Genomic DNA, 57,671 nt, shown 5'->3' with positions numbered 1-57,671 from the left:
AACGCTACTAGCGTGATTAAAGCTCTCATTAAAGCACAAATTGCACACGAAGAAAATAAGCTTTATCAATACATCGACGAACTTTCCCTCATTCAAAGCAAAATCGAACGCCAAAAAGAACATATCAAAAACGAAATTAGCCAAAATTTTTTCGAACTTGAAAAAAGCATACAAAATTCTGATTTTAAAGAAGAACTTCAAGATTACATCAATGAGGCGATTTTATTTGAAGTAGAAACGCTCGATATTTTAAAAGAAATCATCCAAAGTGCTTTAATCACCACTTTAGAAAAAAACGAAGATATCGAATTTACTGCAACCACTATCACTAAAAATCTTATGTATAACGCAATTTGTGAGAGTAATTTTGAAAAAGAACGCATTTTAAGTATTTCTAAAACTATTTTGCACGAAACTTTTGAACTAGCCAATGAATCTAAAAATTACGCTAAAGATCTATGTATAGGAGTTGTAAAAGGTATAGAGCAAGGTATAGAGCAAGGTATAGAAAAATTTAAAACGAGTTTTAAATATTGTGTTTTGGAAGAAGATTTAAGTGCAAAAGCTAAACAACTTGTCCATCTTGAAGATGAATTTATTGAACTTTTAAGATATGAAATTCACAAAAACCCTGATCCGATTAAAAGTATTTTACAAGATCTGCTGAATAATGAATTTAATACTTTATTCTCTAAGCTCAAACGCCTTGCCACAGAAAGCAGAGAACAAATCTTTTTAAGCCTAAATGATTTAAAGAAAAACCCAAAAATCAATGATTTTAACAAACTCGCACAAAGTAAAATCAATTCCTTCAAACAAGAAATTTCAGAACTTGAAAAATTCAGTAGCTATAAATACAAAGATTTTAATTCTAAAAAAGCAAAAAATATAGGCATAGCCTTGTGGAAAAAGGCAAAAAATCTTATTAAAAAATAAAAGCTAGTGGATAATTCCACTAGAAAAATCAATGTTTATGCGGGAATTGATGCGGATTACCTGCACCTGCACCAATGTGAGCAAGCTCACCATTTTTTACATTATAAGCCTGACCAAATCCTTTAACAAAGCGCCCTTCTTCAAATTCAAGTTTAATCAAATGAAAATCAAGCATATTGCGTATCATCTTAACTGCTTTATCTGCTCTTTTCTCAAAAATATCATAAATTCGATCAAAGCTTTCATCTCTTGGCATAAATTTGGCTACAGCTTTAAATCTTACTCTTTTTCTAAGTATCACAGAAGCAGCCTTACTTTCATCTTCTAAAAACATTACTTCTATATTATTTGGATGCTCTTTGATATTAGCAAAATGTTCTGAAACCTCACTAATATAAATAAAATTTCCCTCTTCGCATTGTATAAGTGGCGCATATGAGCAAACAACACTTCCGCTTGGACTAAGTGTAGCTAGACACACAGAGTTAAATTCTCGCATAAACTCAAGCATTTCTTGCTTTACACTATCAAGATTTGCACTGGGTTTTGCATCTTTACAAAGCTCGATAATAGCGTCTTTTAAAGAGTTTTCATCGGCTTTTTTTACAAATTCAACTCTAAGCTTTTCATTATCATTATAAACAATGTCAAGCCCTTCAAAATCCACGCTTACAAGCTTGGCATTTTTAACTTCTTTAGCCCCACCAAATTTAACACATAAATCAACCAAATTACTCCCATGATGATCATTCATATGAGTGATAATATTTTCAAAATTCATTGCCATCCTTTTAAACAAATTTTTAAGAAAATTAATGATATCTATTATCGTATTAATATAAACTTAAAATCTAACAAATATGATATTAAATCAAATTATTAAGATATTTAAGTAAAATTTAATTAAATAAGAGATAAATTTACTCTTTTATTTTTAATGATATAGATTATCATTTCTGATTTTAATATAAAAGGATAAAATTTGAATTCAATTCGTTTTTTAAAATTTTCCCTTCTTGCTTTCTTATTTATTAATGCTTACGCAGAAGACAAAGCTGTACTTGATAAGGTTATCGTTTCAGCTAATGGATTTGAACAAGATGCGGACAGTAATTTAAGAAATGTCATTGTTGTTGAAGGTAAAGACTTGCAAAACAAAGGCTACACTTCAGTAGAACAAGCCTTACAAAGGGTGGGTGGAATTTCTTTTGCAAGCCTAGGAGTCAATGGCAATACAAGCCGAAACATTGACCTTAGAGGACAAGGAAAAAACGCTAATGCTGCAGTTAAATTAATGCTAGATGGCATAGCCCTTAATGCGCTCGATCAAAACCGCCTGCATGCCTCGGGAACAAATTTTAAACCCTTGGATAGTGTGGCTCTTGAAGATATTGAACGCATAGAAATTATTCCAGGGGGCGGAGCTGTGCTTTATGGTAATGGAACAAGAGGTGGGGTAATTAATATCATCACCAAAAAAAATAAACAAACCAAAGCGAGTTTAAATTTTAAAGAAAGCGCTTTTGATAATGGAAATTTTGGAACCCAATTAGGTCTAAACACTGCGATTAAAATCACACCGCAAGCTGCTTTTAATGTTACTTTTGAAGGTTTTAATACTAAGTCTAATCAAGAAGGTAGCAAGCAAAAAGGATTTTATCAAAATTCTAAATTTCTTTATGATATTAATGATGATATGAGTATTAATTTTAATTTTTCTTATTACAAAAATGATGATGAAAATTCAGGTTTTTTAACCAAAGAACAAGCTGAAAGCAACCCTCATCAAAGAGGAGATTCTGCAACGACGTTTAAAATCGAAAAACCTCAACTAAGCACTGAATTTAAATATAAAATTAACGATAAATTAGATCTTCATTCTGTGATTTTTTGGCAAAAACAAAAAACCAAAATTGAAGAAACAGACACAGGGGTGTATTCAAAAGGAAGTAATTTTGAAGACATACTCCAAGGCATTAACCTAAAAAATAAATTCTCTTACGGAGAAAATTCATACCTAGTTTATGGATACGAATTTGCTCAACATAAAAGCAAAGCTTTTAGTGATTCTTTAATTGGCACAACCACAAGCAATGATAGAAAAGATACTCATTCAGTTTTTATTTTAGACTCTCACGAATTTAGTGATTATTTGATATTAAGTGCAGGAGCAAGATATGAGTATGCAGATTATAAGCACCATGGCACAGGAAGTGGATATAATTTTAACAGCGATAATATCAATACAGATAATTTCGCTTTAGAACTCACTCCAACTCTTCGTTATTCAGATACAGGTAGGACATATATTAAATTCGAACGCGGTTTTGTTTCGCCAACCCCTTATCAATTCCGTGCAAGAAAACAAGAAAATGGAAATACCATTTATTTCACAAATTCAAATCTAAAATCCGAAACCTACAACACCTATGAACTTGGTTTAAAAGATTATTTATGGGACTTTAATGAAATAAATATCGCTCTTTTTTACACCCAAAGTAAAGATGAAATCAATTCTTATGGTTCTTTAATGAGTGAATATGGATATAAAAACTTGGATGAAACACGCCGTTATGGTTTTGAACTAGGACTTAGACAAGACTTTGAAAAAGTATCTTTTTATCAAAATATAGCCTTTGTAGATGCTGAAATTTCAGTAGGTGCAGACAAAGGCAAAGATATACCTTTGGTTTCAAAAACGAAAGCCACTGCAGGAGTTGAGTATTATTTTTATCATAATCTCATAGGCTTTTTAGATCTGAGTTATTTTTCTAAAGCAAAAGATGAAAGCGATGCAGATATTGATGAATACCTGTTAACAGATTTAGGTTTGATTTATACTTACAAAAATATGCAAGTGAATTTAGGTATTAAAAATCTTTTTGATGAAAAATATTATACCTACCAAAATGCAGCTTCTAATCAGTACTTAGTGGGAAATGGTAGGAGTTATTACATTGGATTAAATTATAAATTTTAAAAGGTAAAAAATGAAACATACAAAATATTCTCTAGCACTACTATTGACTCTTAGTGCACTAAATTTAAATGCAGAAGATACAGCAAGTATCGATAAGGTTATCGTTTCAGCTAGTGGATTTGAGCAAGATGCGGACAGTAATTTAAGAAATGTTGTTGTTGTTGAAGGTAAGGACTTGCAAAACAAAGGCTACACTTCAGTAGAGCAAGCCTTGCAAAGAGTGAGTGGAATTTCTTTTGTGAATTTTGGTTTAGGGCAAAATATCGATATACGAGGACAAGGCGAAAAATCAAGTATCGCAGTAAAAGTTATGGTTGATGGTCGTGCTATAAATGTGCTTGATAACTCACACGGAGTAACCCCACTTAACACCATAAATTTAGACAATATCGAACGCATAGAAATTATTCCAGGGGGCGGAGCTGTGCTTTATGGTAACGGAACAAGAGGTGGGGTAATTAATATCATCACTAAAAAGCAAAAAAATGACGCCCTATCTTTTAGCGTAAAAGGCGATAGTTATGATAAAGGCAATTTGGGCGGAAATTTCAATGTGAATTTAGCTAAAAAATTAAGTGAAGATTTTTCTTTAAGTCTTGATATAAACAGCTTTAACCGTGATGGCTATCAAAAAGGCTATAATGAAAAGGGTTATTTTATGAATTCAAAAGCTTATCTTGATATAGGAGATGATAGTGATTTAAGCTTTGCTTATAATTATTTTGAAAGCAAAAACACAAGCAGTGGCTATCTTACCAAAGAGCAAATAAAACAAGATCCCACACAAAGAGGCGATGGGGATAATATCAGCAAAATCATTCGTCCGGAGTTAAGTCTTGATTTTCATCATGCCTTAAACGATAATTGGGAGTTTAATCTTGGAGCTTTTTGGCAAAATCAAAAAATACACTACCTAAAAGATGAAATTGCGATGATGGGAACAACAGCCTATCAAGATGGTAGCGGCTTTGAAGATACACTAACGGGGATAAATTTAAAGAGTAAATTTAGCTACGGCGAAAATTCTTATCTTAGTTTTGGTTATGAATTTATAAATCACGACGCAAAAAGAAAAAGCTTGGTATTTTATAGCGTACCAGGCATGATAACTTATCATAGAATGACAACAAATATGACAATGCAAAAACAAAGCCATTCTCTTTTTGCTCTAAATTCTCATCAAATCAATGAAAAATTCGGTATTTTCAGTGGGGTAAGATACGAATATGCCTCTTATAAAGGCGATAGAAACTATCGCAATGAAATGGATATGGCTTTTCCAATTCCTGGATATCCAAAAGATGAACTCACGCTTTTTAGTATAGATAAGCAAGATACAAACAATTTCGCATTCGAAATCACTCCAAATTTTAAATATTCTGATACAGGCAGTATTTATGCAAAATTTGAACGGGGTTTTGTTTCGCCAACTCCAGCGCAATTTGTCAATAAAGATCAAACAAAGGGTTATTACACCGCGAATTTAGAACCTGAAATTTTTGACACCTTTGAAGTGGGTATAAAAGATTTTTGGTGGGATTTTTATGAGTGGAATTTAACACTTTTTTACACCCAAAGCAAGGATGAAATTTCTTATCTTGGCGATCCGCACGCTACAAATGGCGCTTTTTGGAAGTATTATAATATCGATCAAACAAAGCGACTTGGCACAGAACTTAGTTTAAGTCAAAGTTTTTTAAATGACACTTTATTTTTAAAACAAAGCCTAACTTATATCGATGCTAAAATTTCAAAAGGCGTAAATGATGGACTAAGAATTCCTTATGTTTCAAGCATAAAAGCAAGTGCTGGACTAGAATACACCTTTAACTCATCTTTGTCAAGCTTTATTGATTTAACTTATTATTCAAGAGCAAAAGATGGTGGCGTTATAGATGCAAACACAGGAAAAATGAGCCAAAATGAGTGGATAAAAGATCACTTTATCACTGATATTGGCGGAATTTATCGTTATAAAAATTTGCAAATTCTAGCAGGTATTCGCAACCTTTTTGATAAACAATACTACACCTATCAAAACTCAGCAAGCAACCAATACACCCCAGCTAGAGGTAGAAATTATTACATGGAGTTTAAGTATGTATTCTAAGCGTTTTACAATCAGCCTTGTTTTCATCATCTTGGCTTATATTTTTATGAGCTTTCTTGCGCTAATGCTCGGTGATGAATTTTTAAATTTAAATGCCATTTTTAATGCCTTTGCAAGCGATGATGAGCTTTTAAAAACAGTGCTTTTAGATATTCGTTTGCCTCGTATTATTATGGCTATTTTAATCGGTATGCTTCTTGCCTCTTCAGGAGCCATTACTCAAAGCGTTTTTGCAAACCCAATCGCTGATCCTTATATCATAGGTATAGCCTCAGCAGCAACCTTTGGTGCAGTAATGGCTTATGTGTTCAAACTTGGGGATTTGTATTTTGGAATTTTAGGTTTTATTTTTTCTTGTGTATTCTCCTTAATTGTCTTTAAAATTTCAAACAAATCCTCTATCGCCGCCCTACTCATCATAGGCATAGCTATTTCTTCTTTTTTAGGGGCTTTTACTTCGTTTTTTATGTATTATATAGGCGAAGATTCCTTTAAAATAGTCGCGTGGCTTATGGGGTATTTAGGACTTTCTTCTTGGTCTAAGGTGGCAATGCTTTTTATCCCTTTGGTTTTTTGTTTGGCTTATTTTTATGCTTATAAAAACGAATTAAATATCATTTTAAGCGGAGATGAAGAGGCAAGAAATTTAGGCGTTGATGCCAATAAACTCAAAAGAAACTTACTCATAGTTTCTTCTTTAGCGGTTGCTTTTGCTGTGGCTTTTACAGGACTGATTGGGTTTGTAGGCTTGATAATCCCTCATATTGTAAGATTATTCATCAAAAATTATAACAATGCTTTAGTTTTGCCTATTTGCACTTTGCTTGGCGGACTTTTTTTACTCATTTGTGACACTCTAGCAAGAGTGATTTTAGCACCCATTGAAATTCCAATAGGTATCATAACAGCATTTTTTGGCGCACCTATATTTTTATTTTTGGCACTAAGGGCAAGGAGCTTTCTATGAGTATAAAAGTAAAAAATTTACATTTTTCTTATGGCAAAAAAACCTTACTAAAAGATATTAATTTTGAAGTTAATTCGGGTGATTTTTTAGGAATTTTGGGTCCTAATGGCTCGGGCAAAAGCACTTTAATGAAAAATATGCTTCAAAGTCTAGAATACAATCAAGGCGAAATTATCATTTTTAATAAAAATTTAAAAAACTACTCTTTAAAAGAACTAAGCCAAATTTTGGGTTTTGTACCTCAAAAATCAGGACTAAACACCCCTTTACTTGTCATTGATGTACTTTTAATGGGAAAATTTTCAACTCTTAAACATTCTTTTAGTACTTATTCTAAACAAGATATTGACGAAGTGCAAAATTTAGCCAAAATTTTAAAAATCGATCAATTTTTACAAAGAAATATTCTCACTTTAAGTGGTGGAGAATTTCAACGCGTTTTGCTTGCAAGAGCCCTTTTGAAAAAACCTAAAATTTTATTTTTAGATGAACCAACTTCAGCCCTTGATCTAAACTACGCCATAGAACTTTTAAGTCTTTGTGAGCATTTACTAAAAACAAGCGATATTGCCATCGTAGCCATTTTGCACGATCTTAATCTCGCCGCCTTATTTTGTAACAAAATTCTTTTTTTAAAAGAAGGAGTTTTGCGTTATCAAGGAAGCGTAGAAAAGCTTTTTAAAGAAGAAATTCTTAAAGAAATTTATGATTTAAACTGCAAAGTTTTATTTCATGAAAACAAACCTTATATCTTAACTTTAAAGGAGAAAAAATGAAAAAAATTTTATTTTTATTAATGCTTTTTACAAGCTTATATGCTAAAGAACGCCTTGTGGTGTTAGATCCTGCAAGCGTTGAAATTATCTATATGTTAAATAGCGAAGATAAAATCGCAGGCATTGCAAAGCTCGAACACTCAAGTATTTACCCAGCAGAAGAAACCCAAAATTTGCCAAGCGTTGGCACTTTTTCAAATCCATCCTTAGAAAAAATCATCGCTCTAAAACCCACTTTGGTGATTTTAAGCTCATATTCTACCGGCTTAGAACAAAGTTTAAAAAATTTAAACATAAAAACAATGTATCTTAAAGGCGAAAGACTAAACGATCTTTTTACCAATATCAACACTCTAGCTACCTTACTTGATAAAGAAAAAGAAGGACAAATGCTCATAGAAAAAACAAAGCGTACATTACAGGATTTAAAACAAGACCCCATCAATAAAAGCGCGATTTTTCTCTTCTCTTCTAATCCCTTAATGGCATTTTCACAAAATTCCCTAGTTGCTGATATTTTAGAACTCATAGGCGTAAAAAATCTTACTCCACAAAGTGAAATTAAACGCCCCATCATTTCAAGCGAATTTTTAATCAAACAAAACCCTGATATCATCATACTAGGCATTAACGCAAGCACTCAAAATCTTATACAATACAACCCCGCTATAAGCAAACTAAAAGCTTACAATACCGATCAAATTTTTAACTACAAAGATACCCATACCCTACTAAGACTTAGCCCAAATATCACAAATGAGATTTCAAAACTTAAAAATTTATTGCGAAATTAAATTTAAAAACCAGAAGTTTATGCTTTTGGTTTTTTTATTTGTATAAATCCAAACATTTGGCACTTTCTATACTATTAGTTAATTAAAAAACTTATGTGGAATATTTCTTTAAGAATATACAAGGGTTTGCCAAATTTAAAAGATATAAAAAATCAAAAAAATCTCAAAACTACTCCTAAAAATGTAATGATTGTGAATTTAAGAGATTATAAAGTCTTAATTAAAGAGCTTCAATATTATCCATTATTATACTTCCAAAATGAATACTCACGATGAAAGATTAATAGAACTTTAAAAAGATAGTAAGAAGTGTCAAAGTTAATGTTATGAGTGTGACACAGAAATTTGCAAATATAACAAAATTTAGATAAAATACTTAGAATTACATTAACTAAAATTTAAATTAATTTATGAAAAAATATATTTTTACTCACTTCATTTTAGGATTTCAAAGCCTTTATTAGTGGCATTATTATTTTTATTAAACATATAAAAAAATTAATAAGGATAAAAAATGTCAAATTTATACCACACTTTAAGCCCTGCAAAGCTTTTTGTAAAATGTGCCTTGCCAAATGTTATCAGTATGGCTTTTATGTCACTTTATTATGTTATTGATGGAATTTTTGTTGGAAAATACTTAGGAAGCAATGCTTTAGCTGCACTTGGACTTATTATACCTTTTGTGATGATGAGTTTTGCACTTGCTGATATGATAGCTCTAGGCTCTGCTGTGCAAATTTCTATGAAATTGGGTATTAAGAAATTCAAACAAGCAAGACAAATTTTTAGTGCTTGTGTTTTGATCATCTTCCTTTTATCTTGTTGTATAGGAGTTTTGGAGTATTTTTTAGCGCCATTTTTGATTGATTTTCTCAATGTAAGCGAAGAGGTGAAAAACTTAAGTAAAGAATGTATGCTTGTTTTTGCTATTTTTGCACCCATCACCATGCTTTCTTTTGCTTTAGATAATTACTTAAGAATTTGTGGAAAAACAACTTACAGCATGATGATAAATATTATTATTGCCCTAAGCAATATCTTTTTGGATTATCTTTTTATTGTTGTTTTTGGCTGGGGCTTGTTTTCAGCAGCACTTGCAACTTGTATTGGACTTAGCTTAGGCGGAATTTTAGGAATTTTGCCTTTTTTAATACAGGATTTAGACTTAAAATTCACTCACTTTTTCATTCCTCTTAAACTTCTTAAAAATATCATTTATAATGGTAGTAGTGAATTTTTTAATAATATCTCCGCTTCACTTTTTAGTATTTTTGCAAATTTAATCTTACTAGAGCTTGGCGGAACAAATGCCGTAGCTGCATTTTCAATTATTTTATATATCGATAGTTTTATTGTCGCTTTAATCATTGCCATGAGTGATGCAATGCAACCTGCTCTTAGTTATAACTATGCTAGAAAAGACTTTAAGCGCATTAAAGCCTTGCTTAAAATCACCTTTGTTAATGCCTTTATTTTCTCACTCATTAGCCTTGTAATTTTACTAAGTTTTAAAGAAAATCTAGTCGGACTTTTTGCTAAAACTGGCGATGATGAATTTATTCAATTTAGCGCTTATGCTTTGATGATTTTTACTTTTAATTATTTTTTTGCATGGTTTAATATACTAAGTGCTTCTTTTCTTACTGCTTTTAATAAACCAAAATTATCACTTATTTTGAGTCTTAGTGTTAATCTTTTTGCACCACTTTGTTTTTTACTTATCTTGTCTTTATTTTTTGGTTTAAATGGAATTTGGATCAGTTCTTTTGCGGCTGAGCTTTGTATGTTATTTTTAGCAGTATTTTTTCTTAAAAAGTGTTTTGGAGATAAAATTTAAAAAGCCAAAAAATTGGCTTTTTATGATTAATCTTTTTTTGGTTTTTTGGAGATAGGGCAAATGCCAAGTGGGCAGGCTTGTTTGCCTGTCCAAACTCTTATAGGGCATACTCCAAAAACTCCTGTTAAAAGTGGGATAAGTCCAATTAAGCCCCACCAAGAAGCAAAATACACTCCCAAACCAAAAATAGCCAACGCAAGAATAATTCTTACAACTTTTTCTGTTAAACTCATTTGTTACTCCTATTATTTTTTAGTTAATTGTATTTGATAAAAAATAAAAACTCAGTAACAAAATCACTCAATAAATTTTTAAGTGCTTTTAAGCTAAAATCACCAAAAACCAAAAAAGGTAAAAAATGAAAACCATAGGAATAATTGGCGGTATGAGTTTTGAAAGCACTATAACTTATTATAAACTCATTAATGAAGAAATTGCTAAAAAACTTGGAGGTTTAAATTCAGCCAAAATCATCTTACACAGTGTGAATTTTAAAGAAATTGAAAAATATCAAAGCCAAAATTTATGGGATGAGAGCGCGAAAATTTTATCGCTTTGTGCTAAAAAACTCGAAAATGCTGGAGCTGATTTTATCATCATTGCCACAAATACTATGCATAAAATTTATGATGATGTGCAAATGCAAGTTAAAATTCCCATTCTTCATATCGCCACAAGCACTGCAAAAGCTCTACAACAAGCCAATATCAATCAAGTAGGCTTAATAGGCACAAAATATACCATGAATGAAAATTTTTACAAAGAAAAATTGCTTGATCAAGGCATAAAAACTCTTATTCCTTGTCAAAAGGATATGCAAATTGTCAATGAAATTATTTTTGATGAGCTTTGTCGTGGAATTTTTAAAGAAAGCTCGAAAAAAACTTATTTAGAAATCGTTGATAAATTACGTCAACAAGGAGCTTTAGGCATCATTTTAGCTTGTACTGAGATAGGACTTTTAATCAAACAAGAAGACACACAAATTCCGCTTTTTGATACAAGCATCCTTCACGCTTTAGATGCAGCAAATCAAGCTTTGAGTTAAGCTTGATTGTATCGCGATTTAAAGGTGTTTTAGCATATTTTTATAAGATTCTTTAACACTTGCTTGTGTTTTGGTTACAAAACTCACAAAAACAATCATCAAAGAAGCAAACAAAAACGCAGGCACAAGCTCATACAAGGCAAAATACTGTGCTATGAAATTTTTCCAAATCACCACACCAAGCGTACCGCTAATCATCCCAGCAATAGCACCTGCTTTTGTCATATTTTCCCAAAACAAAGAAAAAAGCATCACGGAACCAAAACTTGCTCCAAAACCAGCCCACGCATAAGCGACTATTTCTAAAACACTTGAATTTTTATCCGTAGAAATCAAAAATGCTACTACAGCGACAATCAAAACCCCAGCGCGCCCTAAATTCATCACAGTTTTATTCGGTGCATCTTTATGCAAAATTCTTTTATAAAAATCTTCAGCTATCGTTGCACTAGAAACTAAAAGTTGCGAACTTGCCGTGCTCATAATCGCCGCTAAAATCGCTGAAAGCAAAATACCAGCAATCCAAGGATTAAATAAAAGTTGCGACATCACGATAAAAATTTTCTCAGGATCATGCAAGCTAAGATTAAATTTATTCACATAAGCAATGCCCAAAATTCCCATAAAACAAGTGCTTATCAAACAAAGGCTCATCCAGCTTATCCCAACAAAAGTTGCCATAGGAATATCCTTAACCGATCTTATCGACATAAAACGCACCAAAATATGAGGTTGTCCAAAATATCCAAGTCCCCAAGCAAGTGCTGAAATAATACCCAAAAATGAAATACCCTCAAACCACTCCAAACGATTTTTATCCATTAAAGAAAGCTTACTAAAGGCATCTAATAGATTATAAAGCTCTTTTGTATCTTTTTCTTTCTTTTGCATTGTTAAAGCAGAGTTTAATTTATTGGCAAATTCTGAAAAAGTAAGTGAATTTTTTAAATCATTATTAAAAAGCTTTAAAATATTTTCATCATTTTTAAATTTTTCTTTGATATTTTTAGTACTTAAAATTCCATCTTTGCTATGATTTAAATCTTGAACTAAAGATGTAATTTCTGTTATGTTTTCTATGGAATTTAAATTGGATAAAATTTGTGGAATTTCTTTTTGAATCTTTAAAATATTTTGACTAGCATTATCAGAAGTAAAAATATAATTTTTAGCCTCTTTAAAACCACCCAAATGCATAAGCATAACCACAGGAACGACAATCAAAGCTCCAAGCATCAAAAGTCCTTGGATCATATCCGTCCAGCAAACCGCCTTATAACCGCCAAAAAAAGTGTAAGCGACTATGATTAAAGTCCCAGTTGTTAAAGCATAATCATAAGCTATACCAAAAGTTTCTTCAAAAAGCTTTGCGCCACTTACAAGTCCTGATGAAACATAAAAGGTAAAAAATATTAAAATTACAATTGCACAAACCACTCTTAAAATGTGCTTATCATCATGAAACCTTGCTTCAAGATAATCAGGTATGGTGATAGAATTTGCAATAATTCCTGTATAAATTCTAAGCCTTTTAGCTACAAAAAGCCAATTTAAAGTCGCACCCACAACCAAACCTATAGCAATATATCCTTCGATAAAACCGCTCACATATAAAGCACCAGGCAAGCCCATCAAAAGCCAACCACTCATATCAGAAGCCCCTGCACTCAAAGCAGAAATTACCGGTCCTACCTCACGCCTGCCTAAAAAATAATCTTCCGTGCTTTTGTTTTTTTTGAAAAAATAAAATCCTATATAAAGCATCAAAGCAGCATAGGCTACAAACATTAAGGCGATTTCGATATTTAAATGAGGCATTAGATTTTCCTATTAAATTGATTTAAAAGCTATAAATATAACAAAATTTTACTTCAAATTCAAAGCAAATTCGCCTTTAGCGACGCAAGTAGCGATAATTTGCGCAGGGATATTTTCATTTTGTAAATGCTTTAAACAAGGTTTGACATTATCGTGACTTAAAGCAATCAAAAGTCCACCTGAAGTTTGAGGATCACAAAGCAATAAATGACTATCTTCTAAATAAGAACAAAATGGCTTAACAAAATCAAAATTTTTATAAGCACCCGCAGGGATTAAACCCATATCAAAATACTCTTTTGTCCCTTCTAAAAAAGGCAAATCTTTAACAAAAATTTCCAAAGAAATATCATCATTTAACATCTCTTTTAAATGCCCTAAAAGTCCAAAACCTGTAACATCACTCATCGCATGTACTTGGTATTGTAAAGCAATTTGACTGGCTTTTAAATTTAAACTCATCATACTTTCAAGCATATTTTTTAGATATTTTTCATCTAAAATTCCACCCTTTAAAGCCGTGCTTAAAATCCCAACACCCAAAGGCTTAGTGAGTATAATCATATCGCCTATTTTGGCCTTGTTATTGGCAATGAATTTTTTAGGATGCACCTTGCCCGTAACACTTAAGCCAAAAAATAATTCTTCGCTTTCTATAGTGTGTCCGCCAACGATTAATGCACCACATTCACACACCTTATCATTTGCACCCCTTAAAAGCTCGCTAAGTATGCTTATATCGTGATTTTTGCTATCAAAGCCGACTATATTTAAGGCATTAATCACCTCTGCTCCCATGGCAAAAACATCACTTAAAGCATTGGCTGCAGCTATAGCACCAAAATGATAAGCACTATCCACAACAGGTGTGATAAAATCAAGCGTTTGCACTAAAGCCAAATCAGGGCTAAGCGCATACACACTTGCATCTTCATTATTACCGATATCGCTAAGTAAAGCTGGGTTTTTTTGCATGAAATTTAAAATTGTTTTAAGACCACACGGGCTTAATTTCGCTGCTCAACCTGAAGCTTTTACAAATTGTGTTAAATTTTGTTTTTTGTATTCCAGAATTTTTCCTTATAAAGTAATGATTTTTGCTTTACCAAAAAGCTCACTTAAAATTTCATAAGCATTGCCTATAGTGCCAATTTTAAGCTCTTTGCTTTTCCCAAAATACTCCAAACAAGCACCACAACTAATAATTTCAATACCCATTTTTTCAAGCTCTTTCATAGCTGCATATGCTTTGTGCTCTTCATCGCAATTTAGCAAAACGCTTTCATTAACACAAAGAATTTTGTATGGAGGATTTTCTAAATTTTTCAAAGTATTTAAAAAGCCAACAAATAAATTCTCTCCAAGCTCGCCCTCGCCTACTTTAAGGGTTTTTAAAAAAAGCACATTTTTTTGCCTAGTATCATTATTATCACAACTAAAGTCATCAGGATTTAGATTTAAATTTTTCATTTCTTTTTTAATGGTTTGAATTATAAATTCTTCACCTTTTTGTATGAGTGTAGTTTCCAAATTTAAAGAATTTAAAAATTTTAAAACATTATTTTTTGATACTTCAGAATTTAAAAAAATCTCCAAACTGTCACCAACTTGCAATTTTTCAATAGCTTGTTTTGTTTCTATAACTGGCCTTGGACAAGCTAAATTCCGACAATCAATTTTCATTATTTTTCCTTTATTTTACTTTCTTTTTCAAGAGGATTTTTTTCCTTAAAAAATAATTCTTTAAAGCGTTTATTAGCGTATTCTTCAATATCTTTTTGCAAAATAGAATAATTATGCATTAATTCTAAAGCCTTGGGAGTAAGTTTTGTTCCAGAATCTTTTGATCTGCCTTGTCTTGTAGCAACCAAATCTTCTTTGGTATTTTTTTGCAAAATTTGCAAATGCATCCAAGCTTTTTTATAATTTATCCCCATAAGTTTTGAAGCCTGCAAAATACTTCCTGTTTGCCCTATAAGCTCTAAAAGCTCAGTTTTGCCTTTGCCAAAAAGCAAATCGCCATCGGCATTTTCTATCCAAGTTTTAGTTCTTACAACAAGCTGTTTGCCTTTTTTTTCTTTAAAACAACCAAGTTGGCAATATTTCACATCGATTTTATAACTTTTCAAAGCCGAACGCACAGACTTTAACCCACAACCCTGCTTAGCAATATTTCTTGCATCTTTACAAAAAATTCTGCGTTTTTCATCTAAATTTGGTTCAAGTTCTTTTAATACTTCTATTTTAGCTTTCTCAAAATCAAGATGACCAAATTGTCCCAGTTCGCAATTATCAATACGAATTCCATTTACATCTGCCATATTTCCCACTTCTTCCACGCTAATATTAAATTTTTTAGCGATCTTAAATGCCGTACCACAATCAAGCTTTTCATTGCTATTTAAAAGCTCTTTCATATAAGCTAAAATTTCTTTATCCATTTATTCTAAATTCTCCGCTATAAATATTGACATTTTCTCCCCTTGCAAACCCGCAAAGTGTGAGTTCAAATTTTCTTGCTATCATCACACCCAAACAAGTAGGAGCAGTGCGTGATACAAGCACTGGGACTTTATGCATTACCGCCTTAGCTACCATTTCAGAGCTAAGCCTTCCACTGACCATTAAAAAACATTTACTAAGATCAACTCCAGCAAGTCTTGCCTTGCCTAAAGCCTTATCTATGGTATTATGCTGGGCTATATCCTCGCCTATAAAAAAAGTATTTTCATCAACAAAAAGCTTAGCCGTATGCACGCAACCTGTCTTTTCATAAAGATCACATTGAGTATAAAATTCGCTCATTTGTTTTAAAATCTCATTTTTACTGAATTTTTGCAAAGAAGTGATTTTACTTGCTTCTATGCTTTGTGGATCAATATTTGCCGTGTGCGCCCTGCCACAACCACTTATCACCACACCTTCAGCATTTAATTTGGCTAAATTTTCTTTATCAATTTTTGCATTAATATGCACACTCATTCCATCATCTTTACTTTCGACGCTTTTTATATCATCAACCCTAGCAATGATATTTTCGCTCATCAAATATCCTACCGCCAAAGCCTGTTCATCAATAGGAGTTGCCATTAAAGCACCTACTTTTTCATTATTAATAAAAATTTCAAGTTTAATTTCACGCACTAAAGTATCATCGCAAGTTAAAAGTTCATTGCCTTTATATTTTTGAATTTGTGTTGTAAATAAGGGTTCCATCAAAAGCCTTTTTTGAAAAAATTATAAAATTATATCAAAAAAGATATAAAATCAAATGGCTTTATTTAAGCTTTTTAATAGTTTTTATTTAAATGGTAATTTTAAGCAAAAAGCGTTTGTATCTTTATAAAATTTTGCTCTAAATTTTTAAAATTACTTTCTAAACTTAAAGAAAAATCAATAAAAAAAGGATTGCAAAGACTAGCAATGAGCATAAAATTTTTATGGTAAAAATAAAATTGTGTATCAAAATTTTTATGTTTTAATTTAGTAAAAATGACCTCTATATCGTTATTAGGCAAATTTTTTATATTATTTTTATATTCAAGTAAAATGCCACAAAAAAAATGATTTGAGTGCGTTTTAAACCATATATCATAAATTTCAAAATCTTTAAATATAAAATGATTTTTGCTCTTAAATTCTTTTAAATTTTCAATCAAAGCAAGTTTTTTAAATTCTTCTTCACTTAAACCTTGACTTTGAAATTTAGCACCTTGTCGTCTTAAAAAAAGATTTAAAACTTGAATTTGAAGTTCTTCTTTAGATCTTAAAAGCTTCCTGCTGGTTAAACGAAAGAAAAAAATACCCACAAGCACAGCACTTGCAAGACAAATAATAGCATCTCTTGTAAAAACAAAGGCTAGAAAGCCTACAAGTAAGGCTTCTATAACGCTTAGGAGTTTTAAAATTCCCAAGCGTTTGAGTATATAAAGCCTTCTATTTTCTAAACTTTTTAAATCCATTAAGATTTCGCTTTTTCCATTCTTTTTCTTTGGGTTGGATCAAGATAGCGTTTGCGAACACGGATATTTGCAGGAGTGACTTCTACAAGCTCATCTTCTTCTATCCATTCTAAAGCCCTTTCAAGGCTTAGCTTTCTAGGTGGCACAAGTTTGATCGCATCATCGCTTCCACTTGCTCTTACATTGGTTAAATTTTTTCCTTTGATAGGATTAACATCTAAGTCATTTGGGCGTGAGTGTTCGCCTATAATCATACCAGTATAAACTTTAGTTTGAGGCTCTATAAAAAGCACTCCACGTTCTTGGAGATTAAATAAAGAATACCCTAAAGCCACACCATTTTCCATAGAAATTAAAGCGCCGTTATTGCGTTTTTCAACTGTACCACTAAAAGGACGGAATTCTAAAAAGCTGTGATTCATCACACCTTCACCTTTGGTATCAGTTAAAAATTGAGATCTAAAGCCTATCAGTCCTCTTGCTGGAATTTCAAATTCGAGTCTTGTTTGACCATCGCCTGTTGATGCCATGGTTTTCATTTCAGCTTTTCTTTTTCCAAGCTTTTCTATAACCGTTCCACTAAATTCTTCAGGCACATCAATAACCAAATGCTCAAATGGCTCTGTTTTAACCCCATCTTCAACCTTTACGATAACTTCAGGTCTTCCCATGCAAAACTCAAAACCCTCTCTACGCATATTTTCAGCTAAAATTGTAATTTGAAGTTCACCCCTACCGCTTACTTTAAATTTACCTTCGCCACTGCTTTCATATTTCATCGCGATATTGGTTTTCATTTCAGCTTCTAAGCGTTCTGCGATTTTATTACTAGTTACATGCTTTCCTTCTGTGCCAGCTAGCGGACCATCATTTACTGAAAATACTATACTTAAAGTTGGCTCTTCAATGTGTAAAGGATCAAGTGGCATAGGATTGTTTGGATCTACTACGCTATCACCCACATCTAAAGCTTCAAAACCGGCAATTGCTACAATATCTCCACTCCCAGCTTCTTCAATATCCATTTTTTCTAAGCCCATAAAGCCTATAAGTTTTGAAATTCTACCATTTACTTTAGTGCCATCAGCCTTTGCAAGCATTACATTTTGATTTTTCTTTACAACACCATTAAAAATTCTAGCAATTCCTATTTTTCCTACGAAATTATCATAACCTAAAGTGAAAACTTGAAGTTGTAAAGGATTATCATTGGTGCCACTTGGCGCAGGAACTCTTTCAAGTATGGTTTTAAAAAGTGGCTCCATATCCTTACTTTCATCATTTAAATCAAGCTTAGCATAGCCATTTTTCGCAGCAGCATAAACGATAGCAAAGTCAAGTTGTTCATCATTCGCATCTAAGGCCACAAAAAGATCAAAAATTTCATTGATTACTCTTTCAGGATCAGCGGCTGGTTTGTCGATTTTATTAATCACTACTATTGGCTTAAGCCCTAAAGATAAAGCCTTTTTTACCACGAATTTAGTTTGAGGCATTACACCTTCTTGCGCATCTACTAAAAGCAAAACTCCATCAATCATTTTCAAAACACGCTCAACTTCCCCACCAAAATCAGCGTGACCTGGAGTGTCTATGATATTAATTTTTGTGCCTTTGTAATTAATCGCCGTGTTTTTTGAAAGTATGGTGATACCGCGTTCTTTTTCTATATCATTACTATCCATAACGCGTTCAGCTATTTGTTCTCTTTCGCTAAAAGTGCCTGATTGTTTTAATAACTCATCAACCATAGTCGTTTTACCATGATCAACATGGGCAATAACTGCGATATTTCTAATGTTTTCCAAGTTTTTCTCCGATAGTTTAAAATTTCAAAAACTAAGATTATATACAAAAATTGCTTAAATTTTTTAAAACACTTTTTTGGAATAAATTTTGCTTTTATACTCGTAGATTAACTTCAAAAACAAAAAGGAGTCAAAATGTCTAAGCCTTTACAAGAAGAAATTTTTAAGGAACAAAGTTTAATACAAGAAAGCAAATTTGCAGAACCTTTAATGCAAATTTTGTCTTTATTAGAAATTCTTAAATCTAACACAAATGAAAAAATGGCAAGAATTTCGAGCGAATTAAGCGAAATTTTATCCGATGAAGGCGAGTTTGAAAAAATTCAAAAGGCAAAAAATTTAGAAGAATTATTACAAATTATAGAAAAATTTAATTTTTCACAAATGTTAAAAATTTATGATTTAAATTCATTAAGAATGAATTTTCCACTTTTAGCCAAACAAAATTTCCTAGCTTAGGAGAAAAAATGTCAGGACTTAATTCCCAAAATGATATTTTAAATCTTGCTCCTACAAAAAGTCAAACAAAGCAAAATAAAGGTGCGAATTTAAAAGACGATGACAAACAAGAATTTTTGAGCTCTTTAATACAAGCTATAGATGAAAAAAATGAAATTTTACCTCAAAAATTAAATAATGAACAAAAGCAAGAACTTGCAAATGAAGTTTTTAAACAATTACAAAATGGGACTTTAAGTCAAGATGATCAAATTTCGATTTTTGAATCGGCTAATTTTATGCAAATTTTAGGCTTATTAGACGCATTAAAAATGGATTCCAAAGCCATTAATTTAAACCAATTTTCCCAAAAAACCAAGCAAATTTTAAGCATAGAGAAAAATTTAAATGTTTTAAAAAACGCTAAAGATTTAAACGAGCTTTTAGACTTGGCTAAAAAACTTGATTTAAATATAGAAAAAATTAAAGTTGATCGCTTAGTTGAATTAAAAAACACTTTTCCAAATTTAGACAAAGCGGGATTTTTTAACAACAATATAGAAAGTGTTTTAAAAGATTTTATCAACCAAAAAATCGCCAATCTTATCAAAGAAATTCCACAAAAAAATCAAGATTCTTTTGCAAAAAAGCCACAGAAAGAAAACATACTTTCTAAAGCTTTGCAAGATATAAACTTAAAACAAAAAGCTCAAGATGATAAAGAAAACGATGCAACACTTTTAAATCAAAAAGATAAAATAATAAGTGCTGATAAACAAAATCATTTAGAAAATTCAAAAAAAAATAATTTAAATAATTTGCCAAAAGAAAGTGTACAAGAGCAAAAAAACAAAATTTTTTTAAAAAATGAGGCGGATTTAAAAATTCAACAGACCACACACAAAGATATAGAAAAAAACATTCAAAACACAAAAAAGAATGAAAATGAAATTCTAACTCTAAATTCTGATAAGTTTCATAAAATGCAAAGTGTGAATAAAAAAGAAGAAAATTTACCTAAAAATACGACAGAAATTTTAAATAAAAATGAAATTTTCAAAAATTCAGAAGATATACAAGAAAATATTTCAAAAAATAAAGACAATATTTTAAAAGAAAATATTTTGGAAAATCCTACTAAAAATTTAAAAAATACAAATCAAGAAATACCACAAAATGCAAAAAATATCGTTAAAGATTTAAAAGATCTTGAAACAAAAACAAATTCCTTAAACAATACAAAAAATGATACAAATGCCAACAAAACACACACAATAAATGAAAAAAATCCTATTTCGCCTTTGCAAGAATTTTTCAAAAGCGAACAAAGAGAAAATAAAAACACACAAAATCAAAACATAAATCATACGTTAAACAATACAAATTCCACAATTCAAAATATCCAAACCAAACAAAATTCAAATCAAACTTTAGATTTTACCCAGCAAGAAAAAAATACTGATTTAAAAAATGAAAACAATAATACCAAAGACCTACAAAACGATGCCTTTCACAATGAATTAAATAACACCTTAAAAGAACTCTCAAAAGTGAGTCAAAATCAAATTAAAAATCCTATCAAAGAAACTTTTTCACATTTTAGCGAGGATTTAAAAGAACAAATTCAAAACTATAAAGCACCCATTACAAAAGTAAATATAACGCTCAATCCTTCAAATTTAGGTGAAGTAGAAGTTACTTTGATGCAAAGAGGTAATAATTTACATATTAATTTTAATTCCAATACCAACACCATGAATTTATTTATCCAACACCAAGCAGAATTTAAAAATTCTCTTGTAAATATGGGTTTTACTGGACTTGAAATGAATTTTAGCGATCAAGGCAAAAAAGAACAAAACGGACAGCAAAAAAGTAAACATTCATACAAAAATGATTTTGAAATTGACAAGCAAGATAAAGAATTAGAGCTTGTTTTGGCAAAATATTTTTAATTGGAACATTTTTTGCTTTTTTATTAAAAAAGACATTAAAAAAGGAGTTTTAAATGGCAGTAGGGGCGGTAAATAATTCATCAAGCGATTTACTTAATAGCTTAAATAACCAAAATCAAAACACAAAAGCAACAAGTAACACAGACACCGTTGTGCAAAATAACAATGGTATAGTCAGCAATCCTGGTGCAGAACTTGACAAAGACGCGTTTTTGCAATTACTTCTTGTAGAACTTCAACACCAAGATCCAACTGATCCTATGGATACAGATAAAATGCTTACTCAAACTTCTCAGCTTGCAGCACTTGAAATGCAACAAAATACAAATACCACAATGCAGGCTATGGTTGCAACCATGGAAAAACTCAATGCTTCAATTGGTTCAGGTATGAGTATGCAAGTTTTAGCAGCTGTTGGAAAATTAGCTTCAGTTGAAAATAATTATGTTGAACTTAAAACAGCCGATGAAGTTGTATATCTTAAAATGTATCTTCCTGAAAAACCAAAAGAAGGCGAGGCAGTTGAGTTTAAAATTTATGATGAAAATAATAACTTAGTAAAAACTTTAACTGTTGATAAAGGTTTAGATAAAGGTCTTTATAATCTTGCTTGGGATGGTAGAAATGATAATGGTGCTTTTGCTGGGGCTGGAAAATACACAATTAAAGCAGAATACACTAACGAAAGTGGCGGGACTTCAAAAACAAGCTATGGTTCTTATCCTATCGAGGCAATTAAATTTATTGATGGGGTGCCTTATGCAAAAATGGGGGGACAATATGTATTATTTGATGATATTGCTGAAATCATTGATCCTAGTATCCCAAGTAGTGGAGATCCTGAAGATCCAGAAGATCCTGAAGATCCTGAAAAACCAGATAATGGTTTACCTGAAAAGCCGGAAGAAAAACCTGAAGAATAAAGGATTAAACCATGATGCAGTCTTTTTATAACGGAGTTGGCGGGATTACTTCCCAAAATTTTGGTATTGATTTAACAGCAAATAATATTGCTAATGTTAATACTGTGGGTTTTAAATATTCCAATTCAGAATTTAGAGATGTATTTTATTCCACTGTTACTTCTCAATCAACCAATCCTGCACAATCTGGTGGAGGAGTTGGAGCACAATCAAGTAAAATTGTCTTTTCTCAAGGCACACCTGTGGCAAGTGAAGGAGAATTTGATGTGGCTTTACTTGGAAAAGGTTTTTTTGGAGTTATGGGAAGTGAAGGGGTACCTTATTACACAAGAAACGGTGCTTTTTACCGTGATGCAAATAACCATCTTGTTGATGGCTATGGCAACTATGTGCTTGGCACAATGAGCCCTTATTTTACTGAAATTCCACTTAGTGATAGAGTATCAAATGAATTTGGTAAAGATAATAATGGCAATCCTATAAAAAATGGTTATACTATTTCTTCAGGAATTTTTGATTTAGGTGGAGTTAATGCTCAAGGACCTATTAGTGTACCTAAAAATTTATATCTTCCGCCTGTTGTTACGCAAAATATCAAATGGAGTGGAAATTTAGACACAGGTACAAAAACTAGCATTGTAAATGTAGATTTAGATCCTAAAGATATCACTCTGACAAAAAATGAAGATGGCACCATCACTTTAAGTGGAAAAGTGGATCAAAAAGACATTTATAGTGCTAAAGAAGGAGATAGGGTTGTATTCACCTTAACTGATGCAAATGGGGTAAAAAAAGATTTTGAAGCAACTTTAGATGAAAATTTAAATTTTAAAAGCAATGATTTGGACATCGCAGGATTTGATGCCAATAGCCTTAGCATAAATTCTGCTTTCTTAGCAACAGAGCAAGAACAATCTTCCACTCAAACATTAAAAGCAGAAATTTACAACGCCGATGGCAGTAAAAGTTGGCTTGAAATAAAACTTGATAGAGTCTTACCTCAAGTAGGAGATAATATCGAATATAAAGCTACCGCACAAGTTTATGATATGAATGGTAACGCCATAGGAGAAGAAAGCGGAGGAAGTTTAGTTTTTAACAAAAATGGTGCATTATTACAAAATAATATAAAAAGTATTCCAAATCCAAACGGTGGCAGTATTAATATAGACTTAGGAAGCACACTAGATCCTAGCAAACCTGGTTCAGGATATGATGGCTTACATATTTTAAAAGACAAAGAAAGCAGTATTGTAACCAAAACAGATGGTTTTCCCGAGGGTTTTTTTGACAATTACACCATAGGTACAGATGGATCTTTAATTGCACATTTTTCTAATGGCAGAAATGGAGTTGTAGGTAAAATAGCTCTTTATAATTTCATCAATGAAGAGGGTTTGATGGCCATGGGAAATAACTTATTTGCCGCGAGTGCAAATAGCGGAGATGCGTATTTTGTTGTCAATAATGGCAATATTACTCCAACGGCAGACTTTAAACACGGCTTTTTGGAGCAATCTAATGTCGAGCTATCTACAGAATTAACCAATCTTATCACCATGCAAAAAGCTTTTGATGCAAGCTCAAAAAGCATCACCACAAGCGATGAGATGATACGAAATGCTATCAATATGAAAAAATAATTTAGGTTTTTCCTAAATTATTTTAAATTCACAAACACTTCACAAGCAAGCTCTACAATAACATAAAACTTTTTACAAAGGAGAAAAGATGAAAGTTAAACTTTTAGTATTAGCACTTGGTAGTGCTTGTGTTTTAAGTGCGGCACCTTTTGAAGGTATGATGAATGAATGCGTAAAAGGCGATAGAGATTGCCCTAATTTTCATCATAAAGGACCAAAAAGAGGTGGAGAATTTAAAGGGAAACATTATAGAATTGATCCTGTGATTTTTGAACGTGCTAGCTTTGAACAAAAACAAGCTCTAGTAAAATCTTACTATCAATTTAAGCTTGAAAGACATAAACAAAACTCTAGCACAAGACAAGAAATTCTTAAACTCGAAGAAAAGCTTGAATTATTAAGAATTGAATTTGATGAGCTCAAAAAAACCAATGCTGATAATGCAAAAATCAACCAAACTCTTGCAAAAATTAACTCCACTCAAGAAGAACTTAGAAAAAGTCATGAAAATTTAAGAAATATGCACTCAAAAGCTCTTGATGAAAAATTTAAAAGAGATAATAAAATCTTAGGTTTTTAATGCAAGAAACTTCTTTAGTAGGGATTGATGAAGCCGGAAGAGGTGCTTTAGCAGGACCACTATTTATGGGGGCTTGTAGGCTTTATAAGCCCCTTGAAAATTTAGCAGATTCTAAAAAACTTAGTGCTTTAAAACGAGAAAAACTCTATAGTCAAATCATACAAAATTCTGATTATTTAATCCTTTCTTTTTCCAACAAGCAAATTGATACTCTAGGGCTTAGTTATTGTTTAAAAACAGGACTTTTAATTATTAAAAAACATTTTAAAAATACTAATTTTTTATACGATGGCAATACTAATTTTGGGGTTTTGGATATAAAAACCCTCATTAAAGCAGATGATAAAATTCAAGAAGTCAGTGCAGCAAGTATTTTAGCTAAAGTCAGTAGAGATGAATTTATGCAAAATATAAACTCTTTATATCCAGCATATGAATTTGCTAAACATAAAGGATATGGTACAAAAACACACATTGAAATTTTGAAAAAATTGGGACCTTGTCCATTGCATCGCACAAGTTTTAAACTCAAAGAAAATTCATCTTTATTTGACGAAATTTAAAAAACTTGCCAAGTTTTACTCACATTTATCCTAGACTGATGAAATTTTGCTCCTTTTAAGCTTTTTTTGTTTTTAAAAGTAATACAATTTATTTTTATCTTTAGCGAGGCTGTGAAATGAAAATAAAAGCAGGTATTTTAGGTGCAACAGGTTATGTGGGAAATGAGCTAGTGCGAATTTTGCTTAATCACCCTAAAGTAGAACTTTGCTATCTTGGTTCAAGAGCTTATGCTAACGAAAATTACTCAAAAATTTATCCCAATACTTTAAAAAATCTTGATTTAAATTGTCAAGATGAAGATATCAAAACTCTAGCTAAAGATTTAGACATTCTCTTTACCGCTACCCCGCAAGGGTTTTGCTCATCGATTATGAATGAGAATTTACTTAAAAATACAAGAGTGATTGACTTAAGTGCAGATTTTCGTTTTAAAGACGCTGCAACTTATGAAAAATGGTATAAAATCGAACATAAGGCTAAAGAATTTTTAGGTGAAGCTGTTTATGGGCTTTGCGAAATTAATAAAAATGAAATTAAAAATGCCAGATTAATAGCCAATCCAGGCTGTTACACCACTTGCTCCATACTGAGCCTTTATCCTTTGGTAAAAGAAAATTTGATTGATTTAAATTCCATCATTATCGATGCAAAAAGTGGCACAAGTGGTGCAGGACGCGCAGAAAAACTAGAAAGTCTTTTTTGTGAAGTCAATGAAAATATCAAAGCTTATGGCATCACCACGCACAGACATACGCCAGAAATCGAAGAACAACTTGGCTACGCAAATAAACAAAACATCACTTTACAATTTACTCCGCATCTAGTGCCTATGCAAAGAGGAATTCTAACTACGGCTTATGCAAAACTTAAAGAAAAACTTGACTATGATGAAATAAAAAAACTCTACGAAAAATACTATCTCGACAAGAAATTTATCAGGCTTTTACCGCCGCAGTCGTATCCGCAGACTCGGTGGGTTAAAGGCAGTAATTTTGCGGATTTTAATTTTATTATCGATGAGAGAACAAATAACATTATCGTTCTTGGAGCCATTGATAATTTAATCAAAGGTGCAGCAGGACAAGCTGTGCAAAATATGAACTTAATGTTTGATTTTGAGGAAGATGAAGGACTTAAGTTTATAGCAATATTATAAAAATTTAAAGGTTTGATAAATGTTAATTCGAGCAATGAAAAAAGAAGACTATAAACAAGTTTATGAGCTTTGGTGTGAAATTAAAGGTTTTGGGATACGCAGCATTGATGATAGCGAAGAAAATATTCATAATTTTTTAGAAAGAAATCCTAATCTTAGTGCAGTAGCCGAAATTGATGGAAAAATCGTTGGAAGCATACTTTGTGGACATGATGGCCGAACAGGTGGATTTTATCATGTATGCGTGGGACAAAACTACCGAAAAAGAGGTATTGCGCACAAAATGACAGAATTTTGTCTTGAAGCTTTAAAAAAGGAAAAAATCAACAAAATAGCACTCATTGCTTTTAAAAGCAATGATTTAGGTAATGAATTTTGGAGTCATTATGGTTTTACTTTAAGAGAAGATGCAAATTATTACGATCTATCCTTAAACGCTTCAAATTCCACGCATTTTAACGAGTAAAAAGCCATGAAAACGAATTTAGAAAAAGCAAATATTTTAATCGAAGCTTTGCCTTATATAAGAAAATTTTCATCGAAAATCATTCTCATTAAATATGGCGGCTCAGCTATGGAAAATGAAGAACTAAAACACTGCGTTATGCAAGATATCGCACTTTTAAAATTGGTAGGTTTAAAGCCTGTTATCGTGCATGGCGGAGGAAAAGACATTTCTAAAATTTGTGAACAACTAGGCATTAAAAGCGAATTTAAAAATGGTTTAAGGGTAAGTGATGAAGCTACCACGAATGTTGCTGAAATGGTACTAAATCGCATTAATAAAGGTCTAGTACAAAATTTGCAACATTTAGGAGTAAAAGCCATTGGAATTTGTGGCAAAGATGGCTCTTTATTAGAATGCGTTAAAAAAGATGAAAATTTAGGCTTTGTCGGAGAAATCAAACGAGTTAATACTCAAATTTTAAAAGAGCTTTTAGAAAAAGATTTTCTACCCATCATCGCACCTATTGGAATGGATGAAAATTTAAACACTTACAATATCAATGCAGATGATGTAGCTTGTGCGGTAGCTAAAGCCTTAAATGCAGAAAAACTTGCTTTTTTAAGCGATATCGAAGGACTTTATAGAAATTATGAAGATAAAAATAGCTTGATTTCAAGAATTTCTGTTAATGAGGCTAAAAATTTACTCTCAAATATTCAAGGTGGAATGCTTGTAAAGCTAAAATCCTGTATTGATGCTTGTGAAAACGGAGTTAAGAAAGTGCATATTTTAGATGGACGCGTTAAGCATTCTTTGTTGCTTGAATTTTTCACCAATGAGGGCATTGGGACGCTAGTAGGCTCTTAAAAAGGAAAATAAAATGGAAATTAAAGATCAAACTCATATCATACAAACTTATAAACGCTTTGATATTGTTTTAGAAAAAGGCGAAGGCGTGTATTTGTATGATGATAAAAATAAACAATACCTAGACTTTTCAAGTGGCATTGGCGTATGTGCCTTAGGCTATAAACACACTAAATTTAATGCAGTCATTAAAGCACAAATTGATAAAATCTTACACACTAGCAATCTTTACTATAATGAAAATATTGCAAAAGCAGCCACAAATTTAGCCAAGGCTTGCGGACTTGATCGCGTTTTTTTTACAAATTCTGGCACAGAAAGCATAGAAGGAGCGATGAAAGCAGCTCGCAAATACGCTTTTTCAAAAGGTAAAAAAGGCGGACATTTTATCGCTTTTAAGCACTCTTTTCACGGACGCACCTTAGGGGCCTTATCACTCACTGCTAATGCAAAGTATCAAAAGCCTTTTAAGCCCTTAATTAGCGGGGTAAAATTTGCAAATTATAATGACTTAGAAAGCGTAAAAAAACTCCTTAGCGAAAAAACTTGCGCTATTATCCTTGAAAGCGTGCAAGGAGAAGGAGGTATCAACCCTGCCTCAAAAGAGTTTTATCAAGCTTTGAGAAAAATTTGTGATGAAAAAGATATTTTATTAATTTCTGATGAAATTCAATGCGGAATGGGAAGAACGGGTAAATTTTTTGCTTATGAACACGCTAATTTAAAGCCTGATGTAATGACCTCTGCAAAGGCTTTAGGATGCGGACTTAGCGTGGGAGCTTTTGCTGTGAGTGAAAAAGTGGCTAAATATTCTTTAGAAGCAGGAGATCATGGCAGCACTTATGGGGGAAATCCTTTAGCCTGTGCGGGCATTAATGCAGTATTTGAAATTTACAAAGAAGAGAAAATTTTAGAAAATGTCAGCAAACTTTCACCTTACTTGGAACAAAAACTTGACTCTATCGCAAAAAAATTCACTTTTTGCAAATCAAGAAAAGGCTTAGGATTTATGCAAGGTTTGGCAGTAGACAAAAGCATTAAAGTCGCTGATGTGATTAAACAATGCCAAAAAAATGGGCTCTTGCTTATAAGCTGCGGAAAAAATGACTTGCGTTTTTTACCGCCTTTAATCATAAAAAAAACCCATATTGATGAAATGGCAGAAAAACTTGAATTCAGTTTAAAGGAAGTGGTTAATGAGAAGTGATGCGATCAAAAAAGGGCATTTAAAAGCACCTAATCGCTCTTTGCTTAGAGCTTGTGGATTGAAAGATGAAGATTTTGATAAACCTTTCATAGGCGTGGCAAATAGTTATATAGACATTATACCAGGGCATTATTTTTTAAATGAATATGCAAAAATCATCAAAGATGAAATTCGCAAAAATGGCTGTGTGCCTTTTGAATTTAATACCATAGGCGTTGATGATGGTATTGCTATGGGGCATGAGGGTATGCTTTACTCATTGCCAAGCCGTGAAATTATCGCAAATTCGGTTGAAAGTGTGATGAATGCACATCAGCTTGATGCTTTAATTTGCATTCCAAATTGCGATAAAATCACCCCTGGTATGCTAATGGGTGCTTTAAGAGTCAATGTGCCAACTATTTTTGTAAGTGGTGGTCCTATGCGTTCGGGCACAACTAAAAAAGGCGAAAAAATAAGTCTTAGTTCTGTTTTTGAAGCTGTGGGTGCATATGAAGCAAAAAAAATTAGCAAAGAAGAATTTAAAGATATAGAATGCTCTGCTTGTCCTAGCGGGGGTTCGTGTTCTGGAATGTTTACTGCAAATTCTATGAATACTTTATGCGAAGCTATGGGTATAGCACTAGAAGGAAATGGTACGATTTTAGCGCTTAGCAAAGAAAGAGAAGAGCTTTTAAGAAAAGCAGCGAAAAGAATTTGCGAAATTGCACTCGATGAAAGATTTAAGATTAGAAACATCATCACGCAAAAAGCCGTGCGAAATGCTATGGTTGTAGATATGGCAATGGGCGGAAGCACTAATACTATTTTGCATATGTTAGCCATTTCAAGAGAAGCAGGAGTGGCGCTTGATATTAAGGATTTAAATTTCATTTCAAGCAAGGTTTCGCACATTGCAAAAATCGCTCCATCTTTAAATACCATTTATATGGATGATATACATAAAGCCGGCGGAGTAAGTGCGGTAATGGCAGAAATTGCAAGCAGAGAGGGGCATATCTTAGAGCTTGATGCACTAATGATTACGGGTGAAAATTTGAGACAAAGACTAAAAAACGCTAAAATCAAAGATGAAAATATCATAAGAAAGCTTGATAATGCTTACTCAAAAGTTGGCGGACTTGCGGTGTTGTTTGGAAATTTAGCCGAGCAAGGTTGTGTGGTAAAAACCGCAGGTATCACAGGAGAAAGGAAATTTAAAGGCAAAGCGGTTTGTTTTAATTCTCAAGATGAAGCCATTAAGGGCATTATCAAAGGCAAGGTTAAAAAAGGCGATGTGTGTGTTATACGCTATGAAGGTCCAAAAGGCGGACCAGGTATGCAAGAAATGCTAAGTCCAACTTCGCTTATAATGGGAATGGGACTTGGTGCTGATGTAGCATTAATCACTGATGGGCGTTTTAGTGGTGCAACAAGGGGTTTAAGCATAGGACATATTTCCCCAGAAGCTGCAGAAGGTGGGTTTATAGGGCTTTTAAAAGATGGTGATGAGATAGAAATCGATGTCGATGCTTATACTATAAATGCAAATTTAAGTAACAAAGAAATTGCAAAACGCAAAAAAGAATTTGTAATACCTAAAAAAGAAGTCAATTCAAGATGGCTTAAAATGTATCAAAAATTAGTTTCAAATGCCAGCAAGGGTGCAGTTTTGGATATGGAGTGAAATTTACTCACTCCTTGATATTATGCTCTTTAGCATAAGCTTGTATCTTCTCTCTTAGACTTTGCGGAAAATTATATCTATATATAGCAGGAATTCTTGGATCAAGGAGCTTATCAAGCTTATGTCTTTTATAATACCATTCTAGTTTTTCAGGGGTAAAATATCTTGGTGCATTAGGATAGCCTTGAGGAGGAGTTAGAGCTGCTAGTTTGGCAGTTAATATCATAGAATCTATTTTTAATTGTGCATCATTCCAGTCATTTGGAATATCATAACCATAAGCATTAATCATACCATTAGAATACCCATCCATATAACGATCAAATTCTCTTCTGCTTTCATAAGTAGAATCTACATCCCTTGGATCTTTTATCTTACCCTCAACCACATCACTTCTTAAGGCTTTATATATATCTCCAAATTCATCATTAGCCAATCTATATTTATTTAAATCAATCACCCAATCTACTCCCATAATCTCATCTATAAAAGGAAGCATACCAAATTCATCAGGTTTTAAAGTCTTAGCTAAGGTTTTAATCTCTTGTTCTCTTAAAGGATTTTTATGCACTCCTACTAAACCACTTCCTACAGCAATATCTGCATAACCATAAATAGCACCTAATAAATTAGGTTTATCTAATATACTACTTCCCCCACTTAATTGTATATAAAGTATAGTAGCTTGGATAAATCTTGCATTAAAACCATTTTGAGACATATCATTAGCTAGATATTTATAATCACCTAGTATTCCTGCTGCCATACCCCATTCATTATGAAATAAACTTGATCTTAGATTATGTTTATTATCATCTACTATTCTATATAATTTTTCATATTTAGGATCTACATTTCCTTTTTCATCTACAGCTCCTATGGCTTCATAAGGTATATCTATAACAACACTTCTTATACCACTTCTTATAACTAAATATTTATATCTTTCTTTTTTAGTTTTTAAAGATTTATAATAAGCTTTTTCTGCTTTAGTCCAAGGAGCTATGCTTCCTTTAATAGGATCTTTTAAATAAATACTTTGCCAATCTTTAAATTCAAGTAAAGTAGAAGCTTGTCCTGTATAAAAGTTAGGATCTAGGTATTGGGGTTGATAATTAATATAAGGAGAGGTTCTTAAAATTCTATCGGCTTCAAACAAAGCTTTAGAATATTCTTGGGTGTATTTGCCTACCTTGCGCCCATCTTTTCTTTTATCAAATATAATTTGATTTGTATTTTTATCAACTTCTAATATAAGTCCATTAGAAGTATAAATCTCGTAAATATCTTTATTATCACTCATTTTTATCCTTTCATCCTATATATAAACCATTTTTATAACAAAATTACCTATTTTTCATTGCTTCTATCATCACTTTTGCCTTACAATCTGCACAGCAATAAAGTGTTTTTAACTTACTTTCATCATTGGCAAACTTAGCTTTCATCAAATTTGCGATTTTTTCTACCGCCTTTTTTGTGGCGAATTCTTTTCCACATTCTATACAAGCAAAAAGATCATCTTTTGCCATGGTTTTATACTCAAAATAATTCGGATTAAATTCCATTCCACTACGCGTAAGTTTTAAAGTGTCTTTTTCGGCACAACTTACTTCGCAATACCCACAAGTCGTGCAAAGCGAAGCATTAAATTTTAAAGCATTTTCTTTAGCATCAGCAATCAACGCACCCACATTACAAGCTCCCACGCAAGAAAGACAAAGCGTGCAAGTGTTTGCATTGATTTGTATTTGTCCATATCTTAGCCATTCTCCGCTTTCTTTTGTGCCAAAATCATCATTTTTAATCAAATTTTGCATCCTTTTAGCAAAATTTTCCCTAGTGCTTAGAGTGTTATTGTGGAATTCAAAACTTAAGCTTCCTATGAATTCTTGCTTTTCTAAAGCCTCTTGTAATTCTTTTTCATCTTTTGCTACAAAAATGGCTTTTTTGTTAAATTTTCTTTCAAAAAAGGTATTCAAAAGCTCTATTGCCTCGCTACTTCCACGCGAAATGAAATCGGTGTAAAAAATCAAATTTGCACCACTGCTTTGCAAAAGAGTTAAAAAATGCATATGAGATAGCCATTTTTCCCCTTCTATCATAAAAGGCAAAACGCTTTTTGGTAAATTGATATTTAAATTTTCTAAAGGCATTTTTTTAGGTATGATTAAAATTTTACCCTCTTTATAAAATTTACAAAGCTCAAAAAAACTTTGTCTTGGCATAGGCGCATAATCAAGCGAACCACTAGGACACACGCTAATGCAACCTCCACAACCCAAGCAATCCACTTGAGAAAATTCCAAATGTTTATTTTCATCATCTTTTAAAATTGCTGTTGTTGGGCAAATCTCGGCACATTTTGCACAATGCTCGCTGCGTCTTTCATGGTATTGACATACGCTAGAATCATAAGTTATATAAGTTTTAAATTTATATTTTGGGCTTTTGCTTTGTAAAAATTCAAGCAAAGCTTCATTATCTTTAAAATTTTTTATATTATAGCAACCACTTTGTCTTGTAAAATCTTTACGAATTGCATTTAAATCAGTGTTAAAAAGTAAAATATCAAAATCAATTTCTACTTCTTCGTTCTCATTTAAAATCACCGCGCAAAGCTCACCTATGCTTCCAAAAACAGCCAAAATTTCTTCATTTTTTAAACTGATGACTTTAAAGCCTTGCTTTTTTAGAAAATCAGCCTTATCTTTACTAGAATCCACTAAAATAATGCGATTTTTCACTTCTTTATCCTGCTCTAAATCAAGCCCCAAATCATAAACACTTGCCCTAGCTTCGTAAAGTTTTAATACATTTTTACTTTTTTCTAAAATTTCATCTTGTGAGTTTTTGAGATAAAAATTAATTTCTGGAGCATAAATGATAGCTTTTTGGCTTTTATCATTAGAAATTAAAACCTCATCATCAATGCTTTTTTCCAAAATTTTAATCTCATCGCTAAGAGGTATAAGAACTTCGTTTTTAATATAAATAAAATCTTGCATTTTTATCCTTCGTTTTTGAAAAATCATAGCAAATTGTAACTTTGCATTGTATGAAAATTATGCTAGAATTGTCCTTATTTTCTTAAGGTTTAAGATGAACAAATTTAGAACTTTTCCACAAATTGGGGCTTTAATTGACGATGAAAGTTTAAAAGAATATCCTTTTTATTTAAAAGCTCACTTTTGCAAAAGCGTTGTTGCAAAACTCAAAGCAAATTTAGATGAAAAAGCCCTTGATAAAGCAAATATCTTAGAAGAAATCAAAAAAGAAATCAAAAAACATTTGCACAAAGACTTACAAAGCGTGATTAATGCTAGTGGCGTTGTTATCCATACAAATTTGGGGCGAAGCGTTATTGATGAAAGCATTTTTGAAAGCTCTAAAGAAGTGCTTTGCAATTACGCTAATATCGAATTTAATTTAGAAAATGGCAAAAGAGGAAGTCGCTATGCATTAGTGCTCGAAAAGCTTAAAATGCTTTTTGAGTGTGAAGATGCTTTGGTAGTAAATAACAATGCTGCCGCAGTTTTTTTGGTGCTAAATTCACTTTGCTTTGATAAAGAACTCATCACTTCAAGGGGCGAACTTGTAGAAATTGGTGGAAGTTTTCGTGTAAGCGAAGTGATTAAAGCTGCTGGGGTAAAGCTTTTAGAAGTGGGCACTAGCAATAAAACACACCTAAAAGATTATGAAAAAGCCATAAATGAAAACACTAAAATGCTTTTAAAAACTCATAAATCAAATTTTGCCTTAATTGGTTTTTGTAGCGAAGTTAGCATAAAAGATTTGGGGATTTTGGCTAGAGAAAAAGGGCTTTTGAGTTATTATGATTTAGGTTCTGGATGGTGTGAGAATTTAAATGCAAAATTAGTTAAAAATGAGCCTAAAATTAAAGATTTAATTAAGTATTGTGATATTTTAAGTTTTAGCGGGGATAAGCTTTTTGGTAGCGTGCAAGCTGGAATCATACTGGGCAAAAAAGAACTTATTGATAAAATCAAAGAAAATCAACTTTTAAGAATGTTAAGAGTAGATAAAATTACTCTTGCTTTTTTAAATGAGAGTCTTAAGGCTTATCTTGAAAAAGATTATGAAAAAATCATAACTTTAAAACTTTTAAACGATAATTTAGAACATATAAAAGAAAAAGCTTTAAAAGTGCAAAATGAGCTTAAATTTCAAAGCGAGTTAAGAACAAGTAAAAGCTTAGTCGGCGGAGGATCAATGCCCGATAAAACCTTGGATACTTTTGTTTTAGCCTTTAAGGGCAATGCTTTAAATTTGCAAGAGAAATTCAGGACAAAAAATATCATAGGACGCATAGAAAATGAAGCTTTTGTATTAGATTTTAGGACAATTTTGGAAAAAGACTTATCAAAGCTAATTAAAATTATCAATACTATGGAAAATTTATGAATTCACTTTTAATTGGCACTGCGGGGCATATTGATCATGGAAAAACTTCTTTAATTAAAGCATTAAATGGCTTTGAGGGCGATAGCTTAAAAGAGGAAAAAGAAAGACAAATCACTATAAATTTAAGTTTTTCAAATTTAATTTGCAAAGAAAAGCACCTTTCTTTTATCGATGTGCCCGGACACAAAGATTTGGTTAAAACAATGATAAGTGGGGCATTTGGCTTTAGTGCTTGTTTATTTGTAGTTGATATTAATGAAGGTCTAAAAGAACAAAGCATAGAGCATTTAGAAGTGCTTGAAATTTTAGGAATAAAAGATATTATTTTAGTATTTAGTAAATGTGATTTATGTGAGAATTTAAAAGAACAAGGGCAAAAAATTTTAAACGCGCTGAATTTTGTGCCAAAAGAAATTTTTTATACTTCCATTAAAGATGAAGCAAGTATTAAAAAATTAAAAAACTATCTTTTAAATTTAGAATGTAAAAATACGGATGAAAAACTTGTTTTTCGTTATTATATCGATAGGGTTTTTTCCTTAAAAGGCATAGGAACTGTTATTACAGGAAGCTTAAATGAAGGAAAAATTGCCTTAAATGAAAAAATCATTTGCCTTGATAATCAAAAAGAACTCATCATCAAAAATATACAAAATCATGAAAATAATTTTAATGAAATTTCAGCCTTTAACCGCGTAGCTTTAAGTTTAAATTGTGATTATAAAGAGCTAAAAAAGGGTTTTTTATTAAGTAAAAAAGGATTTTTTAAAGGTTTTAAAGAATGTGATGTTTTAATTAAAGCTAAGAATTTAAAAAATGCAAAAATGCTTTTTTGTGTAGGAACAAAAAGTATAGAATGCAAGGTTAATATTTTAAAAGAATTAGAAAATGATGAATTTTTCGCGCATCTTGATTTTGAAAAAAATCTTTTTTTATGCTTTGATGAAAAATTTGTTTTACTTCAAAACAACCGCGTTATAGGCGGTGGAAGGGTTTTAAATCCTATGAGCGAGCCCTTAAAAAGAGAGCAAAAAAATAAGTTTTTAATGTTTTTAAAAAATAAAGATCTAAAAAAGGCTTTCGAGTTTTTAACCAATACCCATAAATACGGCTTTGGTTTGCTTTCAAGTTATCAAAGATTTAAATTAGGCCATGAAGAAGCATTAAATTTAGCCAAAGAATTAAACGAAGTTTTTATAGATGAAAAAAATCTTAATGTTTATAATTTATCCATTTTAGACGAATTTAAGAAATTTGTTTCTTTTATACTTGAAAAAAATCCTTATGCCATGCTTTCAGCTATTTCTTTGGCCTTAAGGCTTTCTTGGGCTAGTGTGGAATTTTGCGAATTTGGACTTAAAAATATGACAAATTTACTTGATTTCAAAAATGGAGTGTATTTTAAAAAAGGAATTGATTTTGAAAAATTAAAAGAAAAAAACAATAACGAGCTTTATGAAATGCTTAAAAAACAAGGTATAAAAGCTGAAGCACCTTATAATTTATATGATTTTTTAGAGCTTGATAGAAAAAGCGGAGATGAAATGTTAAAAAAACTGACAAAGCAAAATCTCATCGTAAGATTAACACATAATCTTTTTGTAGAGAAAAATGCACTAAATAAGCTTATGGAAGAATGCTTTGAGCTTTTAAAAAATGAAAGTCTTGATGTGCAAAAAATGAAAGAGTATTTTAATTTTTCAAGAAAATACGCCATAGCTTATTTAGAATATTTAGACAAAAATGAAAAAGTAACAAAAATAAATGAAAAACGCTATTTAAAAGACAATATTTAATCAAATATAATAAAATTAAAAAAAATAAAAATTTTTAAGGAAAATAATGAAAAAAATTACTCTTGCTTTATTAATATCTAATGTTTTACTTTTTGGTGCTAGCAACCAAGAAATTATTGATTTTTATACTAAAGTTTATTCTTCACAAATACCTGATGTAAAAATTTCTGTTATAAAAAGAGAGAAAATTCCTGTTGATAATTTCGAAAGTGTTATTTTAGATATTCAAAGTGAAAATTTTAAAGAGCAAATCATTACTTTTACAAAAGATTCTGTTATAGTTCCTGATATTTTAGATCTTAAAAATGAAATTTCTTACCGACAAGCCTTTGAAATGGAAAAAATCAAACAAATAAAAGACAATTTTGAAAAAAATGCAAAAAATGAAGTTAAAAAAGAAACAATGCTTATAAGTCTAGGAGACAAAACTAAACCCTCAATGTATGTATTTTCAGATCCTGAATGCCCTTATTGTCGCAAACACCTAAAAAGTATCAAACAAACCTTAAAAGATTATCAAGTCCATCTTATCTTAACTCCAGTGCATGATAAAAGTGCTTTTGAAAAAGCGGCTTTGATTTATAAGGAAATTAAGGGTGCAAAAAATGATGAAGAAAAAATTGCTATTTTAAATAAATATTTCGATCCAAATATTAAAGATTATCCAAGCGTTAATGAAAATGAGTTACTTGAAGTCATCAAGCTAAATAATAAATATCAAGCCCTAGGCTTAATGCAAGTGCCAACCATTATAAAAGATGATGAATAAAATCTTACTTTGTTGTATTGCACTCTTTTTTACAGCTTGTATGAGTGCCAATATGCAAGCTTTTGTACAGACCAATAATGAAGGAATTTTTATCAAAAGTGAGAAAAATCAAAGCATAGCTTTTCATTTTAAAAATCCTTCAAATTATAACACAACCTTAGAATATCGCCTTAAGAAAAAATTCCAAGAATTAGGATTTAGAGTGATTGATGATAATGCGGATTATAACGCGTATATCAATTTAGTTGATTTTAGAAAATTTTCTTTTGCACAAAGAATGAGTTCAGCCAGTGCTGATTTTTTCTTTAGTGGATTTGACACCATATATAATAATTATGAAATGTATGTTGAAAACTATTTCATCATGCAAGTGAATATAAAAATAGAAAGCAAAACACAAACACAAAAAACCAGTCTTGTGGCAAGAACAGCTTATCTTAGCAATTTAAAACGCTGCCAAGATGCTTTGGAAAATAAAATTGTCGAGCAAATTTCAAGCTTTTTTTATTTCAATTGATTCTCAAAAGTTTTAATCAATTTTAAATTTTAACTGATAAAGTCCATTTTTAAGACGTTTGAAAAGCTTTTTTTCTTCTAAGAATTTAAAAGTAGTGATAATGGTAGGCTTGCTTTGGTTTAATTTTTCTTCTAACTCACTTATTTTTATGAAAATAAAGCCATTTTCATCAGCATTTTCACATAAAAATTGTAACAATTCAAAGCGTTTTTTGCCTAGAATTTCTTTGCAAAGGCAAAGTATTTTTTCGTTCATAAGAAAAATACCTTAAAAAGTACCACAAGCCAAGTACATACTGCCAAACACACACTAAAAAATACCGCTGCACTACCACAATCTTTAGCTTTTTTAGCTAAAATATGAAAATCATCGGTATATAAATCCACGCAAGCTTCAATGGCAGAATTTAAAGCTTCTACTATGAAAATCAATACTAAAACAGAAATTAAAATAAAATGCTCTGCAAAACTTAGTGGCAAAAATAATGAAAAAATTATCAAAGGCAAGGTGATTGCAACTTCTAGTCTAAAAGATTTTTCATCTTTGAGTAAAAATTTAATACCGCTTAAAGCATAGCTTGAATTTTTAAATAAAGAATATTTTGGTTTCATTGATTTGCCTTTAAAGCTTGATTTAAAAGATCATAATTTACCTCATAAACACTTGAATTTACATCAAAATATCCCAAAAGTGTGCTAAAAAGATTATCCTGTGAAAGTTTTAAGTTTTTGTGTTTTTGTGCTAAATCCATTAAATTTTCATCATTGCTCCAAAAAATCGCAGGAATATGTGTTTGTGTTTTTGGTGCTATAGTATAAGGCATTCCGTGCAAATATATGCCATTTTCTCCCAAACTTTCTCCATGATCTGAAAGATAAATCAAAGAACTTTGATAATCACTCATTTCTTTTAAAAGCTTGATAATCTCGCTTAGTATAAAATCCGTATAAAGCAAAGTATTATCATAGGTATTAATCAAAGCTTCATTATCGCATTTTGAAAGCTCATTTGTATCACATGTGGGTGTAAATTTCTTAAAAGCATCAGGATAGCGTTTATAATATGTTGGTCCATGAGAGCCTTGCAAGTGCAAAACGATGATATTTTGAGTACTTAAATTAGCCAATCTTTCTTTTAAATGTGGCAATAAATTCTCATCATAATCACTCGAAAGTTGTTTTTTATCCAAAAGCCTTTCGCAAACCCCTTTGCAACCGCCAGAATTATTATCTATCCATGTGGCATTTACACCTACTTTTTGTAAGATATCCATAGCATTTTCACCAAATTCAGCACTTGAATAATTTTGGCGTTTAGAAAAAGAAAACATACAAGGCAAGCTTACTGCCGTAGCAGTCCCACACGATGAAAAGTCATTAAAAAACACAACGCCTTCTTTTTTAGTATAAAAATTCGTATCATTTTTAGCGTATCCATTAAGAGAATAATTTGCAGCCCTTGCGGTTTCACCTACAACCAAAACTAAAAGTTTTTTAGTACTATTATTTTCTAAAAATGCGTCTTTTGCTATGATTTTAAATTCAGGTTTTGGCTTTAAAAAACGCACATAATAACGATATACTGCATAAATTTGATAAAAAGGTACATTATACATTCTTATTTCACTATAATTTCTAAAAAAAGGCATAAAAGTCTTGCTTAAAGGCAAAAATGCGATTAAAAAAACAAAAAGTCCTAGCAATATACTCAAAATTCTAGTTCGCATTATTTTTATAATCCCCCCCCCCAAGCTAGGGTTTTCAATACGAATTCTTGAAATCAAAATGCAAAATACAAGCACTACGAAACTTAAAACAACCACACGCCAATTAATTAAATCCAAAACTTCCTTTGTATCAGTTTGGACAACATTTTGTATCATATCAGAATCAATCAAAACCCCATAAAAAGTGATAAAATAAATACTAACACAAGATGCTACAATAAAAAAAATAGAAAAAAACTTAGTTAAATATTTTACAAAAACAACCGATAAAATTGCATGCACCAAGCCAAAGTAAGCTACAACAAAAACTAAAGTTAGCCATAGATTTTGTAATTTTTCATAAACAAATAAATGTAAATTAAAATTTAAAAGCGTGATTAAAATAGAATTTAAAAGCGTAAATTTGAACCATGAAATTTTAAGTTGGGGCATAGATTTCCTTTATCAAAATAAACATCAAAATAAAAAAAGAAGTTTAAAAAGAAAAAATTAATAGTTAGTAATAATTTTTATTAATTATGCTATTATTTTACTTTTGAAAATTGCAAAGGATAAAAAATGAAATTACTTTCATGGAATGTCAATGGCTTAAGAGCGATTTGTGATAAAAATGCCCTTGATTGGATAGCAAATGAAGAAATTGATTTTATAGGCTTTCAAGAAATCAAAGCACACGAAGATAAATTTCCTAAAAAAATTTATGAATATCCTTTTAAGCATATGTATTCAAATTCTGCTAAAAGGGCGGGATATTCTGGCGTGATGAGTCTTTGTAATTTTGATAGTGAAGTGAAAAAATGTGAATTTTTTGATGACGAAGAGGGCAGAGTTTTAGAGCATCGCTTTAAAAATATCACCCTTTTTAATATTTATTTTCCAAATGGACAAAAAGATGAAGAACGCTTGAATTTTAAGATGAAATTTTATGCGGATTTTTTGGTGTATTTAGACAAGCTTTTAAAAGATGGTTTTGAGATAATAATCTGTGGCGATGTAAATACAGCTCACAAAGAAATCGATCTTACTCATCCAAAAGCAAATGCTAATACTTCAGGCTTTTTGCCTATTGAAAGGGCTTGGATTGATGATTTGTTAAAGCTTGGATTTATCGATACTTTTAGAGAAATTAACGGCGAAATCAAAGAAAAATACTCGTGGTGGAGCTATAGGATGAAAGCAAGAGAAAGAAATGTAGGCTGGAGGATTGATTATTTTTTCATTTCAAAAGGCTTAAAAGATAAACTTAAAAATGCTTTTATAAGAGATGATATTTTTGGTTCAGATCACGCACCCATAGGAATTGAAATAGATATTTAAAACTATCTTAAAGATAGTTTTAACCTTCAAAAAATAAATGCTGGATTAAAATTTTAAATCCTAATAAAATTAATACCGCACCGCCAAAAAATTCAGCCTTGCTTTTAAGATAAATCCCAAAGGTATTACCTATTTTTAAGGCAAGCAAGCAAAACATAAAGGTAATAAATCCTATCAGCAAAAGAGCTAAAATTAAATTCACTTTCAAAAAAGCAAAACTCACGCCAATCGCTAATGCGTCAATGCTAGTTGCTATTGCTAAGCCAAGCATTATTTTAGCGCCAAATTGATTTGAGTTTGTATCGCAACTTTCATCTTCTAAGGCTTCTTTTATCATTTTAGCGCCAATTAAACCAAGCAAGATAAAAGCTATCCAATGATCTATAAATTTTACAAAATCACTAAAAGAAATTCCTATAAAATATCCTATGAGTGGCATTAAAGCTTGAAAGCCACCAAAATAACAACTTACGATTAAATAATGCCTAATTTGTAATTTTTTTACACTAAAACCCTTGCACAAAGATACCGCAAAAGCATCCATAGCTAAAGCACAAGCGAGAAAAATTAAACTTAAAATATCCATTGATTTCCTTATAAAAAAAGGAAAAATTATAACAAAATAAAATAAAAGTATATTTAAGTAGTTTATAAGCTTACTAGCTGTATAATTCAATTTCATTTTAAAAATTGGCCCATTCGTCTAGCGGTTAGGACATCGCCCTTTCACGGCGGTAACACGAGTTCGAGTCTCGTATGGGTCACCACTCTTTAACTTCTAAAAGCTAAAAACCCTTACAATTTATTTTAATTTTATAAAAATAAGAAATATTAGAAATTATAAATTTTTATCAATTAATAATTGATTTTTATCTTGGCAAAGATTTTTCCAATTTGAAGTTGAATTTAAATCCAAACACTGTTGCAAGCTTTGTTTTTGTGCATTTAAATTTGCTAATTTCTCATAAACCAATGCTTGGGTATAAAAAATTCTTGCCTTTTCATCCGCATTTAAATTTTTAATTTTAATCAAATCCTTTAAAACCAACAAAGCTTCATCATACCTTTGGGCTTTATACAAAGCATCGAGATAGGTAAATTCTAATTGTGGGCTGAATAAATTTACACCTTTTAAGTTTTGATAATCAATCGCCTTTGTGGCATAAGTTAAAATACTTGTTTGCAAATTTTTATCCTTACAATATGTCACAAATTCATTATAAAGCTCAACCATTTCATAATTCATAGGAAATTTTTCTAAACGCATTAAAGATTTAATCGCATTATTATAATCATCCATTCTTAAATACGCTAAAAATTTCAACTTTAAAGCCTTAAATTTTTCCTCATCGCTTTTTAAAATTCGCGAATTTAAAATTTGAGTGCTTAAATCCAAAACTTGCTGATATTTTTTATCATCAAGCAATAAATTTGCCTTTTGCAAACCATAATAAATACTATCTTCATTATAATTTTTTTCGATATATTCTTTAGCCTTGTCTATTTTTGAAGTTCTAAGCAAACATTCAAGCATATGTTTTTTGCCATCAATGCCTTGAATGATCCCATAACTTTCGAAACGCAAATAAAGATCTGTAGCTTTAATACACTCATCTTTTGAAAGTTCTGCATTTAGACTATTAATAGCGGCTTTACTAAGATAGCCTTTATCATCTGGATTTTGACTTTGATCAATTAAATCTTTAAATTCTAAAACCTTAGAATAATTTCCTTCGTTAAAATACAATTTCACATCTTCACTTAAAGCTCTTTGAGAAATTTCATTATTGTATTGCTCTCTTAATTGCGTATAACGCTCATGCAGTAAAGTCGAATTATTATCTGCTGTATCAAAAAATATACGATCTGAAGCTTCTTTGATTTCTGTAATAAATTCTCCATCCATAAATTCTTCCACATAAAGATCGAGATATTTTTTAGCATCTTGATGCCTTGCAGTTTGACTTAGATCAAGTGCCAAATTTTTCAAGGTTTTTTCATATTCTGGATCTATGGTTTTTAAATCAAGAAAAACCTTTTCGTAAATTGCCGAGCTAAGATTATAAAGTTTATGCATACTTAAAAGCTCTGCTAAATCCAAAGCTCTATTTTTATCTTGAACAAAATAAGCAGGATTAGCTTCAAAAATCAGATTTATAAATGATATAGCCTTAGAATAATCTTTTTTTTCTATGTAATACTTAGCTAAAAAAGCTCCTGCACGACTGGCTAAATCTTTATTTTGACTTTGATAATAAATTTGCTCATTTAAAAGCATTCCCTCTTCTTTTTTACCTAAATGATAAAGATATTCTGCATAATCTAAAAGTGCAAGCTCTGAAAAATAATTTCCCGCATGCTCATTTTTTAAGATGCCGATCACATAATCAACATTATTTTTTTGACTAAGACCCATATAAGCTCTCATACTTAAATATAGAATTTCGGGAAAATTTTTATCACTCGTAAAAGTGCGCATCCAATTTTTGCTCTCTTCGAGCATAGCTTCCAAGACTGCTTGATCTTTATCTTCATCATTATAGGTATAAAGTTTATTTTGTGCCCTTAATTTATAAAGTATAAATTCACTCATAAAAATACTGCCACTGTAACGATTGATAGCATTTTGTGCGTCGCTAATTACTTGCAAATAATTACTTTTTTCATATTCATTTTTTATACGCACATAAGTATTAATATCTGCACTTTGTGGAATAACAACGGGATTTGATTCCAAATCTAAAGCTCCAATTGAAGGTAAAATCTCATGTGGAAATTTAATATCAAAATTTAAACCATCGCGTTCATCAACAAAATCAATTTTTTCTGAAAAAACAAAGGTGAAATTCTTTGATGTATTGATATTTTTAGTATTTTTAACATCTGTTTTTGCATAAAGCTCCGGATCTAAAATATACATTTTTGCTTCAATTTTTGGATAAATCAAAATTTGCAAATTGTCATTTTGCTTTTTAAATTCCAAATCAAAATAATCAAATTTTTGATTTTGAAATTCTCGCTCAATATTTCCTAAAATATCGCACTGGAAATGAGATTTTCCATCAACAACAAGCTCTTTACAACTAAATTCTTTATCATTTTTTAAATGCAAAATAGCAAAGGTAGAGTTATTTTCTCTACCTGTATTTAATACCAAATCAAAGCCAAAAAGATATATAAAACTTATACAAATTAAAATTAAAACTCTCATTGTGAGATTATACAATATTTTACAAGATTAACACATAAAATAAACTGGCAATTAAAGATAAAGTTAAAACCAAAATCTGAGACATTTGCAGTTTTTCAACACCCTCAAAGCCAAGATTCTTTTTGAAAAAAGCATAGATGATAATTTTAAAATAAGCAAACACAATCAATGCTGAACTTAAAGCCATAATAAGAGCTAAATACCAATAACCAGCCTCAATGCTTCTTAGCATAATCATTACCTTACCCCAAAATACACCAAAAGGCGGAATTCCTGCCAAACTTAAAACAAAAATTCCTAATAAAAGTGCTAAAACGGGTTTAAATTTAAATAAAGCCGCTAAAGCATCGTAAGAACTTGACTTTGTAAGGCTTAATAATAGAAAAGTGCCATAATTTGCAAAAGCAAATAAAGTCCAATAAGCCATCACGCTATCCAAAGATGAAGAGAAAAATTCATAATCTGATAATATTGGAATCAAAGCCATTAAAGCAAAAGAAGAATGCGAAATGGAACTATAAGCGAGCATTTTTTTCACATCATTTTGACTTAAAGCCACTATGCTTGAAATCAGCATAGAAAAAGATGCAAAAATCATCACCACATAAATGAAATTTGCTTGTGGTACAAAAGCAAAAAGACGACACACAAAAGCAACCATAGCAATCTTTGGAACAACGGAAATAAAAGCCACTAAATTTGCATTTGAAGCATAATAAACATCTTTAAGCCAAAAATGAAACGGCATTAAAGAAAGCTTAACTCCAGCAATTACTAGCATCATAGCAAATGCGCCTATCGTTAATACATCATTTGAATTTTGCATAGCTTTATTAATGGCTAAAGAGCCTGTTTTCATATAAATTAAAGCACAAGCTAAAACAAAAAATCCAGATCCTACCGCTGCAACGCTAAAATACTTTATAGCACTAGAAATAGCATTTCTTGTGCCTCGCATTGCAATTAAAGTATAAAGCGCTAAAGAAGAACTTTCAAGTCCTATAAAGATCAAAATCAAATTTGAGCTTGAAACCATAAGCATCAAAGAAGCTGCTATAAACAATAATAAAGCATAAAATTCACCCTGCTTTTGTTTTACATCCATTAAAACATAAAAAGCTGAAAAAATCAAAATGATTTTTTGTGCTCCTAAAGCCAAACTATCCGTTTGTAAAGTTTCAAAAAAGGCATAAGAATTAGTACTAAAATCTTCAAAATACATTAAAGCAAAACTAAATACCAAAAAAATCAGACTAAAAGCCACATAAAAACTGCGGTGAAGGTTTTTAAAAGCCGAGCATAAAAGTAAAATAATAGCTCCCATAACCAAAACTAAAACGGGAAAAGCCAAAGGAATATTCAAAATTTGGAAATCGATATTATTTAGCATGGCTCATATCCTTTAAATCTGATAAAAATTCGATACTGGCTTGATCTGTTGCCTTAAGCTGCATTATGTTTAAAAGCTCATTTACATTTGCTTCAATAGGATTTAAGAAAACAGAAGGAGAAATTCCTAAATAAAAAATTAGTATAACCACAATGCTAAGCCCTATAATTTCTCTTGTTTTTAATGTAAAACGACTTACATGGCTTTCTTCGCCCATAAAAAACATTTTTCTAAAAACACTTAGCATATAAATTGCACCTAAAATAATGACAAGTCCCGCCAAAAGCGCATAAATAAAATTAATTTTAGCCACACCTAAAAGCACTAAAAATTCTCCAACAAAAGAAATGGTTAAAGGCAAAGAAATACTTGCAAAAAGCACTATGGCAAATAAGGCTGCAAATAAAGCACCTTTGGAAGCCAAAGCTTTATGATAAGAAATTTTTAAAGTTCCATATCTTGATCTTAAAATCGAAGCCATAATAAAAAGCGCACCTGTTACAAGACCATGTGCAAACATATAAAAAATCGCTCCTGTGAGTCCAAAAACATTTAAAGAAAAAATCCCTAGCAACATCACACCAATATGCGAAATAGAACTATAAGCAATCAGTTCTTTTAAATCATCAGCTCTATAAGCAATAAATGCTGTATATAAAATACTTACCACACATAAAGCAAAGATGAAAGGCATTAAAAAAACACTCGCATCAGGGAAAAGTGGCAAACAAAAACGCAAAAAACCAAAAGGAGCCATTTTAAATGCTACAAGCATTACAGAAGCAGTGGTTGGAGAATACGCATAAACCTTTGGCGCCCAAGTATGGAAAGGAAATAAAGGGCTTTTAATCGCAAAAGCGACAAAAAATGCTAAAAATAACCAAATTTGCACACCAAATTCAGGTGCAGAAATATGCTCTTGCCAAACAATAAGATCAAAAGTCCAAATATTTAACACTTGATGATTTAAAAAAGCCAAATAAATCATAGCTACAAGCATTAAAATAGAACCCGCAAAGGCATAAAGAAAGAATTTAACCCCTGCTTTGTAATCTTTAGAATGCAAACCTATAATATAAATTAATGGCAATAAAGAAAACTCCCAAAACACATAAAAAAGCAAGGCATCTAAAGCGCTAAAAAGCCCCATAATAGCAAATTCTAAAACAAATAAACTTACAAAAATTCCCTTGTGTCTTATTTTTAAACACAAAAAGGACAAAAATACCATTAAAGAACAAAGTAACATTAAAATAAGTGCAATAGAATCAACACCGATATGATAGTTTAATAAAGAATTTGTAGCACTTTGAAGTTGATATTCAAAGGCATATCCTTTTGTGTATTTTAAAAATAAAGCTAAATTTAAAAGCAAAATCACAGCACTAGCTATAAGACTTAAAAATTTAATAGTGTTTTTATTTTTAAGTCCCAATAAAATAAAAGCCACAAATAAAGGCAAAAAAATCAATACATTCAACATCTTACATCACCCACAACAAAATTGATAAAATCACAAAACCAAAAATCAAAGCTCTAAGCATCAAAGAAAGACTAGCATTTAAGCTTATAAATTTTGAAGAAGCTAAAATGCCACCTGCTATTTTATTAACCAAGGTATCCAGTATGTAAATATCGCATTTTTTTAAAATCAAACACAAAAGCTCGTAAAATTTAATGAAAAATTTCTCATAAAACTTAGGAATATAATAATCGTTTTCCAAAAGTTTGTAAATGAAATTTTCCTCTATACTTGGCTTAAACCAATTAAAATGATAAGCAATAATAGCCAAAATCACACCCAAAATCGCTGCTGTGCTTGCGCAAATTATAACGATTGTGTTTTGCGCATCAATCACTTCTAATTTAACACTAAGATAATTGAAAAAACTATGCTCAAAAAATCCCGCAATCACAGCTAAAATCACCAAAGGACTCATAGCCAAAAGCGCTATTTTACTTGCTTCATGCGGATGTAAATCATGTCTTGCAGGAGTAAAAAACACCAACATTAAAAGTCTAAAACTATAAAAAGCAGTTAAGAAAGCTGCGATTAAAAGCACCAAAAAAATACCATGATGAAAAGAAATGAAAGAATATCCTAAAATTAAATCTTTTGAGAAAAATCCAGCAAAAGGATAAATTCCAGCTAAAGCCAAAGAACCTATAGTCATAAAAATAGCTGTAATTTTTAAAGGCTTGAAAAGCCCACCCATTTTTTTGATATCTAAATTATCATTCATAGCATGCATTACATTTCCAGCACCCAAGAAAAGCAAAGATTTAAAAAAGGCGTGAGTGGCTAAGTGAAACAAAGCTATACCATAAGCACCAAGCCCTGCAGCTACAAACATATAGCCAAGTTGTGATAAAGTAGAATAGGCAATAATACGTTTTAAATCCCTAGCCACCAAAGCCATAGAAGCCGCAAAAATAGCCACAAAAGCTCCAAGTAAAGCGATAAAATAAGAAACCTCGCTCACCAAAGCATAAATTTCTCCAGCACGAATAACCAAATAAACCCCTGCAGTCACCATAGTTGCAGCATGGATTAATGCCGAAACTGGCGTTGGACCCGCCATAGCATCAGCAAGCCAAGTATGAAAAGGAAACTGTGCTGATTTTCCCATAGCACCGATAAATAAACAAGTTGCGATTAAAATCAAAGCGTTATGATCTAAGCTTTGAACCATAGCAAAAACCTCATCGTATTTTAAAGTCCCTGCTTGTATATAAAGCCAAAAAATTCCTAAAAGCATACCTAAGTCTGCGATTCTATTCATTATAAAAGCTTCATTTGCTGCAAAAGAATAATTATCATTTTTATACCAAAAACCAATAAGCAACCAAGAACAAAGCCCTACGCCTTCCCAGCCCACAAAAAGTCCTAAGAAATTATCACTCATGACTAAAAAAAGCATAGAAAATACAAAAAGTCCTAAATAGGCAAAGAATTTATTAAAACCCTTATCGTGCGCCATATAAAAAATACTATAAAAATGCACACAAGTTGCCACAATGCCAACAACACTCATCATGGTAAGCGAAATAACATCAATTTTAAAGCTAAATGAAATACCCACAAGTCCTATCCATTGGCTAAGCTCTAAGCTGAGTTCTTGATTTTTATGCAACAAAATCAAAGACGCAACCATACTCACACCAACTAAAATAGAACAAACATAGCCCACTAAAATATTTTTCGTCCTAAAAGCAAAAAGACTCGCAAATAAAGAAGCGAGCAAAGGCATAAAAAGAGAAAGTAAAGCTAAATTTTGCATTTTAATTTCCCCTCTCTTTTAAACTCTTAAATTCTAAAGAACCTGTTTTTCTATACCAAAGCACACATAAGGCTACACCCACTGCGATCTCACAAGCTGCTATACCCATAATAAAAAGGGCAAACACTTGTCCATCTAAATTTTCATGCATTTTTGATGTAACAATCAAAGCTAAATTTGCAGCATTGAGTAAAATTTCACTAGAAATAAAAAGCATAATTAAATTTTGTCTTTTCAAAATTCCTATAAGTCCCATGATAAATAAAATAAATGCAAGAACAAAATACTTTTCCATTATTCTTCCTTCCCAAGTTCTTTATGAGTAAGCACAATAGCACATACCAAGGCAATCAATAACAAAACAGCGATAAATTCAAATGCCAAAAGGTATTTAGAAAAAATCAAAGCCGCCAAATTTTTGCTGATATCTTGCTGCAATGAACTTAAATTCATTTGCTCTGATACACCCATCCCTCCAGCAATAAATGCAAACACCAAAGCTAGTGCTAAGGATAAAATTACAAAAGTTTTCTTGGCTTTTAATTTTTCTTTGATATTTTTAGAAAAATCAAAAAACATCATTGCAAAGCTATAAAGCCCCAAAACCGCTCCTCCATAAACGATGATTTGTATTACACCCAAAAATTCCGCATCAAGCAAAAAATAAAAACTCGATAAAAGCACCATAGCAGCAGCCAAAGAACTTAAGGCATAAAGCACATTTTTACTGATAATACTGATACTAAAAAACACTATAACCAAAAACGCAAAAAAGTAAAAAGCTAATTGTTCTATCATTTGTTTTCCCCTTGCGAATTTGAATTTGGCAATGTACATTCTTCATCCGTGCATAAATTTTTCTCTCTTTCTTGCAAAATTTCATAATAATTTGGAGTCTTTTTAACAAATAAATCAGCATCTTTTCTAAGACTGCCCGCACCTTCAAATTCAACTTGATTTTTAAGCTTATCAATAGGGGTTAAAAAATCTTGCTTATAGCCAAAATAAGATCTTTGCTCGGCTGCATTTTCATACTCTGTACCATGAACTATAGCAAGCTCAGGACAAACCTCAGCACAAAAACCACAATAAATACAACGCCCTAAATTTATACTATAATTTCCCACTTTTTTACGGCCATTTTCATCTAAAGAAGTTTCCATTCTTATACAATTACTGATACAAATTTTCTCACAAAGCCCACAACCTATACATCTTTCATTTTCGCTTTCTATAAAACGCATCAAACGATGCACAGCTCGGTAGCGATTATCAAGCTTGACTTTTTCAAATGGGTATTTTATGGTTGCGCTATTATTTCTTTTCAACATTTCACGCATTACCACGCCAAGCCCCACAAAAAGCTCTAATTTTACACTTCTTTTGAAGGCTTGTGAAATTTTCTGCCAAGTACTTGTTGGCGTTTTTCTTTTTTCATCAATCAAATAATAATTTTTCATCAAAAACTCCTATAAAAGCACCGCTAGAGCAGTGATTAAGAGATTTAAAACCGCTAAAGGAATTAAAATCAAATAACACATTTTCATCACTTGATCAGGTCTAAGTTGCGGAAAAGCCGCCCTAGCCCAAAAATACAAAAAGAAAATAAAGCTAGATTTTACTATCATCATAATCCAACCCGGTATAAAATAAAAATCATTAAATCCGCCCAAAAACAAAAGGGTAACTAAAATCGCTCCAGCTATCATAGAGGTGTATTCGCCTATGAAAAACATACCCCATCTAAGACCTGAATATTCTGTCCCATAACCCGCGACAATATCAGCCTCATTTTCTGTTAAACAAAGCGGGGTTCTGTTTGTTTCAATAAAAAGTGCAATAATAAAAAGCACAAAAGCCAAAGGTTGTTTAAAAATGAGCCAAGAAAAAAATCCATTATTTTGATAATTATTAATATCCACTAAAGAAAAAGATCCCACAAGCATTACAATAGCAATCAAAGCTAAAGCCCCTACGCTTTCATAAGAAATAATGGCCACAAGTCCTCTTGCAGCTCCTATAATGGACCATTTATTATTACTCGCAAGACCGCCTAAAAATACCGCATAAAAACAAAGCCCTGAAGTGCCTATCACAAAAAGCAAAGCCACATTAATATCTGCAATAATCGGTCTTATCACAAGTCCAAATAAAGTAAATTCAGGAAGCATTGGAATAGCTGCTAAAGACACAAAAGCACAAATTGCAGCGATTAAAGGAGCAATAGCAAAAATAATTTTTTGTGAATTTGAAGGGATAATATCTTCTTTAGTGAAAAGCTTTATCATATCCGCTACAAGTTGAATAAGCCCAAAAGGTCCTACCATATCAGGTCCAATGCGTCTTTGAAAATACGCCAAAACCTTTCTTTCTGCATAGGTTGCAAAACCCGCTAAAGTTGCAAAAAGTGCAATCACTATAATACATTTAACCAAAACTTCTAAAGCAAAAAAAGCAAAATCACTCATTGTTTGCTCCTAATTTTTCTAAATTTGCCACAATAAATCTTTCATCAAAAAAGTTTAGCGTGTCGATTTTTTCATCAAAATATGGCAAATAAGCTCCATTTTTTATATCTTTATCCACACGCACGCTCAAAGTCAAAGTTTTGTCTTTAATAGAAATCTTAACCAAATCTTTATCTTGTAAATTCTTTTCTTTTGCCAAATTCTCACTCACTCCTAAAAAAATCGCTTCACTAATAGTACTAGCACGATTTGAAAATCTACCGAATTGATAGCTAGGATTGGCACTATAAAGCAAAATTTCATTATCTTTTAGAATCAAATTTTGTAAATTTGGAGCAATAAATTCTTTTTTAGCGACTTGCTTGAAGCATTCTAAATTAAGCTCATAACCCCTTTTGCATTCGCCTCCATTGGTATAAAAATTCTCCAAACTATCAAAGTCTAAAGCACAAAAACCTTTGTTTGTAGGAAGTTTTTTGGTGTAATTTATGGTGTATTCTTCATCATATCCTAAAGCATTAGCCAAATCATTTAAAAAATACCCGCCAAATTCTAAAGCCGCATTAGTTGGCACCACTCTTTTATCGTAATTTAAAAAAGTGCCTTCTTGTTGGTTTAAACTCGAACTAGCCAAATTTGCGCACTCTTCATAAGAAAAACTAAAATCGCCTTTTTCGTTATAACCTAAAATTTTACCATCTTTTATACCTTCATCCAAATCACAAATCATTGCAACGCCCAAAGTATTAGTATGCGTAGGATTTAAAAAAACTTTAAAAGGCGTTGTGCTTTGAACTAATGCGAGCAATTTGGCTAGCTTTAAAGCGTTTTTGTGGAAGTAAAAATCACTTCCCACAACAAAAGTAAAATTAGCTTTTTTAAGCAATAAATCTTCTAATTTATCTTCATCAACTCCTAAATTCCTAGCAAAAACTGATCGTTTCACTTCTATGGTTTTTTTCACTTTTTTAGGCACAAGTTTTTTTACTTCTTTTTGAATTTCATTGCCTTCTTCATCTTTTTCTATCACTTGTTCTATAACTTCTTCATTGATACTTTCTTCTATTTCTTTATTTTCACTTACAAAAAATTCAGCCAAACTCTCTTTTATACTTTCATCTGTACTGAATTTTTGAAGTAAAAAGTATAAAATTTGCTCTTCGTCTCCGCTTTTATGTGTATGTGAAATAAAATTTTTAGAATATTTTGCAAGTCCAGCATCCTCTAAAGGATGAAAATAAAGTCCCGCACCTTTATTCATCACTAAAGCATTATTGATTTTATAGCTAAGCGTTGGCGCATCGTATCTTAAAAGTGTTCCTGCAACAACTAAAAAATCACTATTTGTTATATCTTTTGTTGTCGCATTGTAAAATTCGCCACAATTGCTTATAAATTCATCTAAAAATTCTTTAAATTTTAAAGCTTCTTCGTTGATTAAATTAAGATCAAATTTTTTCTTTAAATTTTGTAAAATTAAAGCTTCTTCGTTGGTGATAAAGCTATTAAATTTAATATTTTTAATCTCATTGTTTTCAAAAAGGGCGACAAGCTTGTTAAAAGCTTTTTTATCTTTACTTGCTTCATTTTGCGTATCAAAGGCAAATCTTGCAGCTCTATTTAAAGTAGCAAAGGCAAAATCATTACTTACGCGATAAATTTTAGGTGTTTGATTGCTAATGCCACTTTGTTTGATATCATAATACATAAGCTCACAATCACTAGAATGCGGATTTGAAGCTGGAATGCGTTTGAGTTCCCAAATATTTGAAGTGTATTGAAACCTTGATCCTATCAAAGCTCCGGTTGGACATACACTGGTACATTCCCCGCAAAAGGAACAATCAAGCATCTCACCATTACTAGGCCCAATCAAACTTTTTTGAAATTTCGTCCAAATCGCATAAGCATCTTTGCCCATAGTGTCCTTAAAACCACTATCCACGCTATCGCCACCTCTTGGCACGGTTTTTAAAGCACTTTCGCCGATTTTATCTTTACAAACCGTGATACACCTTTCGCATACTATACAAAGCGCGGGATCGTAATTAATCACTCCCCAATGTTTGTGCGGTTTATGTGTATCTTTAATCCAATGTTTTTGGATATTCACACGGCTTTTATGAGTGAAATTTTGCAACTCACATTCTCCTGATTTATCGCAAACTCCACACTCTAAAGGATGATTAATGCAATAAGCTTGCATGATTTCATTTCTTTCATCCCAAAGATTTTGCAAATCACTTTCTACAACCATACCTTCTTTTGCTTTAGTATTGCAAGAATAAACCTTTTTTCCATCAGCTTCCACCATACACATACGACATGCCAAAGTCGGACTACAACCTGATAAATAGCAAATTGCAGGGATAAAAATATCATTTCTTCTAGCTATATTTAAGATATATTCGCCCTCTTCAAAGGTGCAAGTCTTACCATTGATTTTAATTGTCATTTTGCTTCCTTTATGCGAATTTGAGTAAAATCAAAACCCTTATTTTCATAATTTAAAAAAGCTATAGTGCCTTGCAAATTTTCATCTAAACAAAGCGTGGTTTTAAGACTAAAATCTTTAGCTAAAACCTCAACTTCGCTTTTATCTTTGCATTTGGCAATTTGCAAAAATTGCTTAGAGCAATGCAAATTTTTATCTTGCAAATTAGCCCTAAAAAGCACCAAACCATCGTAATTATCAAGCTCTTTTAAAGGATTTAATTTAGCATTTTTAAAATCACATTCTATTTCTTTAGTGTCTATTATTTTAAGTTTAAATTTATCACTTAAAAAATTTAAAAAATATTTGATATTTTCACTATCTTTATAAAAATGGATATTTTCATCAACAATTAAATATTGCGCATTATTTAAAAAATTTAAAACCTCGCTTGCTTCCTCTTCGCCAAAACAAGATTCTGCGCTCAAATATCCTTCATCTAAATCTTTAAAACTCTTTGCATCACTCATCTTGCAAAGCAAAGCCAAAACAAAACTCAAACTTGCAATTTCACACTTATAAAATTTCGCATTTAAATTTTTATCTTCAAGACAGGAAATATTGATATTTTCGCCTTGAATTTTTTCGCATAAATTCTTATTTTTAAGACTTGGCATATCTAAAAAACAAAGCGCCTTTTCATAACTCATACACTTTCCTTTTTAATCACTATAGTCCAATCCACTTGATTGAATTTCAAAGAATTTAAAAGCTCACAACCTTGCTCTTTAACAAAAGAAAAACTTTTTTCCACTGGAGAAAAATCACCGATTTCAAAAAGCACCACTAAAACTTCTCCCACTTTAGCTTCTTTAATGATTTGTGCTAAATCTTCAAAAAGCTCTTTACTCTTTCTTAAATCCACTCTTCTCATCGATCAATCTCGCCTAAAACAATATTTACATTTCCCATAATGGCTACAACATCAGCCAAATAAGTACCCACAAGCATTTCTTCAAAAAAAGCACAATGCCAGTAACTTGGAGTCCTAGCTTTTAAACGATAAGGTCTTCCCGTGCCATCACTATGGATAAAAAAGCCAAGCTCTCCTTTAGGACTTTCAGTTGGCACATAAACTTCACCTTTAGGCGGTTTTAAGCCTTGAGTGATTAAAACAAAATGCTGCATTAAAGAATAATTTTGCGTTAAAATTTGTTCTTTTGAACTACTTACATATTCGGGATGATTTGCTAAAATTTCAGGCGGGGTATCTTTGTAAAGCACGGCACATTGTCTAAGTATTTTAAGACTTTCGCGGAATTCTTGCATATACACTTTATATCTTGCATAAGAATCTCCTTGCATTGCATAAGGTACACCAAAATCTATTTCGTTATAGAGTAAATAAGACTCTTCTTTGCGTATATCATATTTTACACCACTGCCCCTTAACATCACGCCAGTACAACCCCAATTTAAAGCTTGTTCTTTGCTTACGACACCTACATTTTCGGTTCTTAAACGCCAAATTCTATTATCATCGAGTAAGGCTTCATAATCAGCCACATCTTTAGGAAATTTATCGCAAAATGCCAAAAGCTCATTTAAAAAGCCTTCTGGCAAATCAAGCATTACTCCGCCAATTCTCATCGAAGAATGCGTGAGTCTTGCACCGCAATATTTTTCTATTAAATCCAAAACATATTCGCGCTCTCTAAAACAATACAAAAACACACTCATCGCCCCAATATCAAGCGCGTGAGTCGCAAGCCAAAGCAAATGCGATGCAATGCGGTTTAGCTCTAAAAGTATCATTCGTATAACTTGTGCACGACGCGGAATTTCTAAGCCACAAAGCTTTTCAACAGCCGCACAATAAGCATAATTATTTGCAGAAGCTGCGATATAGTCCATCCTATCAGTGGTAGGGATAAATTCTTGATAAATCATATTTTCGGCCATTTTTTCCATACCACGATGCATATAACCAATGGTTGGCCTTGCCTTTACAACCTGCTCTCCATCAAGCTCTAAAACAAGGCGTAAATTCCCGTGTGCTGATGGGTGTTGCGGTCCTAGATTTATAATCATCTTTGAGTCTTCTTGCTCGAAAACTATATTTTCATAATAAGGTTTTAACTTGCTAGGAATTTGCATCTTAACGCCTTTTTTCTAAAATTTTTGCTTGATCGCGTTTGACTTTTTTTACAAAAGCCACGCCATCATCTTCTTGATATTCTTGTTTAAAAGAAATTTCCTTACTAGCGCCGCCTTTTGGCGTTTCGTGATAAAGCCTTGCAAAATTTAGCGTATCTTTATCGTTTACAAAACCAGGATCTCTTTGCTCTTCGCCTACAATTTCTCTATATTCTTTGCCAAAAATTTTATCAATCTCATACCACTTAGCAAACTCATCACCCTGCAAAGGATAGGTTTTTAAGAGTGGATGTCCATACCAATCATCAGGCATTAGAATGCGTTTTAAATTTGGATGATTTATGATGAAAATTCCAAACATATCATAAATTTCTCTCTCACTCCAATTAGCCCCTTTAAAGATATGCGCAACGCTTTGCAATCTTTCTTTTACGCCCACAAAGGTTCTAATACGCACCCTTAGCTTTTTTTCTAAATTTAAAAGCTGATAAAACACTTCAAAGCCATTTTTTTGTGCTACAAAATCAATCGCACTCGCTTCTGTAAAACTTAAATATCCTAAAGTTTTAAGCATTTCCAAAGTTTTAATATTATCTTCTTTTTTGATTTCAATCACCCAAAAATCAAGTTCTATGAAAGAATTTATAATTTCAATTTGGGTTTTTAAAACTTCATAATCTTGCTTGAAAATACTTTCATTTACATCGAATTTTTTAGTATGTGGAGCATGGTAAAATCTATCTTTGTAATAATTTTGAAGTTGGGCATTTTTTTTATCACTATATTTTCTCATTTATACAAGCCTTTTTGGAGCAATCTTACGACTCGCTTTTTCTTTACGAATTTTTTTCTGCAAAATCATCAAAGCAAATTGAAAACTTTCAGGGCGTGGTGCACAACCTGGCACATAAATATCCACAGGGATAATCCTATCCACACCTTGAACAGTCGAATAAGTATTAAACATACCGCCTGTATTTGCACAACTTCCCATAGAAATTACCCATTTAGGATCAGGCATTTGGTCGTATAATCTTCTTGTAAATTCAGCGTGCTTTTTACACAAAGTTCCTGCAATAATCATCACTTCACTATGGCGTGGTGAAGCTCTAAAAATAGTCCCAAATCTATCAAAATCATACCTTGAACCACCTGCTGCCATCATTTCAATCGCACAACAGGCTAAACCATAAGATAAAGCCCATAAAGAATTGCTCCTTCCCCATTGAACAAGCTTATCTACGCTTGTTAAAACTACCGGCAAACCACTGGCATAATTTACTTGATGCTCTGCCATTGAAACGCTCCTTTTTTATAAGCATATAAAAAACCTACTCCCAAAAGTAGGATGAAAACAAAAACTTCTAAAAGCCCAAACCAACCCAGCTCTTTAAAAATCAAAGCCCAAGGAAATAAAAACACCACTTCTATATCTAAAAGAATGAAAATTAAAGCCACAATGAAGAATTGAGAATTTATTTTATTAGCTTGTTTTACAGGAATTGGACCGCATTCATAAATTCCAAGTCCTAGTTTTTTTCGGTTTTTTGCAGCAAAATTATTGCCAATTTTTGAAGCTAAAAACACTAGTCCAAAAAAAATCAAACTCGCAATAACCATCATCGCAAATATCCCAAAATAAGGATGTTGCGTATAAATATGAGACATAAAAACTCCTTTTATTTTAGAGTAAA

At 31.5% G+C, this 57,671-nt stretch carries 54 protein-coding genes and 1 tRNA gene (1 of these 55 running past the window's edge); 25 read left to right on the top strand and 30 right to left on the bottom strand.

The annotated features are described in order from the left end of the window. On the top strand, positions 1 to 936 hold the 3' portion of the coding sequence (locus AAH949_RS01205; RefSeq protein ID WP_348518732.1) for a hypothetical protein. The gene continues 195 nt to the left of window position 1, outside the view; 936 of the gene's 1,131 nt are visible here — the last part of the coding sequence; its start codon lies off the left edge, out of view; its stop codon occupies positions 934 to 936. 28 nt (positions 937 to 964) lie between these two features. Here the strand turns inward: AAH949_RS01205 and AAH949_RS01200 are convergent, their stop codons facing one another. Continuing rightward, positions 965 to 1,717, bottom strand: a complete 753-nt coding sequence (locus AAH949_RS01200) for a HugZ family heme oxygenase (RefSeq protein ID WP_348518731.1) — start codon at positions 1,715 to 1,717, stop codon at positions 965 to 967. A 201-nt stretch (positions 1,718 to 1,918) separates the two neighbouring features. Here AAH949_RS01200 and AAH949_RS01195 point away from each other — a divergent pair, with 201 nt between their 5' ends. The 6 genes from AAH949_RS01195 to AAH949_RS01170 all read left to right on the top strand — a co-directional run bounded on the left by AAH949_RS01195 (position 1,919) and on the right by AAH949_RS01170 (position 10,403). Further along, entirely contained in the window at positions 1,919 to 3,916 is a 1,998-nt protein-coding gene (locus AAH949_RS01195) for a TonB-dependent receptor (RefSeq protein WP_348518730.1), read from the top strand. A gap of 10 nt (positions 3,917 to 3,926) precedes the next feature. Continuing rightward, on the top strand, positions 3,927 to 6,026 hold the full coding sequence (locus AAH949_RS01190; protein WP_348518729.1) for a TonB-dependent receptor: 2,100 nt from the start codon (positions 3,927 to 3,929) through the stop codon (positions 6,024 to 6,026). Then, entirely contained in the window at positions 6,016 to 6,993 is a 978-nt protein-coding gene (locus AAH949_RS01185; protein WP_348518728.1) for an iron chelate uptake ABC transporter family permease subunit, read from the top strand. Before AAH949_RS01190 ends, AAH949_RS01185 begins: the two co-directional genes overlap by 11 nt. Next, positions 6,990 to 7,769, top strand: coding sequence for an ABC transporter ATP-binding protein (locus tag AAH949_RS01180; RefSeq protein WP_348518727.1), 780 nt, complete (start codon positions 6,990 to 6,992; stop codon positions 7,767 to 7,769). Before AAH949_RS01185 ends, AAH949_RS01180 begins: the two co-directional genes overlap by 4 nt. Beyond that, on the top strand, positions 7,766 to 8,563 hold the full coding sequence (locus tag AAH949_RS01175) for an ABC transporter substrate-binding protein (protein ID WP_134237554.1): 798 nt from the start codon (positions 7,766 to 7,768) through the stop codon (positions 8,561 to 8,563). Before AAH949_RS01180 ends, AAH949_RS01175 begins: the two co-directional genes overlap by 4 nt. A 514-nt stretch (positions 8,564 to 9,077) precedes the next feature. After that, positions 9,078 to 10,403 (top strand): MATE family efflux transporter, encoded by a 1,326-nt coding sequence (locus AAH949_RS01170; RefSeq protein WP_348518726.1) that lies wholly within the window; start codon positions 9,078 to 9,080, stop codon positions 10,401 to 10,403. A gap of 26 nt (positions 10,404 to 10,429) precedes the next feature. Here the strand turns inward: AAH949_RS01170 and AAH949_RS01165 are convergent, their stop codons facing one another. Next, positions 10,430 to 10,636, bottom strand: a complete 207-nt coding sequence (locus tag AAH949_RS01165) for a DUF2892 domain-containing protein (RefSeq protein WP_348518725.1) — start codon at positions 10,634 to 10,636, stop codon at positions 10,430 to 10,432. A gap of 125 nt (positions 10,637 to 10,761) precedes the next feature. On the opposite strand from AAH949_RS01165, the gene AAH949_RS01160 reads away from it, so the two are divergent. Beyond that, positions 10,762 to 11,451: an aspartate/glutamate racemase family protein gene (locus AAH949_RS01160; RefSeq protein WP_348518724.1), complete on the top strand. Its 690-nt coding sequence runs from the start codon at positions 10,762 to 10,764 to the stop codon at positions 11,449 to 11,451. Between the two features lie 18 nt (positions 11,452 to 11,469). Here the strand turns inward: AAH949_RS01160 and AAH949_RS01155 are convergent, their stop codons facing one another. The 7 genes from AAH949_RS01155 to typA form a co-directional block, all read right to left on the bottom strand. Continuing rightward, positions 11,470 to 13,269 (bottom strand): sodium:proline symporter, encoded by a 1,800-nt coding sequence (locus AAH949_RS01155; RefSeq protein WP_348518723.1) that lies wholly within the window; start codon positions 13,267 to 13,269, stop codon positions 11,470 to 11,472. Between the two features lie 48 nt (positions 13,270 to 13,317). Continuing rightward, positions 13,318 to 14,340, bottom strand: coding sequence for a selenide, water dikinase SelD (gene selD / locus AAH949_RS01150; protein ID WP_348519173.1), 1,023 nt, complete (start codon positions 14,338 to 14,340; stop codon positions 13,318 to 13,320). A gap of 9 nt (positions 14,341 to 14,349) precedes the next feature. After that, a complete protein-coding gene (yedF, locus tag AAH949_RS01145; protein ID WP_134237548.1) occupies positions 14,350 to 14,952 on the bottom strand; it encodes a sulfurtransferase-like selenium metabolism protein YedF in 603 nt (200 codons plus the stop codon). Then, positions 14,952 to 15,710 carry a winged helix-turn-helix domain-containing protein gene (locus tag AAH949_RS01140; protein WP_134237547.1) on the bottom strand — a complete coding sequence of 253 codons (759 nt, stop codon included), beginning with the start codon at positions 15,708 to 15,710 and terminating at the stop codon, positions 14,952 to 14,954. Before AAH949_RS01140 ends, yedF begins: the two co-directional genes overlap by 1 nt. Beyond that, on the bottom strand, positions 15,703 to 16,485 hold the full coding sequence (fdhD, locus tag AAH949_RS01135) for a formate dehydrogenase accessory sulfurtransferase FdhD (protein WP_348518722.1): 783 nt from the start codon (positions 16,483 to 16,485) through the stop codon (positions 15,703 to 15,705). The genes AAH949_RS01140 and fdhD overlap by 8 nt, the downstream gene beginning before the upstream one ends. Before the next feature lie 101 nt (positions 16,486 to 16,586). Further along, positions 16,587 to 17,231 carry a poly(A) polymerase gene (locus tag AAH949_RS01130; RefSeq protein ID WP_348518721.1) on the bottom strand — a complete coding sequence of 215 codons (645 nt, stop codon included), beginning with the start codon at positions 17,229 to 17,231 and terminating at the stop codon, positions 16,587 to 16,589. Beyond that, positions 17,231 to 19,039, bottom strand: a complete 1,809-nt coding sequence (gene typA / locus AAH949_RS01125; RefSeq protein ID WP_348518720.1) for a translational GTPase TypA — start codon at positions 19,037 to 19,039, stop codon at positions 17,231 to 17,233. The genes AAH949_RS01130 and typA overlap by 1 nt, the downstream gene beginning before the upstream one ends. Positions 19,040 to 19,174: 135 nt before the next feature. Between typA and AAH949_RS01120 the strand changes: the two genes are divergently transcribed. From AAH949_RS01120 to ilvD, 11 genes are all read left to right on the top strand, one after another. Next, positions 19,175 to 19,498 (top strand): hypothetical protein, encoded by a 324-nt coding sequence (locus AAH949_RS01120; RefSeq protein WP_348518719.1) that lies wholly within the window; start codon positions 19,175 to 19,177, stop codon positions 19,496 to 19,498. An 8-nt stretch (positions 19,499 to 19,506) separates the two neighbouring features. Continuing rightward, entirely contained in the window at positions 19,507 to 21,432 is a 1,926-nt protein-coding gene (locus AAH949_RS01115; RefSeq protein WP_348518718.1) for a flagellar hook-length control protein FliK, read from the top strand. A 53-nt stretch (positions 21,433 to 21,485) separates the two neighbouring features. Then, positions 21,486 to 22,355 carry a flagellar basal body rod modification protein gene (locus AAH949_RS01110; protein WP_348518717.1) on the top strand — a complete coding sequence of 290 codons (870 nt, stop codon included), beginning with the start codon at positions 21,486 to 21,488 and terminating at the stop codon, positions 22,353 to 22,355. A gap of 11 nt (positions 22,356 to 22,366) precedes the next feature. Beyond that, entirely contained in the window at positions 22,367 to 23,998 is a 1,632-nt protein-coding gene (locus AAH949_RS01105) for a flagellar hook-basal body complex protein (protein WP_348518716.1), read from the top strand. A gap of 88 nt (positions 23,999 to 24,086) precedes the next feature. Beyond that, positions 24,087 to 24,578, top strand: a complete 492-nt coding sequence (locus AAH949_RS01100; RefSeq protein WP_134237539.1) for a hypothetical protein — start codon at positions 24,087 to 24,089, stop codon at positions 24,576 to 24,578. Continuing rightward, positions 24,578 to 25,141: a ribonuclease HII gene (locus AAH949_RS01095; protein WP_134237538.1), complete on the top strand. Its 564-nt coding sequence runs from the start codon at positions 24,578 to 24,580 to the stop codon at positions 25,139 to 25,141. Before AAH949_RS01100 ends, AAH949_RS01095 begins: the two co-directional genes overlap by 1 nt. A 116-nt stretch (positions 25,142 to 25,257) precedes the next feature. Next, positions 25,258 to 26,298: an N-acetyl-gamma-glutamyl-phosphate reductase gene (argC, locus tag AAH949_RS01090; RefSeq protein WP_348518715.1), complete on the top strand. Its 1,041-nt coding sequence runs from the start codon at positions 25,258 to 25,260 to the stop codon at positions 26,296 to 26,298. A 19-nt stretch (positions 26,299 to 26,317) separates the two neighbouring features. Continuing rightward, entirely contained in the window at positions 26,318 to 26,764 is a 447-nt protein-coding gene (locus AAH949_RS01085) for an N-acetyltransferase (protein WP_134237536.1), read from the top strand. Positions 26,765 to 26,770: 6 nt separating this feature from the next. Next, a complete protein-coding gene (argB, locus tag AAH949_RS01080; protein ID WP_134237535.1) occupies positions 26,771 to 27,613 on the top strand; it encodes an acetylglutamate kinase in 843 nt (280 codons plus the stop codon). A gap of 13 nt (positions 27,614 to 27,626) precedes the next feature. Continuing rightward, positions 27,627 to 28,820, top strand: coding sequence for an aspartate aminotransferase family protein (locus AAH949_RS01075; protein WP_134237534.1), 1,194 nt, complete (start codon positions 27,627 to 27,629; stop codon positions 28,818 to 28,820). Then, positions 28,810 to 30,486 (top strand): dihydroxy-acid dehydratase, encoded by a 1,677-nt coding sequence (ilvD, locus tag AAH949_RS01070; protein ID WP_348518714.1) that lies wholly within the window; start codon positions 28,810 to 28,812, stop codon positions 30,484 to 30,486. The genes AAH949_RS01075 and ilvD overlap by 11 nt, the downstream gene beginning before the upstream one ends. A 7-nt stretch (positions 30,487 to 30,493) precedes the next feature. Here the strand turns inward: ilvD and AAH949_RS01065 are convergent, their stop codons facing one another. Beyond that, entirely contained in the window at positions 30,494 to 31,789 is a 1,296-nt protein-coding gene (locus AAH949_RS01065; RefSeq protein WP_348518713.1) for a hypothetical protein, read from the bottom strand. A gap of 43 nt (positions 31,790 to 31,832) precedes the next feature. Then, positions 31,833 to 33,494, bottom strand: coding sequence for a 4Fe-4S dicluster domain-containing protein (locus AAH949_RS01060; RefSeq protein WP_348518712.1), 1,662 nt, complete (start codon positions 33,492 to 33,494; stop codon positions 31,833 to 31,835). Between the two features lie 94 nt (positions 33,495 to 33,588). Here AAH949_RS01060 and selA point away from each other — a divergent pair, with 94 nt between their 5' ends. From selA to AAH949_RS01040, 4 genes are read left to right on the top strand one after another with little or no spacing between them, the layout of a single operon-like run. Further along, positions 33,589 to 34,911, top strand: a complete 1,323-nt coding sequence (gene selA / locus AAH949_RS01055) for an L-seryl-tRNA(Sec) selenium transferase (protein WP_348518711.1) — start codon at positions 33,589 to 33,591, stop codon at positions 34,909 to 34,911. After that, on the top strand, positions 34,908 to 36,707 hold the full coding sequence (gene selB, locus AAH949_RS01050; protein WP_348518710.1) for a selenocysteine-specific translation elongation factor: 1,800 nt from the start codon (positions 34,908 to 34,910) through the stop codon (positions 36,705 to 36,707). Before selA ends, selB begins: the two co-directional genes overlap by 4 nt. A gap of 46 nt (positions 36,708 to 36,753) precedes the next feature. Then, entirely contained in the window at positions 36,754 to 37,476 is a 723-nt protein-coding gene (locus AAH949_RS01045; protein WP_348518709.1) for a thioredoxin fold domain-containing protein, read from the top strand. Then, on the top strand, positions 37,469 to 37,993 hold the full coding sequence (locus tag AAH949_RS01040) for a hypothetical protein (protein ID WP_348518708.1): 525 nt from the start codon (positions 37,469 to 37,471) through the stop codon (positions 37,991 to 37,993). The genes AAH949_RS01045 and AAH949_RS01040 overlap by 8 nt, the downstream gene beginning before the upstream one ends. A gap of 12 nt (positions 37,994 to 38,005) precedes the next feature. Here AAH949_RS01040 and AAH949_RS01035 read toward each other — a convergent pair whose 3' ends face one another. Genes AAH949_RS01035 through AAH949_RS01025 form a run of 3 tightly spaced genes read right to left on the bottom strand, consistent with a single transcriptional unit; the run spans position 38,006 to position 40,151 of the window. Continuing rightward, a complete protein-coding gene (locus tag AAH949_RS01035; RefSeq protein ID WP_348518707.1) occupies positions 38,006 to 38,248 on the bottom strand; it encodes a replication/maintenance protein RepL in 243 nt (80 codons plus the stop codon). Then, positions 38,245 to 38,604: a diacylglycerol kinase gene (locus AAH949_RS01030; protein WP_134238353.1), complete on the bottom strand. Its 360-nt coding sequence runs from the start codon at positions 38,602 to 38,604 to the stop codon at positions 38,245 to 38,247. Before AAH949_RS01030 ends, AAH949_RS01035 begins: the two co-directional genes overlap by 4 nt. Beyond that, positions 38,601 to 40,151 carry a phosphoethanolamine--lipid A transferase gene (locus tag AAH949_RS01025; RefSeq protein WP_348518706.1) on the bottom strand — a complete coding sequence of 517 codons (1,551 nt, stop codon included), beginning with the start codon at positions 40,149 to 40,151 and terminating at the stop codon, positions 38,601 to 38,603. Before AAH949_RS01025 ends, AAH949_RS01030 begins: the two co-directional genes overlap by 4 nt. A 126-nt stretch (positions 40,152 to 40,277) precedes the next feature. Between AAH949_RS01025 and AAH949_RS01020 the strand changes: the two genes are divergently transcribed. Next, positions 40,278 to 41,036 carry an exodeoxyribonuclease III gene (locus AAH949_RS01020; RefSeq protein WP_348518705.1) on the top strand — a complete coding sequence of 253 codons (759 nt, stop codon included), beginning with the start codon at positions 40,278 to 40,280 and terminating at the stop codon, positions 41,034 to 41,036. A 19-nt stretch (positions 41,037 to 41,055) separates the two neighbouring features. Here the strand turns inward: AAH949_RS01020 and AAH949_RS01015 are convergent, their stop codons facing one another. Continuing rightward, entirely contained in the window at positions 41,056 to 41,622 is a 567-nt protein-coding gene (locus AAH949_RS01015; protein WP_348518704.1) for a manganese efflux pump MntP family protein, read from the bottom strand. Positions 41,623 to 41,728: 106 nt separating this feature from the next. Between AAH949_RS01015 and AAH949_RS01010 the strand changes: the two genes are divergently transcribed. Further along, a tRNA-Glu gene (locus AAH949_RS01010) sits at positions 41,729 to 41,803 on the top strand. 71 nt (positions 41,804 to 41,874) lie between these two features. Here AAH949_RS01010 and AAH949_RS01005 read toward each other — a convergent pair. From AAH949_RS01005 to AAH949_RS00935, 15 genes are read right to left on the bottom strand one after another with little or no spacing between them, the layout of a single operon-like run. Continuing rightward, positions 41,875 to 44,247, bottom strand: a complete 2,373-nt coding sequence (locus tag AAH949_RS01005) for a flagellar protein (protein ID WP_348518703.1) — start codon at positions 44,245 to 44,247, stop codon at positions 41,875 to 41,877. Between the two features lie 19 nt (positions 44,248 to 44,266). Next, positions 44,267 to 45,637: an NADH-quinone oxidoreductase subunit N gene (locus AAH949_RS01000; protein WP_134238349.1), complete on the bottom strand. Its 1,371-nt coding sequence runs from the start codon at positions 45,635 to 45,637 to the stop codon at positions 44,267 to 44,269. Next, the gene (locus AAH949_RS00995) at positions 45,627 to 47,120 is read right to left on the bottom strand and encodes an NADH-quinone oxidoreductase subunit M (protein ID WP_348518702.1); all 1,494 of its coding nucleotides are present in this window, start codon (positions 47,118 to 47,120) and stop codon (positions 45,627 to 45,629) included. Before AAH949_RS00995 ends, AAH949_RS01000 begins: the two co-directional genes overlap by 11 nt. Before the next feature lies 1 nt (position 47,121). Next, on the bottom strand, positions 47,122 to 48,918 hold the full coding sequence (nuoL, locus tag AAH949_RS00990) for an NADH-quinone oxidoreductase subunit L (protein ID WP_348518701.1): 1,797 nt from the start codon (positions 48,916 to 48,918) through the stop codon (positions 47,122 to 47,124). Between the two features lies 1 nt (position 48,919). Then, positions 48,920 to 49,216, bottom strand: a complete 297-nt coding sequence (nuoK, locus tag AAH949_RS00985; protein WP_348519172.1) for an NADH-quinone oxidoreductase subunit NuoK — start codon at positions 49,214 to 49,216, stop codon at positions 48,920 to 48,922. Next, a complete protein-coding gene (locus AAH949_RS00980; protein ID WP_134238345.1) occupies positions 49,213 to 49,716 on the bottom strand; it encodes an NADH-quinone oxidoreductase subunit J in 504 nt (167 codons plus the stop codon). The genes nuoK and AAH949_RS00980 overlap by 4 nt, the downstream gene beginning before the upstream one ends. Continuing rightward, a complete protein-coding gene (gene nuoI / locus AAH949_RS00975; protein WP_134238344.1) occupies positions 49,713 to 50,378 on the bottom strand; it encodes an NADH-quinone oxidoreductase subunit NuoI in 666 nt (221 codons plus the stop codon). The genes AAH949_RS00980 and nuoI overlap by 4 nt, the downstream gene beginning before the upstream one ends. Positions 50,379 to 50,387: 9 nt before the next feature. Continuing rightward, positions 50,388 to 51,386: an NADH-quinone oxidoreductase subunit NuoH gene (gene nuoH, locus AAH949_RS00970; protein ID WP_134238343.1), complete on the bottom strand. Its 999-nt coding sequence runs from the start codon at positions 51,384 to 51,386 to the stop codon at positions 50,388 to 50,390. Continuing rightward, positions 51,379 to 53,841 (bottom strand): NADH-quinone oxidoreductase subunit G, encoded by a 2,463-nt coding sequence (locus AAH949_RS00965; protein ID WP_348518700.1) that lies wholly within the window; start codon positions 53,839 to 53,841, stop codon positions 51,379 to 51,381. The genes nuoH and AAH949_RS00965 overlap by 8 nt, the downstream gene beginning before the upstream one ends. After that, on the bottom strand, positions 53,838 to 54,530 hold the full coding sequence (locus tag AAH949_RS00960) for a hypothetical protein (protein WP_348518699.1): 693 nt from the start codon (positions 54,528 to 54,530) through the stop codon (positions 53,838 to 53,840). The genes AAH949_RS00965 and AAH949_RS00960 overlap by 4 nt, the downstream gene beginning before the upstream one ends. Next, positions 54,527 to 54,754: an NADH-ubiquinone oxidoreductase subunit E family protein gene (locus AAH949_RS00955; RefSeq protein WP_087724194.1), complete on the bottom strand. Its 228-nt coding sequence runs from the start codon at positions 54,752 to 54,754 to the stop codon at positions 54,527 to 54,529. The genes AAH949_RS00960 and AAH949_RS00955 overlap by 4 nt, the downstream gene beginning before the upstream one ends. Next, positions 54,751 to 55,977: an NADH dehydrogenase (quinone) subunit D gene (nuoD, locus tag AAH949_RS00950; protein ID WP_348518698.1), complete on the bottom strand. Its 1,227-nt coding sequence runs from the start codon at positions 55,975 to 55,977 to the stop codon at positions 54,751 to 54,753. Before nuoD ends, AAH949_RS00955 begins: the two co-directional genes overlap by 4 nt. Before the next feature lies 1 nt (position 55,978). Continuing rightward, the gene (locus AAH949_RS00945; RefSeq protein WP_348518697.1) at positions 55,979 to 56,770 is read right to left on the bottom strand and encodes an NADH-quinone oxidoreductase subunit C; all 792 of its coding nucleotides are present in this window, start codon (positions 56,768 to 56,770) and stop codon (positions 55,979 to 55,981) included. Then, positions 56,771 to 57,274, bottom strand: coding sequence for an NADH-quinone oxidoreductase subunit B (locus AAH949_RS00940; RefSeq protein ID WP_002777888.1), 504 nt, complete (start codon positions 57,272 to 57,274; stop codon positions 56,771 to 56,773). It lies immediately after the preceding gene. After that, complete coding sequence (locus AAH949_RS00935; protein WP_134238338.1) at positions 57,256 to 57,645, bottom strand: NAD(P)H-quinone oxidoreductase subunit 3; 390 nt, start codon at positions 57,643 to 57,645, stop codon at positions 57,256 to 57,258. The genes AAH949_RS00940 and AAH949_RS00935 overlap by 19 nt, the downstream gene beginning before the upstream one ends. Positions 57,646 to 57,671 lie beyond the last annotated feature (26 nt).

This window comes from Campylobacter sp. CCS1377, from assembly GCF_040008265.1.
Lineage (GTDB): Bacteria > Campylobacterota > Campylobacteria > Campylobacterales > Campylobacteraceae > Campylobacter_D.
This window is presented reverse-complemented; position numbering and strand designations above follow the sequence as displayed.

Excerpts from the sequence above, each read along its gene's own strand:
- yedF (WP_134237548.1), bottom strand. The coding sequence starts at position 14,952 with ATGAAAATTGATTGTCGGAATTTAGCTTGTCCAAGGCCAGTTATAGAA.
- AAH949_RS01130 (WP_348518721.1), bottom strand. The coding sequence starts at position 17,231 with ATGGATTTAAAAAGTTTAGAAAATAGAAGGCTTTATATACTCAAACGC.
- AAH949_RS01075 (WP_134237534.1), top strand. The coding sequence starts at position 27,627 with ATGGAAATTAAAGATCAAACTCATATCATACAAACTTATAAACGCTTT.
- fdhD (WP_348518722.1), bottom strand. The coding sequence starts at position 16,485 with ATGGAACCCTTATTTACAACACAAATTCAAAAATATAAAGGCAATGAA.
- nuoH (WP_134238343.1), bottom strand. The coding sequence starts at position 51,386 with ATGAGTGATTTTGCTTTTTTTGCTTTAGAAGTTTTGGTTAAATGTATT.
- AAH949_RS01175 (WP_134237554.1), top strand. The coding sequence starts at position 7,766 with ATGAAAAAAATTTTATTTTTATTAATGCTTTTTACAAGCTTATATGCT.
- AAH949_RS01045 (WP_348518709.1), top strand. The coding sequence starts at position 36,754 with ATGAAAAAAATTACTCTTGCTTTATTAATATCTAATGTTTTACTTTTT.
- argB (WP_134237535.1), top strand. The coding sequence starts at position 26,771 with ATGAAAACGAATTTAGAAAAAGCAAATATTTTAATCGAAGCTTTGCCT.
- ilvD (WP_348518714.1), top strand. The coding sequence starts at position 28,810 with ATGAGAAGTGATGCGATCAAAAAAGGGCATTTAAAAGCACCTAATCGC.
- AAH949_RS00980 (WP_134238345.1), bottom strand. The coding sequence starts at position 49,716 with ATGATAGAACAATTAGCTTTTTACTTTTTTGCGTTTTTGGTTATAGTG.
- selB (WP_348518710.1), top strand. The coding sequence starts at position 34,908 with ATGAATTCACTTTTAATTGGCACTGCGGGGCATATTGATCATGGAAAA.
- AAH949_RS01035 (WP_348518707.1), bottom strand. The coding sequence starts at position 38,248 with ATGAACGAAAAAATACTTTGCCTTTGCAAAGAAATTCTAGGCAAAAAA.
- AAH949_RS01165 (WP_348518725.1), bottom strand. The coding sequence starts at position 10,636 with ATGAGTTTAACAGAAAAAGTTGTAAGAATTATTCTTGCGTTGGCTATT.
- AAH949_RS01110 (WP_348518717.1), top strand. The coding sequence starts at position 21,486 with ATGGCAGTAGGGGCGGTAAATAATTCATCAAGCGATTTACTTAATAGC.
- AAH949_RS01120 (WP_348518719.1), top strand. The coding sequence starts at position 19,175 with ATGTCTAAGCCTTTACAAGAAGAAATTTTTAAGGAACAAAGTTTAATA.
- AAH949_RS01085 (WP_134237536.1), top strand. The coding sequence starts at position 26,318 with ATGTTAATTCGAGCAATGAAAAAAGAAGACTATAAACAAGTTTATGAG.
- AAH949_RS01170 (WP_348518726.1), top strand. The coding sequence starts at position 9,078 with ATGTCAAATTTATACCACACTTTAAGCCCTGCAAAGCTTTTTGTAAAA.
- AAH949_RS00965 (WP_348518700.1), bottom strand. The coding sequence starts at position 53,841 with ATGACAATTAAAATCAATGGTAAGACTTGCACCTTTGAAGAGGGCGAA.
- AAH949_RS00935 (WP_134238338.1), bottom strand. The coding sequence starts at position 57,645 with ATGTCTCATATTTATACGCAACATCCTTATTTTGGGATATTTGCGATG.
- AAH949_RS00995 (WP_348518702.1), bottom strand. The coding sequence starts at position 47,120 with ATGTTGAATGTATTGATTTTTTTGCCTTTATTTGTGGCTTTTATTTTA.
- AAH949_RS01160 (WP_348518724.1), top strand. The coding sequence starts at position 10,762 with ATGAAAACCATAGGAATAATTGGCGGTATGAGTTTTGAAAGCACTATA.
- AAH949_RS01060 (WP_348518712.1), bottom strand. The coding sequence starts at position 33,494 with ATGCAAGATTTTATTTATATTAAAAACGAAGTTCTTATACCTCTTAGC.
- AAH949_RS01140 (WP_134237547.1), bottom strand. The coding sequence starts at position 15,710 with ATGGATAAAGAAATTTTAGCTTATATGAAAGAGCTTTTAAATAGCAAT.
- AAH949_RS01190 (WP_348518729.1), top strand. The coding sequence starts at position 3,927 with ATGAAACATACAAAATATTCTCTAGCACTACTATTGACTCTTAGTGCA.
- AAH949_RS01000 (WP_134238349.1), bottom strand. The coding sequence starts at position 45,637 with ATGCTAAATAATATCGATTTCCAAATTTTGAATATTCCTTTGGCTTTT.
- AAH949_RS01105 (WP_348518716.1), top strand. The coding sequence starts at position 22,367 with ATGATGCAGTCTTTTTATAACGGAGTTGGCGGGATTACTTCCCAAAAT.
- AAH949_RS01100 (WP_134237539.1), top strand. The coding sequence starts at position 24,087 with ATGAAAGTTAAACTTTTAGTATTAGCACTTGGTAGTGCTTGTGTTTTA.
- selA (WP_348518711.1), top strand. The coding sequence starts at position 33,589 with ATGAACAAATTTAGAACTTTTCCACAAATTGGGGCTTTAATTGACGAT.
- AAH949_RS01030 (WP_134238353.1), bottom strand. The coding sequence starts at position 38,604 with ATGAAACCAAAATATTCTTTATTTAAAAATTCAAGCTATGCTTTAAGC.
- AAH949_RS01015 (WP_348518704.1), bottom strand. The coding sequence starts at position 41,622 with ATGGATATTTTAAGTTTAATTTTTCTCGCTTGTGCTTTAGCTATGGAT.
- nuoI (WP_134238344.1), bottom strand. The coding sequence starts at position 50,378 with ATGAAAAATTATTATTTGATTGATGAAAAAAGAAAAACGCCAACAAGT.
- nuoD (WP_348518698.1), bottom strand. The coding sequence starts at position 55,977 with ATGCAAATTCCTAGCAAGTTAAAACCTTATTATGAAAATATAGTTTTC.
- AAH949_RS01155 (WP_348518723.1), bottom strand. The coding sequence starts at position 13,269 with ATGCCTCATTTAAATATCGAAATCGCCTTAATGTTTGTAGCCTATGCT.
- AAH949_RS01200 (WP_348518731.1), bottom strand. The coding sequence starts at position 1,717 with ATGAATTTTGAAAATATTATCACTCATATGAATGATCATCATGGGAGT.
- AAH949_RS01025 (WP_348518706.1), bottom strand. The coding sequence starts at position 40,151 with ATGCCCCAACTTAAAATTTCATGGTTCAAATTTACGCTTTTAAATTCT.
- AAH949_RS01065 (WP_348518713.1), bottom strand. The coding sequence starts at position 31,789 with ATGAGTGATAATAAAGATATTTACGAGATTTATACTTCTAATGGACTT.
- AAH949_RS01095 (WP_134237538.1), top strand. The coding sequence starts at position 24,578 with ATGCAAGAAACTTCTTTAGTAGGGATTGATGAAGCCGGAAGAGGTGCT.
- AAH949_RS00945 (WP_348518697.1), bottom strand. The coding sequence starts at position 56,770 with ATGAGAAAATATAGTGATAAAAAAAATGCCCAACTTCAAAATTATTAC.
- AAH949_RS01020 (WP_348518705.1), top strand. The coding sequence starts at position 40,278 with ATGAAATTACTTTCATGGAATGTCAATGGCTTAAGAGCGATTTGTGAT.
- AAH949_RS00940 (WP_002777888.1), bottom strand. The coding sequence starts at position 57,274 with ATGGCAGAGCATCAAGTAAATTATGCCAGTGGTTTGCCGGTAGTTTTA.
- argC (WP_348518715.1), top strand. The coding sequence starts at position 25,258 with ATGAAAATAAAAGCAGGTATTTTAGGTGCAACAGGTTATGTGGGAAAT.
- AAH949_RS01005 (WP_348518703.1), bottom strand. The coding sequence starts at position 44,247 with ATGAGAGTTTTAATTTTAATTTGTATAAGTTTTATATATCTTTTTGGC.
- AAH949_RS01185 (WP_348518728.1), top strand. The coding sequence starts at position 6,016 with ATGTATTCTAAGCGTTTTACAATCAGCCTTGTTTTCATCATCTTGGCT.
- nuoL (WP_348518701.1), bottom strand. The coding sequence starts at position 48,918 with ATGCAAAATTTAGCTTTACTTTCTCTTTTTATGCCTTTGCTCGCTTCT.
- AAH949_RS00960 (WP_348518699.1), bottom strand. The coding sequence starts at position 54,530 with ATGAGTTATGAAAAGGCGCTTTGTTTTTTAGATATGCCAAGTCTTAAA.
- AAH949_RS01180 (WP_348518727.1), top strand. The coding sequence starts at position 6,990 with ATGAGTATAAAAGTAAAAAATTTACATTTTTCTTATGGCAAAAAAACC.
- AAH949_RS01115 (WP_348518718.1), top strand. The coding sequence starts at position 19,507 with ATGTCAGGACTTAATTCCCAAAATGATATTTTAAATCTTGCTCCTACA.
- AAH949_RS01040 (WP_348518708.1), top strand. The coding sequence starts at position 37,469 with ATGAATAAAATCTTACTTTGTTGTATTGCACTCTTTTTTACAGCTTGT.
- AAH949_RS00955 (WP_087724194.1), bottom strand. The coding sequence starts at position 54,754 with ATGAGAAGAGTGGATTTAAGAAAGAGTAAAGAGCTTTTTGAAGATTTA.